48 protein-coding genes and 1 pseudogene (2 of these 49 cut by a window edge) are annotated in these 57,671 nt (G+C 49.4%); 37 read left to right on the top strand and 12 right to left on the bottom strand.

The features are described 5' to 3' along the window. The 8 genes and pseudogenes from ACFVTB_RS20980 to ACFVTB_RS20945 all read left to right on the top strand — a co-directional run. Positions 1-882, top strand: partial view of a glycoside hydrolase family 9 protein gene (locus ACFVTB_RS20980; RefSeq protein WP_387753521.1) — the 3' portion only. Its footprint begins 1,518 nt before the window's first position; only the last 882 of its 2,400 coding nucleotides appear in the window; the start codon falls outside the window, past its left edge; the stop codon is at positions 880-882. 84 nt (positions 883-966) lie between these two features. Then, positions 967-2,052 carry an SIS domain-containing protein gene (locus ACFVTB_RS20975; protein WP_387753518.1) on the top strand — a complete coding sequence of 362 codons (1,086 nt, stop codon included), beginning with the start codon at positions 967-969 and terminating at the stop codon, positions 2,050-2,052. A gap of 556 nt (positions 2,053-2,608) precedes the next feature. Further along, positions 2,609-3,343 (top strand): annotated as a pseudogene (locus ACFVTB_RS20970) (ABC transporter ATP-binding protein); the annotation flags it as partial. A gap of 38 nt (positions 3,344-3,381) precedes the next feature. Beyond that, complete coding sequence (locus tag ACFVTB_RS20965; protein WP_387753516.1) at positions 3,382-4,035, top strand: ABC transporter permease; 654 nt, start codon at positions 3,382-3,384, stop codon at positions 4,033-4,035. A gap of 21 nt (positions 4,036-4,056) precedes the next feature. Beyond that, complete coding sequence (locus tag ACFVTB_RS20960; RefSeq protein WP_387753513.1) at positions 4,057-4,992, top strand: glycine betaine ABC transporter substrate-binding protein; 936 nt, start codon at positions 4,057-4,059, stop codon at positions 4,990-4,992. A 63-nt stretch (positions 4,993-5,055) separates the two neighbouring features. After that, positions 5,056-6,384 carry an LLM class flavin-dependent oxidoreductase gene (locus ACFVTB_RS20955; RefSeq protein WP_387753510.1) on the top strand — a complete coding sequence of 443 codons (1,329 nt, stop codon included), beginning with the start codon at positions 5,056-5,058 and terminating at the stop codon, positions 6,382-6,384. A 58-nt stretch (positions 6,385-6,442) separates the two neighbouring features. Beyond that, complete coding sequence (locus ACFVTB_RS20950; protein WP_387753507.1) at positions 6,443-7,795, top strand: LLM class flavin-dependent oxidoreductase; 1,353 nt, start codon at positions 6,443-6,445, stop codon at positions 7,793-7,795. A 485-nt stretch (positions 7,796-8,280) separates the two neighbouring features. Next, positions 8,281-13,152, top strand: a complete 4,872-nt coding sequence (locus ACFVTB_RS20945) for an S-layer homology domain-containing protein (RefSeq protein WP_387753505.1) — start codon at positions 8,281-8,283, stop codon at positions 13,150-13,152. Positions 13,153-13,231: 79 nt separating this feature from the next. On the opposite strand, the gene ACFVTB_RS20940 is transcribed toward ACFVTB_RS20945, so the two are convergent. After that, positions 13,232-13,909, bottom strand: coding sequence for a hypothetical protein (locus ACFVTB_RS20940; protein WP_387753502.1), 678 nt, complete (start codon positions 13,907-13,909; stop codon positions 13,232-13,234). Between the two features lie 150 nt (positions 13,910-14,059). On the opposite strand from ACFVTB_RS20940, the gene ACFVTB_RS20935 reads away from it, so the two are divergent. The 3 genes from ACFVTB_RS20935 (at position 14,060) to ACFVTB_RS20925 (ending at position 15,426) form a co-directional block, all read left to right on the top strand. Continuing rightward, on the top strand, positions 14,060-14,377 hold the full coding sequence (locus ACFVTB_RS20935; RefSeq protein WP_387753499.1) for a hypothetical protein: 318 nt from the start codon (positions 14,060-14,062) through the stop codon (positions 14,375-14,377). A 43-nt stretch (positions 14,378-14,420) separates the two neighbouring features. After that, positions 14,421-14,672: a hypothetical protein gene (locus tag ACFVTB_RS20930; protein ID WP_387753497.1), complete on the top strand. Its 252-nt coding sequence runs from the start codon at positions 14,421-14,423 to the stop codon at positions 14,670-14,672. A gap of 181 nt (positions 14,673-14,853) precedes the next feature. Next, complete coding sequence (locus ACFVTB_RS20925; RefSeq protein ID WP_387753494.1) at positions 14,854-15,426, top strand: YdcF family protein; 573 nt, start codon at positions 14,854-14,856, stop codon at positions 15,424-15,426. Between the two features lie 204 nt (positions 15,427-15,630). Here ACFVTB_RS20925 and ACFVTB_RS20920 read toward each other — a convergent pair whose 3' ends face one another. Beyond that, positions 15,631-16,188, bottom strand: a complete 558-nt coding sequence (locus ACFVTB_RS20920) for a TetR/AcrR family transcriptional regulator (RefSeq protein WP_387753491.1) — start codon at positions 16,186-16,188, stop codon at positions 15,631-15,633. Between the two features lie 410 nt (positions 16,189-16,598). Between ACFVTB_RS20920 and ACFVTB_RS20915 the strand changes: the two genes are divergently transcribed. The 10 genes from ACFVTB_RS20915 (at position 16,599) to ACFVTB_RS20870 (ending at position 26,796) form a co-directional block, all read left to right on the top strand. Continuing rightward, on the top strand, positions 16,599-17,321 hold the full coding sequence (locus ACFVTB_RS20915; protein WP_387753488.1) for a RibD family protein: 723 nt from the start codon (positions 16,599-16,601) through the stop codon (positions 17,319-17,321). Positions 17,322-17,563: 242 nt separating this feature from the next. After that, positions 17,564-18,481: a 2-hydroxyacid dehydrogenase gene (locus ACFVTB_RS20910; RefSeq protein WP_387753486.1), complete on the top strand. Its 918-nt coding sequence runs from the start codon at positions 17,564-17,566 to the stop codon at positions 18,479-18,481. Positions 18,482-18,891: 410 nt separating this feature from the next. After that, a complete protein-coding gene (locus ACFVTB_RS20905) occupies positions 18,892-20,208 on the top strand; it encodes an extracellular solute-binding protein (RefSeq protein WP_387753484.1) in 1,317 nt (438 codons plus the stop codon). An 82-nt stretch (positions 20,209-20,290) separates the two neighbouring features. Further along, a complete protein-coding gene (locus tag ACFVTB_RS20900) occupies positions 20,291-21,166 on the top strand; it encodes a carbohydrate ABC transporter permease (protein ID WP_387753482.1) in 876 nt (291 codons plus the stop codon). Beyond that, positions 21,163-22,005 (top strand): carbohydrate ABC transporter permease, encoded by an 843-nt coding sequence (locus ACFVTB_RS20895; protein ID WP_387753480.1) that lies wholly within the window; start codon positions 21,163-21,165, stop codon positions 22,003-22,005. The genes ACFVTB_RS20900 and ACFVTB_RS20895 overlap by 4 nt, the downstream gene beginning before the upstream one ends. Before the next feature lie 27 nt (positions 22,006-22,032). Next, a complete protein-coding gene (locus ACFVTB_RS20890; protein WP_387753477.1) occupies positions 22,033-22,902 on the top strand; it encodes a sugar phosphate isomerase/epimerase family protein in 870 nt (289 codons plus the stop codon). A 1-nt stretch (position 22,903) separates the two neighbouring features. Further along, positions 22,904-24,061 (top strand): Gfo/Idh/MocA family protein, encoded by a 1,158-nt coding sequence (locus ACFVTB_RS20885; protein ID WP_387753474.1) that lies wholly within the window; start codon positions 22,904-22,906, stop codon positions 24,059-24,061. Between the two features lie 41 nt (positions 24,062-24,102). Continuing rightward, positions 24,103-24,996, top strand: coding sequence for an AraC family transcriptional regulator (locus tag ACFVTB_RS20880; protein ID WP_387753471.1), 894 nt, complete (start codon positions 24,103-24,105; stop codon positions 24,994-24,996). 179 nt (positions 24,997-25,175) lie between these two features. After that, positions 25,176-26,303 carry a hypothetical protein gene (locus ACFVTB_RS20875; protein WP_387753468.1) on the top strand — a complete coding sequence of 376 codons (1,128 nt, stop codon included), beginning with the start codon at positions 25,176-25,178 and terminating at the stop codon, positions 26,301-26,303. A 244-nt stretch (positions 26,304-26,547) separates the two neighbouring features. After that, positions 26,548-26,796, top strand: a complete 249-nt coding sequence (locus ACFVTB_RS20870; protein ID WP_387753466.1) for a DUF896 domain-containing protein — start codon at positions 26,548-26,550, stop codon at positions 26,794-26,796. 122 nt (positions 26,797-26,918) lie between these two features. Here the strand turns inward: ACFVTB_RS20870 and ACFVTB_RS20865 are convergent, their stop codons facing one another. The 5 genes from ACFVTB_RS20865 to ACFVTB_RS20845 all read right to left on the bottom strand — a co-directional run bounded on the left by ACFVTB_RS20865 (position 26,919) and on the right by ACFVTB_RS20845 (position 30,908). Beyond that, positions 26,919-27,419, bottom strand: coding sequence for a DUF4188 domain-containing protein (locus tag ACFVTB_RS20865; RefSeq protein ID WP_387753576.1), 501 nt, complete (start codon positions 27,417-27,419; stop codon positions 26,919-26,921). Between the two features lie 3 nt (positions 27,420-27,422). Further along, positions 27,423-27,980, bottom strand: coding sequence for a PadR family transcriptional regulator (locus ACFVTB_RS20860; protein ID WP_387753464.1), 558 nt, complete (start codon positions 27,978-27,980; stop codon positions 27,423-27,425). A gap of 312 nt (positions 27,981-28,292) precedes the next feature. Beyond that, positions 28,293-29,273 carry an ABC transporter ATP-binding protein gene (locus ACFVTB_RS20855; RefSeq protein ID WP_387753461.1) on the bottom strand — a complete coding sequence of 327 codons (981 nt, stop codon included), beginning with the start codon at positions 29,271-29,273 and terminating at the stop codon, positions 28,293-28,295. A gap of 12 nt (positions 29,274-29,285) precedes the next feature. Further along, on the bottom strand, positions 29,286-30,098 hold the full coding sequence (locus ACFVTB_RS20850) for an ABC transporter permease (protein WP_387753459.1): 813 nt from the start codon (positions 30,096-30,098) through the stop codon (positions 29,286-29,288). A gap of 9 nt (positions 30,099-30,107) precedes the next feature. Next, a complete protein-coding gene (locus ACFVTB_RS20845) occupies positions 30,108-30,908 on the bottom strand; it encodes an ABC transporter permease (RefSeq protein WP_387753457.1) in 801 nt (266 codons plus the stop codon). A gap of 652 nt (positions 30,909-31,560) precedes the next feature. Between ACFVTB_RS20845 and ACFVTB_RS20840 the strand changes: the two genes are divergently transcribed. Genes ACFVTB_RS20840 through ACFVTB_RS20830 form a run of 3 tightly spaced genes read left to right on the top strand, consistent with a single transcriptional unit; the run spans position 31,561 to position 34,649 of the window. After that, positions 31,561-32,259: an ABC transporter ATP-binding protein gene (locus ACFVTB_RS20840; RefSeq protein ID WP_387753454.1), complete on the top strand. Its 699-nt coding sequence runs from the start codon at positions 31,561-31,563 to the stop codon at positions 32,257-32,259. Further along, a complete protein-coding gene (locus tag ACFVTB_RS20835) occupies positions 32,256-33,554 on the top strand; it encodes an ABC transporter permease (RefSeq protein WP_387753451.1) in 1,299 nt (432 codons plus the stop codon). The genes ACFVTB_RS20840 and ACFVTB_RS20835 overlap by 4 nt, the downstream gene beginning before the upstream one ends. 15 nt (positions 33,555-33,569) lie before the next feature. Beyond that, a complete protein-coding gene (locus ACFVTB_RS20830) occupies positions 33,570-34,649 on the top strand; it encodes an efflux RND transporter periplasmic adaptor subunit (protein ID WP_387753449.1) in 1,080 nt (359 codons plus the stop codon). A gap of 129 nt (positions 34,650-34,778) precedes the next feature. Here the strand turns inward: ACFVTB_RS20830 and ACFVTB_RS20825 are convergent, their stop codons facing one another. Continuing rightward, the gene (locus ACFVTB_RS20825) at positions 34,779-35,012 is read right to left on the bottom strand and encodes a hypothetical protein (protein WP_387753446.1); all 234 of its coding nucleotides are present in this window, start codon (positions 35,010-35,012) and stop codon (positions 34,779-34,781) included. A gap of 404 nt (positions 35,013-35,416) precedes the next feature. Between ACFVTB_RS20825 and ACFVTB_RS20820 the strand changes: the two genes are divergently transcribed. Next, positions 35,417-36,394, top strand: a complete 978-nt coding sequence (locus ACFVTB_RS20820; RefSeq protein ID WP_387753443.1) for a cation diffusion facilitator family transporter — start codon at positions 35,417-35,419, stop codon at positions 36,392-36,394. Between the two features lie 717 nt (positions 36,395-37,111). Here the strand turns inward: ACFVTB_RS20820 and ACFVTB_RS20815 are convergent. From ACFVTB_RS20815 to ACFVTB_RS20800, 4 genes are all read right to left on the bottom strand, one after another. Beyond that, positions 37,112-37,402: a hypothetical protein gene (locus tag ACFVTB_RS20815; protein ID WP_387753440.1), complete on the bottom strand. Its 291-nt coding sequence runs from the start codon at positions 37,400-37,402 to the stop codon at positions 37,112-37,114. Between the two features lie 85 nt (positions 37,403-37,487). Then, positions 37,488-38,729 (bottom strand): Bcr/CflA family efflux MFS transporter, encoded by a 1,242-nt coding sequence (locus ACFVTB_RS20810; RefSeq protein ID WP_387753573.1) that lies wholly within the window; start codon positions 38,727-38,729, stop codon positions 37,488-37,490. Between the two features lie 423 nt (positions 38,730-39,152). Continuing rightward, positions 39,153-41,789, bottom strand: coding sequence for a glycoside hydrolase family 3 protein (locus ACFVTB_RS20805; RefSeq protein WP_387753438.1), 2,637 nt, complete (start codon positions 41,787-41,789; stop codon positions 39,153-39,155). A 76-nt stretch (positions 41,790-41,865) separates the two neighbouring features. Further along, on the bottom strand, positions 41,866-42,999 hold the full coding sequence (locus tag ACFVTB_RS20800) for a GntR family transcriptional regulator (protein WP_387753436.1): 1,134 nt from the start codon (positions 42,997-42,999) through the stop codon (positions 41,866-41,868). Positions 43,000-43,361: 362 nt separating this feature from the next. On the opposite strand from ACFVTB_RS20800, the gene ACFVTB_RS20795 reads away from it, so the two are divergent. From ACFVTB_RS20795 to ACFVTB_RS20740, 12 genes are all read left to right on the top strand, one after another. Next, complete coding sequence (locus ACFVTB_RS20795; protein WP_387753433.1) at positions 43,362-44,768, top strand: ABC transporter substrate-binding protein; 1,407 nt, start codon at positions 43,362-43,364, stop codon at positions 44,766-44,768. Positions 44,769-44,831: 63 nt separating this feature from the next. Beyond that, the gene (locus ACFVTB_RS20790) at positions 44,832-45,728 is read left to right on the top strand and encodes a carbohydrate ABC transporter permease (protein ID WP_387753430.1); all 897 of its coding nucleotides are present in this window, start codon (positions 44,832-44,834) and stop codon (positions 45,726-45,728) included. 13 nt (positions 45,729-45,741) lie between these two features. Further along, a complete protein-coding gene (locus ACFVTB_RS20785) occupies positions 45,742-46,560 on the top strand; it encodes a carbohydrate ABC transporter permease (protein ID WP_387753428.1) in 819 nt (272 codons plus the stop codon). Positions 46,561-46,617: 57 nt separating this feature from the next. Beyond that, positions 46,618-49,344 (top strand): alpha-mannosidase, encoded by a 2,727-nt coding sequence (locus ACFVTB_RS20780; RefSeq protein ID WP_387753425.1) that lies wholly within the window; start codon positions 46,618-46,620, stop codon positions 49,342-49,344. Positions 49,345-49,372: 28 nt separating this feature from the next. Then, the gene (locus tag ACFVTB_RS20775) at positions 49,373-50,584 is read left to right on the top strand and encodes an enolase C-terminal domain-like protein (protein ID WP_387753423.1); all 1,212 of its coding nucleotides are present in this window, start codon (positions 49,373-49,375) and stop codon (positions 50,582-50,584) included. A 23-nt stretch (positions 50,585-50,607) separates the two neighbouring features. Continuing rightward, positions 50,608-51,477, top strand: coding sequence for an NAD-dependent epimerase/dehydratase family protein (locus tag ACFVTB_RS20770; RefSeq protein WP_387753420.1), 870 nt, complete (start codon positions 50,608-50,610; stop codon positions 51,475-51,477). Positions 51,478-51,765: 288 nt separating this feature from the next. Next, a complete protein-coding gene (locus tag ACFVTB_RS20765; protein WP_387753417.1) occupies positions 51,766-53,229 on the top strand; it encodes an LLM class flavin-dependent oxidoreductase in 1,464 nt (487 codons plus the stop codon). A gap of 68 nt (positions 53,230-53,297) precedes the next feature. After that, positions 53,298-54,896 carry an FAD-dependent oxidoreductase gene (locus ACFVTB_RS20760; RefSeq protein WP_387753414.1) on the top strand — a complete coding sequence of 533 codons (1,599 nt, stop codon included), beginning with the start codon at positions 53,298-53,300 and terminating at the stop codon, positions 54,894-54,896. Then, positions 54,893-55,237: a 4Fe-4S binding protein gene (locus tag ACFVTB_RS20755; protein ID WP_387753412.1), complete on the top strand. Its 345-nt coding sequence runs from the start codon at positions 54,893-54,895 to the stop codon at positions 55,235-55,237. The genes ACFVTB_RS20760 and ACFVTB_RS20755 overlap by 4 nt, the downstream gene beginning before the upstream one ends. A gap of 25 nt (positions 55,238-55,262) precedes the next feature. Beyond that, the gene (locus tag ACFVTB_RS20750) at positions 55,263-56,669 is read left to right on the top strand and encodes a 4-hydroxyphenylacetate 3-hydroxylase C-terminal domain-containing protein (RefSeq protein ID WP_387753410.1); all 1,407 of its coding nucleotides are present in this window, start codon (positions 55,263-55,265) and stop codon (positions 56,667-56,669) included. Further along, positions 56,666-57,637 carry an ABC transporter ATP-binding protein gene (locus ACFVTB_RS20745; protein ID WP_387753407.1) on the top strand — a complete coding sequence of 324 codons (972 nt, stop codon included), beginning with the start codon at positions 56,666-56,668 and terminating at the stop codon, positions 57,635-57,637. The genes ACFVTB_RS20750 and ACFVTB_RS20745 overlap by 4 nt, the downstream gene beginning before the upstream one ends. 27 nt (positions 57,638-57,664) lie before the next feature. Then, positions 57,665-57,671, top strand: partial view of a 4-hydroxyphenylacetate 3-hydroxylase family protein gene (locus ACFVTB_RS20740; protein ID WP_387753404.1) — the 5' portion only. 1,418 nt of this gene lie beyond the right edge of the window; 7 of the gene's 1,425 nt are visible here — the first part of the coding sequence; it begins with the start codon at positions 57,665-57,667; its stop codon lies beyond the right edge, outside the window.

The raw sequence follows: 57,671 nt of genomic DNA, 5'->3' as shown, positions 1-57,671 counted from the left end.
ATGGCAACGGCTTCCTGGTCGGCATCGCTCCAATACAGGCTGACGGGCGAAGCTTTCTATGCCGGCAAGGCTGTCGAATATTTGGACTATGTGATTGATTCTCAAGAGCTTGCCGGCATTCGAACCGACGACGGCAAGACCGTAGAGGGCTTCTTCTACCGGACGCCGGAGAAGAAGGTCGTTCAGCATTTCAATCACCAGGCTAGAGAGCATCTGTATTTGCAGGCTTTCGACGAAATTCTGAAGACGCAGCCCGAGCATGCCAAGCACGACGACTGGATGAAATCCGTCCGAAGCTACGGGGAATATGTTAAGTTTCTGACTGCCTTTACCGCGCCGTATCCTATGATTTCAAGCGGCATTTACCGTGCGGACGAGAACGAGGATCGCGAAAGCTTCGCGCTCCAGCATTTGTTGGTCGGAGAAGAAGCGAAAGCATGGTATACGGAGCAATTGAAGCAGGGCGTCCGTCTGAACGACGACTATTTCTTGAAGCGGTTTCCGGTCTGGTTCTCGTTCAAGGGCAACACGGCGATCGTTCTGTCTACGGGCAAGGCCGCGTCTTTGGCGGGCAGGCTGCTTGAGGATCCGGAGCTGATCTCGATTGCTGAAAGCCAGCTGCAGTGGGTAGTAGGCAAGAATCCGTTCGGTCAATCGCTGATGTACGGCGAGGGCTATAACTTCGCCCAGCAGTACAGCGTACTTAGCGGAGAAATAGTAGGCGAAATTCCGGTAGGCGTACAAACCTTCGAGAACGAGGATATTCCGTACTGGCCGCAAATGAACAATGCCACCTACAAGGAAGTATGGGTCGGTCTTGCGGGCAAATGGCTGTCGCTGCTCTCTGACTTGTATGCGTACGACAAGCGGAACGAGGCTTGAGCAACATCATAACGCGACAAGACTGACCGGCAGCGCGATCTGCCGGTTAGTCTTGTCGGTAGCTATGTATAGGAGGAACTATCGATGAAACCGACAATGATGACCTATATTCAAGAAGAGCAATCGGTAACCGAAGGTATTCTCGACAGCTATCCGCGCAATGTGGAGGCCTTCTCGGAGCTGGCGGCGGACAATAAGACGGAATGGCTTATTTTGGCGACCGGTTCAAGCATCAATGCCGCGCTAAGCGCCAAGTATTATATCGAGAAAGTAGCGGATGTGCGCATTGACGTCAAAGAACCGTTCAATTTTACGCATTATGATAAAATCAGCCCGCACTGCGATCTGGTCATCGGCATTTCGCAAAGCGGCCAGAGCACTTCAACGATCGGTGCCCTGCATCGGATTCGCAAGCAAACCGGCCTCAAAACGGTCGCCTTCACTAGCGATGTGACAACGGCCATTTCCGAAGCGGCCGATTTGACGCTGGATATCGGCTGCGGCAAGGAAAGAGTCGGCTACGTGACCAAAGGGTTTATCGCTACCGTATTGACGCTGATGCTCGCCGGCCTCAAGACGGCAGTAGCGAAAAAAACGCTGACGGAGCGGGAGGAGCAGGCCCATCTCGATCAATTCCGCGCCGCAGTGTCCGCCATACCGCAAGCGATCGCCAAAACGGAGGCGTTCTTCGAGCGGCACAAGGATGATTTGGCGAGCGCGCCCAGATTTTCCGCCGTCGGTTACGGACCTACTGTCGGAACGGTTAAGGAATTCGAAACCAAATTTTCGGAAACGGTTCGCATGCCGTCGCAGGGAATCGACCTGGAGGCCTTCATGCACGGACCGTATCTTGAGGTCAATCCAGAGCATCGTATTTTCTTCGTTGAAACGGAAAGTCCGGTCAAGGAGAAGATGGAGCTGCTGATCGCGTACGAGAGCCGAATTACGAACTACACCTACATCGTTACGTTAGGTAAAGCAGAGAACGACCGTACGATCGGTCTGGAAGTGAGCCTGGATGAGTTCATGGCTCCGTTCCTTATGATTATCCCGTTCCAGATTTTAGCTCATCATATTGCAGGGGCGAGAGGAATCGATCTGACCCAGCGAATCTATACCGACTTCGGGGTAGCTATGAAGAGCAAGACGCAACCGGGGGACTACGCCTAAGACCGGGATCAATTACAGGGTCGCTGCCGGATGTGCTCAGGTGCGGGAACAAACGCACCGCCGCCTTCTGCTAGAAAAAGTCATTGATTTCAAAAGGGAGAGCCGTTGCAAGTTTGGCGGCTTTTGTTTCATCCTTTTGGAATTCAATGGCTTTTGTTTTTGTCGCGATGTTTGTATAGTGAGTAACAATAATAACTGATGACAGATCTTGCTGCTTGACTTGGAGTGCACTCCAAGTTGTACATTTAATCTATTACCTTCATTCAATAAACCCTAAATTGAAAACAGGTAAGATCATATGCTTGCAAAATGAGATCTGCCTTATGCCGATCGCATGGGAAACGGGCATCAGGTGAAAAGATTAATTAAAATTATTTAAACCGATAAGAATAGTTGACAATCTATTCGAAATGAATATAATACTATATTATGATTATTATTTATCACAATTTAATAATTTAGAGGTCTACCATACCAATTGGAGGTCTCATTTTCCTGTTAACTGACGCGACGGGAAGGTGAGTCCTTTTTTCTTTTGGAGAAAGGATGTAGGAGGATGAACGATACGGCTGTGGAGTTTAAAGGAGTGAGCAAAAGCTACGGCGGCGGGGGCGCTGTCCTGAACCAATTTCATTTGACGATTCCGAAAGGGAGGATTGTGACGCTGATTGGACCTTCCGGATGCGGCAAAACGACGATTCTAAAACTAATCAACCGCCTTATCGAGCCTGAGAGCGGACAAATATTATTGGAAGGAACGGACATCAGCTCACTGAATCCGGTAGAGCTGCGGCGTAATATCGGTTATGTCATCCAGCAGATTGGGTTATTTCCGCATATGACGATCGAGGACAATATTTCGCTCATTCCCCGTCTGAAAGGCGAACCGAAGAATGCGCTGTCTGACAGGATCGATGAGCTGCTGCAATTGATTGGGCTGGAGCCGTCGCAATTTAGAAAAAGATACCCGCATGAATTAAGCGGCGGTCAACAGCAGCGAATCGGTGTGGCGAGAGCGTTGGCAGCAGATCCTTCTATCATATTGATGGATGAGCCGTTCAGTGCGCTGGACCCTATTAGCCGCATTCAGCTGCAGAAAGAGCTGATTCATCTAAACCAACATGTGAAGAAAACGATTGTGTTTGTCACGCATGATATTGATGAGGCTTTGAAGATTGCCGATCAGGTCGTCTTGCTGAAAGACGGTACAATTGTGCAGGCGGCATCGCCCGTGCATCTGTTGCAAAGTCCGGCCAGCGATTTTGTCCGTGAGTTTATCGGACCGGAACGGTTTACTGCAGAATCTGGCCGAGAGCAGGAGGTTATCGCTTGAATCATTTTTGGAACACGATACAGGAGGATTGGCCATTAGTCCTCGAAAAGACGTTGGAGCATGTCCAGCTGTCACTTCTTTCTCTAGCATTGGCTTGTCTGATTTCCATACCTTTCGGAATCTATCTATCCCGTCATAAAAAATTGGCCAATTCTATTATTACAGTCGTTTCCGCCATTCAGACGATTCCCGTTCTGGCTCTATTCGGCTTTATGGTTCCTGTGTTGGGCATCGGTTTTAAACCGGCTCTTATCGTGCTTACCTTTTATGGCATTTTGCCGGTCCTCCAGAACACGTATGTGGGGATTACTTCTGTCAGTCCTGCACTGATTGAAGCAGGCCGAGGGATGGGCATGTCAAATTGGCAGCTGCTATGGATGGTTCAAGTGCCAATTGCACGCAGCTACATTTTAGCAGGAGTAAGGCTTATGGCTGTTCAGATGATTAGTATGGCTACAATAGGAACCTTCATTGCTGCTGGCGGCCTTGGGGACGTTATTACGGCCGGGATTAATGATATGAACACAGCGCGAATTTTGGAAGGGGCAATTCCTGTATCTTTGCTTGTGGTCCTCATCAATATCGGTTTGCTTCAACTTAATCAACTTCTAACGCCAAAAGGGCTGAGAAAGAATAAATCCAATAATTAACTAGGAAGCGGAGAGAGATTTATGTACACATCTAAGAAACTAGGAAATCAAAAATCGCAAGGGCGTGCATTTAAGGCTATAAGTATTCTGTTATTAACTATTCTTGTACTTATTGCTGCTGGCTGCAGTAACGCCAAACCTTCTAAAATCGTTATCGCGACTAAAGGCAATACGGAGTCCAATATTATGCAGCAGCTGCTTAAGCAGATTGTGGAGGAAAACACTTCAATTAATGTAGAAACCGTGAAGCTCGATAATAGTATTCTTTGGGAAGCAGTTAAGAAGGGCGATGTCGATGTTTATGTGGAATATACCGGCACAGCTCTCATGAATATATTAAAGCAGGAGCCTGAACGTGATCCTGACGCGGTGTATAACAAGGTGAAAAAAATGCTGGAGGAGCAGGAAAATTTGACCATGCTGGATCCGCTTGGGTTTGACAGTACGTACGCATTTGCTTTGCGCAAGGAAGTTGCCGATCAATACGGGATTGCCAACCTTACTCAGTTAGCGGAGCATTCCAGTCAATTAAAATTTGCGGCAGACCCGATGATCGAAAAGTCCAGCCGTCCGGACGGATATAGACTAGTTAATGAAGCATATGGCTTTAAGTTCAAGGAGCTTGTCGGTATTTCCAACCCGACGCTGCAATTGGAGGCTCTTAAAAATAAAGAAGCGGATGTGATGATAACAATTGCTACGAAAGGCATTTTTGAGGTAAATAATCTCGTCCCACTAGAGGATGATAAGCATATTTTTCTTCCTTACTATGCCGCACCGCTTGTACGCAATGAGACACTGGAAGCTCATCCTGAACTAAAAGAAGTGCTCAATAAGCTGAGCAACAAGGTTTCAATCGAAGCCATTCGCGAGATGAACAGACAGGTGGACGCTGAGGAGAAAAAGCCGGAGGATGTAGTTAGAGCGTGGTTGAAACAGGAAGGATTTTTGAAATAATTCATATTCAATAATCAGAAGGCATTTTGCAATAAAGACCGTATTGTTGGGAGGAGCACGTACATGGGGAATCATAACCGACAAATGTCTCTTGGAGCCATGATGTTCTATCCATCCGGAGAAAATATATCCAGCTGGCGGCACCCGGAGGTGGACGCCTCGCAAGTACTGGATTTCGATTACTATAAAAATATTGTTCAAGCGGCGGAACGCGCCAAATTCGATTTGTTCTTTTATGCGGATAATCTGTACGTCTGGGATCGCTATGATTCCAGTATTCGCGGGGCCAATAGCATCCGTCCGGAGCCGATCACGTTAATGGCCGCTTTGGCGGCCGTTACGACGCATATCGGACTTGCGCCTACGATTTCTACATCGTACAACGAGCCGTATCATATTGCTCGGAAGATGGCAACGCTGGACCATTTTAGCAAAGGCCGGTCTGCATGGAATGTGATTACCTCCTCGGCAGATGAAGAGGCACGAAACTTCAATAAAGAAAAGCACTTGGAGCATAGCACGCGCTATAGAAGAGCAGCCGAATTCGTTGATGTTACGTTGGGTCTGTTTGACAGCTGGGAAGAGGACAGCATCGTATTGGATAAGAAATCGGGGGAGTTCGCTGATCCCGAGAAAGTACATTATCTGAATCATTCCGGTGAGTTTTTCAAAGTGCGCGGACCGCTTAACGTATCCCGACCGCCGCAGGGCCATCCGGTTCTAGTTCAGGCAGGTGCTTCTGAATCCGGAAAGGAACTGGCAGCGAGAACTGCCGAGATTGTATTTTCGCCATTCGTTCCACTGGAGGATGCAAAGGACTTTTACCGGGATGTGAAGGGACGCTTGTCCAAATATGGGCGAGAGCCGCATGAAGTGAAAATCATGCCGTCATTTATTCCGATTGTAGGAAGGACAGAGGCTGAGGCCAAAGAAAAGCTTGAGATTGTTGGGGACCTGATTCCCGATCCGTTATGCCGGGATTTGCTGTCGCATTATCTAGGCCAGGACATCTCTCATCTGTCGTTGGACGAGCCGCTGCCTTTCATTCCTAGCCAGGAAAATAACAATCAGAGCAAGAGTCGAATTGAACGTGTTATTCAACTGCTGGAAAAAGAGCGCCTCACGCCGCGTCAGTTGTTCAAAGCTATCTATAATAACAGCTTTGCGGGCACGCCGGAGCAGGTAGCGGATGTGATGGAAACCTATTTCAAAGAAGAGGCAGCCGACGGATTCATTATGCCGTTCGCACATCTCCCTGGAGGCCTTGACGATTTTATAGAGCTAGTGCTGCCGGAGCTGCGGCAAAGGGGACTATTCCGTACGGAATATCCTGGCGGTACACTGCGGGACACGCTCGGTCTGACACGGCCAGCCAGTCGACATTCACGTTAGGATAAGTATAGCGGAATGAAGATTTAATCTATCAGCACGTGAATGGGAGGCTAATAAAGTGAGCAAGCAGCAACGTCAAATGGCGCTTGGGGCGATGATGTTTTTTCCGGCAGGGGGACAAATCTCGAGTTGGAGGCACCCGGATTCGAATCCCCAGGGAGTGCTTGATTTCAACTATTATAAGAACATCGTTCAGACAGCCGAACGCGGTAAATTCGATATGTTCTTCTATGCTGATGAGCTGTATGTGTGGGATCGCTTCGGATCTGGTATCAGTCATGCCAACAGCATTCGTCCTGAGCCGATCACCCTGCTTTCGGCGCTTGCAGTTGCTACAGAGCATATCGGGCTGGCAGCGACAATATCGACGACCTATAATGAGCCTTACCATATCGCCCGGAAGCTAGCTACACTGGATTACCTCAGTAATGGGCGGGCCGCCTGGAATATCGTGACCTCGCAAACGGATGAAGAAGCGCGCAATTTTGGTCGTGAGAAGCATCTGGAACATGCGAAGCGATACGAACGGGCCGAGGAATTCGTCGATGTGACGCAAGGGCTTTGGGACAGCTGGGAAGATGATGCTCTTCTGCTGGACAAGGAAAGCGGGTATTTCGCGGATAAGAATAAGCTTCACACGATTCAACATAAAGGAAATAACTTCCAGATTCATGGTCCGCTCAATGTGGCAAGACCCCCTCAAGGCTATCCCGTACTGGTTCAAGCAGGAGCTTCAGAGGCAGGCATGGATATGGCCGCAGCTCGAGCGGAGGTTGTCTTCGCCCTTGTAAGTTCATACTCAGCCGAGGGATTGCAGGTGAGTCAGCAGTTCTACGAGGGGCTTAAGGGGAGAATGGCGAAGTACGGCAGGAGCCGCGACGATCTGAAAATATTGCCCGGCATTATGCCGATTATCGGCCGCACAGAGGAAGAGGCGAAGGAGCGGGTAGCGCTCATTGAGAGCTTAACACCACCTCAGTTAGGTCTGGATATCCTATCGCATCATCTCGGACAGGATGTCTCGGGCTATCCGTTGGATGAGCCGCTGCCGTTCCGGCCGGATCTCGATCAATATAATCAGAGCAAAACCGTCCTCAAGGGGATCATCGATCTGATGGATAAGGGACTGACGCTCCGCCAGCTGTATGAGCGGGTGACGAACAAGCGCTCACTTGCTGGAACGCCGGAGCAAATCGCCGATATTATGGAGGAGTGGTTCCTGAAGGGGGCGGCTGATGGTTTTAACGTCTCGTTCTCTCATCTGCCGGGCGGCTTGGATGACTTCGTAAATCTGGTTGTTCCTGAGCTGCAGCGCAGAGGGGTATTCCGTACAGCGTATACCGGACGAACGCTGCGCGACCATCTGGGGCTGCAGCGTCCCGTCAATCGTTACGCTTCTTCCCGCGCGTAGCTGTTCCAAATGAGCATTTAACTCGAATAAAAATGGAAATAGCGGCGATAGAGAGTTTATCTCTATCGCCGCTATTTTTTGCTTTATTTCGATACGTTTGAGAAAAGGTTAAATCGAAAGCCAGTATTCTGCTACTCATATTTTTGTATCATCTGTAGTAGTATATAATTAATTATTTAAATATAATTGACACAGTAGAAACTTTATCTTATTATCTGGATATAAAATATAATACAGAATATCGATTACTGTATCATATAAATAATACAGTTTTTTTATTCATTCTTTTTGTAAGCGCTGACATTTCAAGCAAATTGGAAGTGCTTCAATATATATTTTTTAAGGGGGCATTATTAGTGGAAAATGATGCACGGGCGTTCTGGTATAGAAAGAGGATTGTCAAATAGTAAGGTAGCTTTAATGCTCAATTTTGTAAGCGCTTCATTGCATGAGAATATACTTTTTAATAGGAGGTTTATTATTCTATGATTCAAAATAAGCTCGTATCTTCTAAAAAGCTATTGTCTGTTCTAGTTATATTATCAATGGCGTTTACGTATTTACCGGGTTTGGATAACAAGGCCAATGCCTCTGAACCAACCGACCAAGAGTGGGATGAGGTACAGCAGTTATTATCAGGAATTAAAGGAGTCTGGACAGATCAGTCTTATGCCGGAGCCGTAACTAACGGAATGCCAGATACAGCTTTGCTTGGCAACGGAGACATTGGCGTCACCTCCGCTGGCGGCAAAGGGTTTAAAACCTTCTACCTCTCGAAAGGTGATTTTTGGACGGCGAGACCGGGTGTTAGTTTTACTGGCTTGGGAAATGTAACGATCAGGCCGGCTCAGGATGATCAGATAGAGGATCTTGGAGAAAATTTCGCTGTGAATGCTATTGCTACAGGGAGCAGTCAACATGAGGATTTTAGTCCAAGTAGAGCTGTTACTGGGTTATGGGCAAGCGGTTATGAGGGCTGGGTATCAGATTTAGGTATGACGCAATGGATTGCCTTGGATTTAGGAGAGCCCAAGCCGATATCCCGATATATCGTCAAGCATGACGGAGCAGCAAGACCTAACGAGAAGTCTAACAATACCAAAGCTTTCACTTTGCAAACAAGTGACGATGGATTGAATTGGGTTGATATTGATACCGTAACGAATAATAATGCAGACGTGACGGATAGAAATATTGAAGCTGTTATGACAAGGTATATCAGACTTCATATTACGGATCCTATTCAGGGCAGTGATGGTGCAAGAGCCCGGATAGGTCAATTTGAACTCTATGAGCGTCCATCTAATAGTAATTTAGCTCTGGGTGCAATAACTACAGCTAACAACCACTATGAGAACTTTACTCCCGATAGAGCGGTTAACGGAGAGTGGAAAAGCGGATATGAAGGATGGGTTACATCCGTAGGCCAACCAAACTGGATTGCATTTGATTTAGGTAAAGAGAAAACGATCTCCAGGTATATTGTTAAGCATGATGGGGCTGCAAGGCCTAGCGAGTATGCTAATAATACGAGAGATTTTATTTTACAAATAAGCGATGACGGAAGTAATTGGACAGATGTCGATAGCGTCACGAATAATGCAGCAAACCTAACAGATAGAACAATTGCCCCGATTAAAACAAGATATATTAGACTTTATATAACCGAACCCATTCAAGGCAGCGATAGTCCAAGAGCGCGAATTGGTCAAATTGAACTTTATGAGTTTCCAACCCTTACAGAAGAGCCAGAGGAGGAAGCAGGCTTCTTCCAAGAGGAGCAGAACATTCTCAATGCCGAGATTGATACGTGGATGAATCTGGGCGGAGTTGACGTCATGATGAAAACATGGACTGCGGCGAACGATAATCTTATGGTTACAGAGCTAACCTCGTTAGGAAGCGATCCGGCGGAATTGGAAGTTATAACAGCTATGGGCGCCAATCCGTCGTATCCTGCCAATGCCGGCGTGGATGGCGACGCCATCTGGGTTACCCGTGAGACGCCTTCTGGAGGCCAGTGGGTTTCGAGAGCTGCTCTGACTACTCGTATTCTAGGAGCGGACAACACAAATTCCGAGGTCATTTCAAAAGAAAGAGGCGCTAAGACAACATTCGTCCTGCAGCCGGGACAGAAGGTGCAGGTCGTTACAGCGGTTGGCGGCGGCGGACAGAACCCGGTCAATCATTTGGAAGAAGCTATGGGGATCGCAGGCGGCCAAAATGATGTATCGTTAAACATCCTTTTTGCGGAGCATCGCGAGTGGTGGAAAAATTATTGGTTGAAATCTTATATTAAGCTTAATGATAATTTGCTAGAAAAATTTTATTATGGCTCTTTGTATTTTATGGGTTCATCAAGCAGAGAGGGTAAGGTTGCCCCAGGGGTATTCGGCATTTGGGCTACGACTGACAAACCAAAGTGGAATGGAGATATGCACTTAAACTATAACTTTACAGCTCCTTTCTATGGCGTATATTCTAGCAACCGCGCTGAATTAGCGTTGCCGATGTATGATTTATTACTGGATTACGTTCCCGAAGCAAAAAGGCGGGCGCAGCAAGATTTACGAAGAGTAAAACCGGATTATATCGACTCGCGTAATTTAAGCGGCGGAATTCCTGGTTTGCTGTTCCCTGTCGGGATTGGTCCTTTTGGTTCTACAACGGATGATAATTACTGGCATCAGGTCGTTAATTCTTTATTTTCCGCGTCGCAATTTGTTGCCTATTATGATTATACGCAGGATAAAGATTTTTTACGGGACACGGCGTATGACTTCTTGAAGGACACTGCGGAATTTTTCGAGCATTACTTGGAATATGAACAATCGACGGGGAAATATGTAATTTATTCGGGGCATCATGAGGATACGTGGGCTAAAAATTCAAGCTCGGATTTAGGTTTGCTGCGATACTTGTTATCTCATTTAATAACAGCAAGTGAAGATTTAGAAGTGGATGCAGATAAAAGAGTGACGTGGCAACATATTCTGGATCATCTTGCTGATCAGCCAACCTCTCAATACAACGGAAAAACGGTCTATTCTCTTGCTGACCCAGGTACATCCAACGATAACCGCGATATTCATCCGGGAGACAATACCGTTAATCTTGAATTCATACACCCTGGTGAAGTGCTCGGCATTTATTCCGATCCTAGCAAGCTGAAAATTGCAATGGATACATTGGATATTATGGATTCATGGGGACAAGAAAACAGCTTTCCAAAAGTGTTTAATCAGGCGGCGAGGGTCGGTTACCCCGCACAGAATCTTATTAATAGATTAAAACAGCAGCTTGCTCCCAAGCTTGCTCCAAATCTTCGAGTAATCGATGATAATCATGGCATTGAGAAGGCTGGGGCCATTGAAGCTATCAATAATATGATGGTACAGAGCGATGGCGGGATTATTAAGGTTTTTCCAGTGTGGCCTGAAGGCAAGGATGCCAGCTTTAAAAGGCTGCGTGAAAAAGGCGCTTTCTTAGTCTCAAGCGAGTTAATCAATGATACGGTCACTTATATTGAGATTACTAGCGAAGCTGGAAAACCAGTCAAGCTGGAAAACCCATGGCCGGCAAATGACCTCAGCATCGTTGATCGCGAGGGTAATACGGTAGAGTATGAGCTTGACGGGAAGTTCGTAAGCTTTCATACCGAAGCAGGGAAACAATATCGTGTTTTGCCTGCGACTCCTGTAGATATAACTGCATCTGATATCGCAGAAGGAATCACTGTCATACAAGCGCCTGCTAAAGGCGCTTCGGCATTGACGCTGCCTGCCGTTCCTTTTGGTTTTACAGTAGCGATTGAAAGCTCCGACCATCCTAATATTATTGGCATAGACGGTAAGATCGTTCCTCCGGTTGAAGAGACGACTGTTCATCTTGTATTGACTGTGACTAGACTATCCGACGGATCAACGGCCAATACGGGCAGCATCGCGGTAGTTGTTCCTTCGAGAACAGTTACAGGCGGTAATGAGAATGAGGGTGGCAACACAGGGGAAAACCCTGGAGGTAACACGGGCGGTAATGAGGGAGGCAACACAGGGGGAAATCCTGGGGGCAACACAGGCGGAAATGAGGGAGGCAACACGGGGGAAAATCCCGGGGGTAACACGGGCGGTAATGAGGGAGGCAACACAGAGGGAAATCCTGGGGGTAACACGGGCGGCAACAGCGGGAACAACTCCGGGAACAACTCTGGGAGCAACGCTAACTCCGGTAATACGAGTAGCACAGGAGAGATTCCGGAATTTGCGCAAGTTGTGAAGAGCGAAGACTTTGCGAAGCTGGCGAAGGATGGCAGAGTTATCGTTTCCGTTCCTACAGATACGACATTGATCATTTTTCCATCCAACACGGTGGAATTGCTGGGCCAGAATAAATTGACGGTGAAAAGCGGCAATGTATCGTTAGATATTCCTGCTGCTGCAATTGATCAATTAATGGGATCATTGCCGTCCGCAGAACGCCAAGACAGTACTCTGCAATTGACCTTAACTTTCTTATCTGACGGGGAAGCTCAAGCAATGATTGCCAATAGAGAGAAGCAAACTCTGGGGCAGCTTAAATTATCAGGCAGAGCGATCGATGTTCATCTCTCTTCTGTTACAAAGGGTGGCCAAACAAGCAGCATTGGCAGGTTAAATTCACCTTTGAGAATTTCATTAAAGGTAGATGCAGACTTAAATCCAAATCTGGTAGGCATTTATTATTACGCAGACAATGGGACTTTGGAATACATTGGCGGAGAGCTTATTAATGGAGAGCTCGTGGCCGATATTCGTCAGTTCGGCAAATATGCGGTTTTAGCATACAAGAAACAATACGATGATGTATTAGCTTCGCATTGGGCATTCGATGCCGTACAGCTCCTTTCGGCTAAACAGATTATTAACGGCACAAGTACAACAAGGTTTGAACCGAATCGTTCCATTAGTCGCGCTGAGTTTACGGCAATGCTCGTCAGAATGCTGAAGCTGACGTCAGTTAATGAAACGAGCTTTTCAGACGTTGCGCCAAGCGATTGGTATGCACCTGCGATTGCTGCAGCGAATCAAGCAGGTATTGTACAGGGCAATAGCGATAGCGAGTTTCAACCCAATGCTCTGATTACTAGGGAAGAGATGGTCACGATGTTGATGCGTGCTTACGCAATCAAGAATGCGGTCCAGGCGAGTCCTTCAGCGTCTTCATTTAACGACGAATCGGCTGTGTCACCATGGGCGATTGAATCGGTTCGATTAGCAGAACAGTTGCAACTGTTGAAGGGAAGATATGATGGTCAATTGGAGCCAAAGGGAATTGCCACTCGGGCAGAGGCAGCTATCATCCTGAGCAGAATTTTGTAATTTATAATTTATAGAAACAAGCCGACATCGATCTCTCAAAGATGTCGGCTTGTTTTTTTAACAAAAAGAATTGCTTTGATTACAGGGTGTCGAGGTCCCTTAACCATTCTTCAATTATCGCAGCTTGATCATGGTTTTCTAAAGCATAGGAAGCACCAAATTTCTTTCGAACCTTTAAATTATCTCCCTGCTGAGGTAATGACCACGCTTGGACATCATTAACAATTTCATAAGCGTATAGCAAAGCTTTAATATCATCTTTAGAAGGAATTCCATCCTCTAAGCCTTTATTTGCAAAAGCTACAAGATCAGCAACATTTAAAAAATCCTTCTTTAACAACTCACTTGATGTTACATGAGAAAACTGTTTATAAACGTCGGGACTCAAGAATGTATAACCTAAGAGTTCTTTCCATTCTTCCGCAGAGGTCTTCTTATAATTATCATAAGTTCCTACCAAACCATTGAATCGTCCGTACATTCGATACAATTGCTCTCGAATCGATTCGTCGTTCACAATATGATCTAAAATAAATGTAGACTCAGAAGTTGGCTGTTCAATTGGCTCTGGCTCTACCTCAACAACAGGCGTGACTGATGGTGTGGGAGAGGGAGCAGATGCTACGGGAGGCGTGACCTCTGTTGTAATTTGATTATCCTTGTGAGACTCCTTAGTGTTGTAATAATAACTACCACCCGCTATTACTCCTCCAACGATCACTATAGCTGCAATACTTCCTATTAAATATGTTTTCATGAAATGCTCCTCTCTGTCATCATTAGGCCTAGTCCAGTTAATAATCGAGTGGATTATAGTGACAAATTATTGATGTCGTGGGAAAATGTTTGCAGTTGGCTGTCTGTGGAATTATCAATTGATCATTATTGATCGAGGAGCGCTAAACTTTTGAAGCTTTTTACAAAAGAAGTTAAGAAGATTGTAGTGAACAATTACCAGTTTCTTTGCGTAATTGACCAAAGACCTGAAAACGAGTTTATTAGTTTTAAAATATCCCCATCTGAAACAAAAACATCATATTTCTTAATACGCTTTACTTGGAAAAGCAACTGGGTAACGAATCTTTGTCAACCGATAGTCTGTGCAAAGTTAATTAAACATGCCATCAACATTGGCTGGAACTATACTACCAAACATTCCGTAGTTAATCTTCAAGATGGAGACAGTCTTATTGCTCAATTAGGTTTAGATAAGTTAAACCATTGACTTCAATGGGTTTAGATAGCGCATATTGGAAGGTGATGAATAGGTGAACATAGATATAAAGTTTCTGACCCAAATAATTAATGATTGGGATCCTGTTGGTCTATTAGCAGGAGGTGCTCCAGAAGATGAATATAACATTGAGGTAAGAGAAATAGCTGAGGAATCCTCATCGTGTAAGTCTGAAACAGAACTAGCTGTTCTTATTTACCGAGTGTTCAACGATAAAATGGGAATAAAATTAGACCCCCTTACTTGCTTAAAGCAGGCATTTAAAATAACAGGAGCTTTGAGCTGACGGTAAAAGAAAGTCCAACCACAACATGAAGGCAGCCGGCAACAAAATCGGCTGCCTTTCTTGAATTAAAGTAACAGGCAGGATAGATCAATGAACTAAAAGGTAAGATATGAAGCATGTCATGTTACCTCAACCTAAATATGATAATATAGCATAAAACTGAACGAATGTAGGTGAGAGATTGAAATCTGTTTTTATTAAACGATTTTTAATCGCAGCAGCAGGCCTTTTCATCTGGTTTATCGTGCACACTGCTTTCGTGATAATAGATGGGTTGAAGGACGAATTGAAGCCTGTTGACGCAGCTGTAGTTCTAGGAAACAAAGTAGAATTGAATGGGCAGCCTTCTGAACGATTAAAAGCAAGATTGGATAAGTCCGTAGAGCTTTATGACGGGGGCTATTATACTTTTATTATTGTAAGCGGCGGTATCGGCAAGGAAGGTTTCGATGAGGCAGCGGTTATGAAATCTTACTTAATCAATAAAGGGATACCGGAAGATAAAATTATTGAGGATAATAATGGATACAACTCTTACTTAACCGCTCAAAATACAAGCAAGATAATGGAGGAATTAGAATTAGACTCCGTTATGATTATTACCCAATATTATCATGTATCCAGGACAAAACTAGCGTTTAGAAAAATGGATATTAAAGAAGTGTATTCCGCTCATGCCAACATCTTTGAACTTAGAGATATTTACTCCCTTGTACGAGAATTCCCAGCTTACTATAAATATTTTATTAAATAATGGGATCAAACTTATAATCAGCGCTTGACAGAAAAGTTTAGTAAAGCGAATGGGCAGAGGGATTCTGGAGAAACGGCAGTGTTCGCCATTAAAGCCAGATTCCTTACCATAAACATAAAGGAATCCGGCTTTAATGGCGATCAAAAGAATCCTCTGCCCGCAGCGTTTCCCTCTCATGAAGACAAGTGCTGATTTCAGTTTTCCCTATTGCTTTGAAATCAAAGATAAATTCTCCTCTAGTAACTTCCCCAGTTGTTTGGCTGTATGTTCACAGTCCGAATCGAGTTCATCCATAACAAAAGATTCCACAATACCTAGCACGGCTGTGCTCAGAAAACGAATTGTAAGCTCCCTGTCTTGAGTGATACCTACATCAGGAATTACTCCGCCAATTTGTTCCATGAGACAATTGAGAAGTTGTTTTCTAAAAGATACAGTGCTTTCACTTTTAAATAAGGCACAGAAAAAGTCTTTCTTTTGTTCAAAATAATGAAACCAAACGATTGCACTTTCTATCAAATCATTTGCTTCGCTTTCGTTGCAAGTAGATTTAAGCCCTTCTATTTGTTCTTGAACGATCGTATTTAGTAAGTCATATTTATCCGTAAAATGCAGGTAGAACGTTTTTCTGCTGATATCAGCTTCTTCGGTAAGAGTTTTCACAGTAATACTATCAAATCCATCATGAAGCAAGAGGGTCAAAAATGCGGATTGAATGGCTTTTCTAGACTTTTTGATTCTTCGATCTATTTTTTCTTCCATAATAAACTCCGTTTCCTACACAGATTCGAATAAATGAGTATTACTACATCAATTAATAAATGTGGTAATTGTTTTATCCATCATCCTATTATAAATTAAATATACAGGACAGTATTAATACACACAAGAGTAAAAACTTTTATGAAAATTACTTGGGTTCAAACTTAAAACAGTGCTTGACGGAAAAGGAGAGAATAGCGAAGGGTCAGAGGGATTCTGGAGAAACGATAGTGGTCGCTTTTAAAGCAGGATTCCTACCGCAAACCTCTATCCAATAAAGGAATCAGGCTTTAATGGCGATCGAAAGAACCCTCTGCCCCGCAGCGCTTGCCTCTCACTGAATTCAACCGCTGTTTTGAGCCGTTACTTATTCTGTTTTAAAAACTTGTATTGATAAAGGAGAGAAAACGATGCAAAGACCTCATATTATCTGCCACATGCAGACATCTTTAGATGGAAAAATAATCGGCGATTACATGAATACTGAAGAAGCAAAATCTTTGTATTTGAAATATGTAGAAATTCAGGAAAGCTATAACCCTAAGGCTTGGATGTGCGGCAGGGTGACGATGGAGGAGTCATTCGCTTTTGGAGAAAAGGTGGAATTTAACGGGGGTATCACCTTAGCAGTACCAAGAACAGATTTTATTGCTGATTCTCATGCTGAAAGATACGTAATTGCAGTAGATCCTAAAGGGAAATTGAGATGGAAACAAAACACAATACCAACATCGTTTCAGTTAAAAGTAGAATCACATATTGTAGTGGTTCTCACGGAGGCTGTAGCAGATGAATACTTAACCTACTTGCAGGAATTAGGGATTTCTTATATTTTTGGCGGTAAAGAGCAACTCGATTTACACGACGTATTAAGAAAGATTAATACCTTGCTGGGTGTTGAGGAAATGATGCTGGACGGCGGCGCTTATTTAAATGGTACTTTTCTAAATGAAGGACTCGTTGATGAATTAAGCCTAGTCATTACTCCGGCAGCAGATGGGGATACAAGTACACCAGCATTATTTGCTAAGCCAGAATCGCTAGTGAAACAACCAGCGGCACGATTTATATTAAGAGAAGTTCGACAATTAGAGTTTAACGGCATCTATTTGAATTATACAATTAATAGATAAAATTCGGATCAAACTTCAAATCAGTGCTTGACGGAAGAACCCTCTGACCCGCAGCGCTTCCCCTCACTTCAAGTCATGCACTGATTTCGGTTTTGAGCCGAGCCAACGCGCATCGATACGCAATCGATGCGCGTTGTTTTCGTTTACTTGAAAGCAGCAGCTCTGTACTGAAGAGGACAATATCGGAAAGCGTCGAATAGTCCTTTTAGATAACAATCGCATTGAAGGGAAGCGGGTTCATTATGACAACAAGATTGAAACGGATTTGTTTGCTCGATTCTGCTATCGTGCTATCGGAAGTGGAGAAGGCTCGCCTATATAAAGGATATGAAGTCGAAGCGTTTTCTCCGCAAAATCCAAGCCAGTCCCAATTAAGTCGTTGCGATGCGATGCTGGTGCATAGTCGAATATCACGGGATTCATTGTCTAAATTAGCTAAATGCAAATACATTGGAGTTCGTGCTCACAATACGGATTATGTGGATCGGCAGATCACGGAGGAAATGGGAATCGTCGTCCAAGGCATTCCTCAATTAAGTCAGACATCGGTTGTCGAGCATACATTTGCGTTGATTTTTGCAGTATCGAAACAGCTGAAGCTATCGCAAAACAACATTAGCACCGGCCTCTGGAGGGGCGAGATGAGCCCTAATTACGAGCTCTCGGGAAAAAAGCTGGGGATTATCGGAAATGGCCGAATCGGTAAACAAGTGGCGATGGTGGGACAGGCACTCGGCATGGAAGTGCTAATTGCCTCCAAACCAGGAGTCGAGAAACCGGGAGAAGCGCCGCTCATGCAAGTGATACAGGAATCGGATATCGTAACGTTGCATTTGTCGAGCAAAGAGAATAAGGTTTTTTTCGATAGGGAAAAGATCGAGGGAATGAAGCCTGGCGCGATTCTCATTAACACATCCAGGGGCAGCTTGCTGGACTATGAGGCGTTGCGAGAAAAATTGCTTACAAAGCATTTATTCGGAGCAGGGCTGGACGTGTTTCCGGAAGAACCGTTAAATGATCCCTCGCTATGCGATCTCCCAAATGTCATTTGCACCCCGCATGTTGCTTATTACACACAAGAAACCATATCGAAGATGAACTCGTACTTGATCGATAATCTCGAATTATTTTATAAGTCGGAGGAAGAGCGCAACAAATAGTACGCAAGTCTCGACTACCTATCCAAAAGAATAACGGTTCCTCGTAAAGGCAAAGCCATATCTCAAAAAATGCGACATCCGCTCTTGAAAATTTGGGGCTGGTGCCGCATTTTTTTGCTGATTTCCCTATTACCAACGGCCTCTATCGTAACGATCAAGCTAGGCATAAGCGACAATTCTATACTCTCTGTCAGAATGACAGGGATGACAGCTTCCGATTTGAAATCGTCGTTTTAGATAAAAAATCGTCTGTGCGGTCAAAGACAGATAAAATGAAAAGGCTTACATTATAGGTGTACTCATTGACGAGAGGGGTGAGAGAAAGCTACAGCGTGCCGAACGTTGTTGATGGGATCGCGTGCAGGTTTTGATAAAGCGGTGCAACTTACTTAAAGTATGGAGGGGTTCCATTGAAAAAGAAAAGCAGTAAGGTTTACCCAATTGCTATTGCTTTGCTTATCGTCTCCATTGTCTTAGCCGGTTGCGGTGGAAAAGCGAAAACCGAATCGGAGCAAAACAACTCAGGCAAAATCAGGCTGACGATCGGCCACTTTGACGTCGATCAGAACGGCAAGCTGTTCCGAGACGCGCTTGAGGAATTTCGCAAGGAGAACCCGAATGTCGATCTCGTAGAGGAAGCCATTCCGCATGATCCTTACCGGGTTAAAATGACAACGCTTGGCGCTTCCGGGGAACTGCCCGATCTATTCGTCGCCAACGGCTCTATGCTCATTGATTACATTCCGAAAGGCTATGCGGGTACCTTTAACGAGGCGCTTGACGCAGACCCAGCTTGGCGAGACAGCTTTTTGCCGAATGCCTTTGACGAATTTATAAATGAGGGAAAAATATACGGCATTCCGAATGCCATGTTCACCGTTCATATGATTTATTACAACAAAGATCTTTTCTCCCAAGCCGGCATTCAAAGCTTTCCGACGACCTGGGACGGCTTTAACGAAGCCATTATAAAGCTTAAAGACAAAGGAATTATTCCGATTGCGATGGGCAATAAATCCAATGTCCCTGTCGGGTCCGTTATTTTCGGAACACTTGCCGACCGTTATACGGGTACGGAATGGTTCCGCGCCATGAAGAAGGGCGAAGCAAAATTTACGGATGAATCGTTCATCAACGCTTTGAAAGCGCTTCAACAGATGGCCCAAGAGGGCGCTTTTAATCCGGATATTAACAGTATTGACGGCGATCAAGCGCGCTCTCTTTATTACAATAAGCAAGCCGCAATGCTCATCGATGGCGCTTGGGCTGTAAACAATCTTTCCACTGACGCGCCGGAAGAGGTGCGCAACGCAACTGGTCTTGCCATTTTGCCGGCGGTGCCTGGCGGAAAAGGAGATCCGCTCACCGTTGCCGGGGGTTCCGGCTGGTCGCTCGCTTATAACTCGAAGCTGACAGGTGAAAAGAAAGAGACCGCCATCAAATTGATTAAGACATTAACCGGTCAGGAATACAACAAGAAGAAAATAGAAAACAATGGACAGCCGCCGATCAAAGTAACCGATTATGACCAATCGAAACTGTCTCCGCTCGCCATTGCCTACTTTGATTTTATGGAGGATAAAAACTTCTCGCCGATTTATGACATTCAGTTAAGTCCGGCTTTGGTTGAGGTCATTTACAAGGGGCTTCAAGATTTGCTGATCGGCGGAACGACGCCTGAGGAGCTGGCCCAGAAAATACAGAAGGTCCGCGACACTCAGAAATAACCTCACTTTCCAGTCCTTTAGCTGAAGTCGGGGAGCTAACCCTCCCCGGCCATGCCTACACTTCATGAAAAGAGGGAATCGCGTGATTAACAGTCGTTTGTTCCGACTTCAAATCGGTCCGGCTTTACGTTATTTGGTTCCAATCCTATTCATCTATTCATTTACAGTTCTTTTGCCCTTGGTGCTTTCTTTTTACTACAGTATGCGAAACGAAAGCGGCACCGAGTTCGTCGGTTTCCAAAACTATGCCGCATTGATTAAGGATCAGGATTTTTGGTTTGCCCTTAAAAACAATGTAATCATCACGGTTCTATGCGTGCTCGGGCAGGTTGGCATTGCTTTCTTAATCGCTTCTCTATTTATGACCAAGCTGCTGAAGCTGCCAAGCTTGCATCGCATCTCGATCTTTTTGCCGGTCGTACTGGCGGCTGTCGTAACAGGCTACCTGTGGTCGATGATCTACAATTACCGGTACGGCGTATTGAACTGGTTTATCGCCTTGTTCGGGAAGGAGCCCGTACTGTGGCTGGACAATCCGCAATTTGTGCTGTACTCCGTCTCGGTACCGCTTATCTGGCAGTACATTGGCCTCTACTTCATCATCTTCCTAGCAGGAATGCAGAACATTTCTAAGGAAGTATTGGAAGCAAGCGATATTGACGGCGCGTCTTGGTTCAAGAAAACGTTCTACGTCATTTTTCCATTGCTGAAAAACGTCATGAGCGTTGCCCTAATCCTTTGCATTACCGGGACGTTGAAGGTGTTCGACCACATCTACGTCATGACCGGCGGGGGACCGGGACGGAGCTCGATGGTGATGGCGCAGTACGCTTACAACAACGCGTTCACGATGAGCAGATTAGGCTACGGAAGCACGATTTCAATCGGCATGCTGATTCTATGCGCCGTGATCGTATTAGCTATGTCACGTTGGATTGGCGGTGACAACGAGAAATGAAACAACGCACTTCTCCGTTGGTCAAAGTGGCGCTGGGCGGAACCAATCTGTTCGTATTTCTATTTACGCTTTCCGCTTTGTTTCCGATCGTTTGGATGTTTTACACTTCTTTAAAATCGAATCAGGAGTTTAGCCTCAGCATAATGTCTTTGCCGTCTCAACCGACGTTCGTCAATTACTTGAACGCCTTCGAGATTGGCAATATTGGCTCAGCCATCTTCAGCAGCGTCTTGAATACGGTCATACCGGTGCCTTTGATCGTTCTATTTTCATTCATTATGGGCTACTTTTTCTCAAGGATCGATTTCAAAGGTAAAAGAATACTGATGCTTTTGTTTCTCGCGGGCATGATGATTCCGATTCATGCGCTCCTCGTGCCGCTGTTCGTTCAATTCAAATGGTTCGGTATGCTGGATAATCGGTTTACGCTGATTTTGCCCTATATCGCGTTTCATTTGCCGGTAGCGATCTTTCTTTTTGACAGCTTTATTAAAGGGATATCGAGGGAGATTGAAGAGGCTGCCTATATTGACGGCAGCTCCTTTGACCGCACGATGTTCACGGTCATTCTGCCGATCTGTTTGCCCATTATGTCTACAGTCGCCATTTTAAGCGTCTTGGGCACATGGAACGAGTTTTCTTTTGCGTTAGTTTTGAACAAGTCTACTGAACTGTTTACACTGCCGATTTGGCTCACTTTCTTCAGCGGCCAGCACACGACGGACTACACCGGTAAAATTGCAGGCCTTGTCATCACATCCTTGCCGATTATTGTGATTTACCTCTTTTTTAGCAATAAAATTATGTCGGGTATGACAGCCGGTGCAGTTAAAGGCTGATCGATAACGAGATGGAGGGACAATACAATGACGAATTTCAAAGGGAAAATTGGCGTACACGCCATTACGTGGGGCGATGAGCATGTCACAGCGCTGCGGGAAGCGTCGGCGCTCGGCTATAAAGCGATCGAGCCTTGGGCTTCTTTTGTCTTGCAATATGAGGATCGTCCGGAGCAATTCAAGGAAGTGCTCGCTTCATACGGGCTAGAAATGACCGCATTATACGGCGGGGCGTCGGGCGGACCGAATCGGCGATTCTCCGATAGCTCCTGCCGGCAGGACATCATCGATTACAACGTTCAGCTTGCTCGCGTTATGGCGCAGCTTGGGACGGAATGCCTCGTGTTTGGACCGGGCGGCCCTCGGAAAGGACCGATGACATTAGAGGAATTGAAGATTGCGGCGGCGACGATAAACGAAGCTGCGAAGAGGACATTCGAACTTGGCGTGAAGGCTTGTCTGCACCCTCACCTATGGACGGAGGTTCAGGACGAGAACGAATTGGATGCGTTAATGACGCTTTGCGACCCCGAAGTTGTTTTTTTCGCTCCGGACACGGCGCATTTAACGGGAGCGGGCATGGACCCGGCCGCGGTCATCCGCAAGTATCGGGATCGTGTCGCCTATGTTCACTTGAAAGACTTGACCTCGAAGGAAGCGACAAAAGAGGACTTTCCGATGCTGATGGGCAACGAGGCGCTTCCCGTGTTCTGCGAACTGGGATTAGGCACCATTGATTTTGAACCCGTCATTGAGGCGTTAGCGGAAATCGAATATACAGGCTGGGTAACGGTCGAGATTGATAAATCAACCAGCACCCCTATTCAGAGCTTGGAAATTTGTCGCGACTTCGTAGAGAAGCGTCTAGGCATTCCGGTCAGAGGGGGGAATAGATAAAATGGAGATCAAAAGAAAAGTTCGAGTCGGAATGATCGGGTACAAGTTCATGGGTAAGGCGCATAGCCATGCGTACAGAGATTTGCCCTTCTTCTTTGACGGGGCTGTTGAGCCCGTACTCCAGACAATTGTAGGCAGGGACGAGCACTCGGTTCGACTGGCAGCGGATAAACTGGGCTGGTTATCCTACGAGACGGACTGGCGCCGGTTATTGGAAAGGGATGATATCGACGTCGTTGATATTGGGACCCCGAACGAATCGCATGCCGAGATCGCGATTGCGGCCGCGAAAGCGGGCAAACACGTCCTCTGTGAGAAGCCGCTGGCCATGAGCGCCGAAGAGGCGAAGCGTATGTGGACGGCTGCCGACAAAGCAGGAATTGTTCATATGATCTGTCACAATTATCGTTTCGTTCCGGCGATACAGTATGCCAAACGTTTAATTACGGAAGGCTTGCTTGGCGATATTCATCATTTCCGCGCCCAATACTTGCAGGATTGGGTTTCCGATCCGGCCTATCCGCATGTGTGGCGCCTGCGCAAAGAGCATTCGGGTTCGGGCGCTCTGGGCGATCTAATGTCGCATTCTATTGACTTGGGCAGATATTTGGTTGGCGAAATCTCAGAAGTTTCGGGAAGGCTGGATACGTTTGTTCGTTATAGGCCTTCAGGGAGCGAGCAAGACGGATCAGGGACAAGCGGTAACGAAATGCTGGAAGTGAATGTCGATGATGCGGCCTCCGCTTTAATCCGATTCGAAAATGGGGCGGCAGGGGTATTGGAAGCTACCCGATTTGCAAAAGGAAATCGCAACGGAAATCGCATTGAGATCAACGGGTCAAAAGGTTCCCTTCGCTGGGAAATGGACCGGATGAATACGCTTGAGCTATACTTGGAGAACGACCCCCTTGGCATGCAAGGGTTCCGTTCAATCGATTGCACGGAAGACTGTCATCCGTACACGGCAGCTTATTGGCCGGCGGGACATCCGATCGGCTACGAGCATTCATTTATTCACCTGATCCATGAATTTATGAAGGGGGTATCGACTAAAGTTAGCCCTTCGCCTAACTTTGAGGACGGCTACCGTAATCAGGTCGTGCTGGACGGCATTGCGCAATCGGCGGAGACGGGAGCGACCGTCAAATTAACGTACTAATCGATAGCCAATCATAAGCGAGAAGTTTGGAGGGAGAGGCCATGTTCAAGGATTGGATGAACCATATTTCGCCGTTTGTCAGATCGGCGCGAATAATGAAGAGCCAGTCGTTGACAGGAGAATGGCTGGATCATGATCATGTCTTCACCTACATCGAGCAGGGAGAAGCGGATTTCTTTCTGGGCGGTGTGAAGTACGCCGTACGGGAAGGCGATATGCTGCTCATGCATCCGTATATGCCGCACATTATCAACTCAACCTCTTCCGTTCCATTAATTCAATATATTTTCCACTTTGACCTGCATTACGACGAGACCCGGAGCCGGATCAACACGACCCATGCGGTCGTTGGAAATCGCCAGAATCATGCATCCGAGAAGGAAATGCAGCTGGCCTCGATCGTTCCAATCGCCCACCTGCAGCTGGCGGATCGAATCGATTTCAAAAAACGATTTTTGCTGCTTCATAAAGAATTTCTGGATAGCAACCCGACCAGCCCTATTTTGCTGAAAGCGATATGTATGGAGATGTTGTATGTATTTCTGAAATCGCAGGATAATCCGAAAAGCAGCCAAGGCAAAATGACGAAAGGCTGGCCGTTCATTGAAAGAGCCATTGATTTCATCCATGAATGCTATTCGGACGCGCGGCTTGATAATACACAAATAAGCAATCACGTCGGACTTTCGACCAGCCATCTGTCGCATCTCTTTAAGAAGCAATTAGGAGTAACTGTCCACAGTTACCTGAACCATATCCGGATCGAGGAAGCGAAGCGAAGAATTGTGGAAGGTAAGAAAACGATGACGGAAATCGCTGAGGATGTTGGCTTTTCCGGCATCCATTTATTCAGCCGTTCGTTTAAAGCGTCCGTGGGGCTTACACCGAGCAAGTACGCGGCGAGCCAATCTTCAATTATTAATCTGAAGGTATAGCGCATTATCGAAGCGAGGCGATCGCCTCTTTTGCAATAACAAACGCTGCTTTCTGTTTTAAGCCGGTTATTCCAATGAATCTGACCCGGCTTGTGCAACTTTTCCAGCGCGGCGTGCGTCTAGGTGGCTGTTAGGATGTCAACATCCATATTGCACAGTGCGGAAGGAGCATCATTGTTATGTACAAAAAGAAACTTATCGTATTGTTGACGACTGCGGGACTGCTTGGAACGACGGCCGTGGTTGGAGCTTCGGGTCTGGTTGAAAAAGTAAGCGGTTTCTTGCACAAAGATGTTAAAGTGGTTATTAACGGGGAGAATACGTCCCTAACGCCAGTCTACATCGACGGCAAAGCCTATATTCAAGTTCGCGACGCTGCCGCCAACATGGGGTACAGCTTGCATTACGATGCGAAAAACAAAGAAATCGAGCTCAACTCGAAGTCGGAGGAGCAAGTGGACTATATGCGCGGCACCGGCATTATTGTGGGCGTCAGCGAAGCGGGAACCGACCAATACCGCATCGAGTTTCTCGGTATGGGGAACAACGCTTGGGTTATTCTGAACGTCGATAAATCGACCGTTATTAAGAACGCGGAAGGCAAAGCCGTATTGGCAAAGGATTTGAAAGCAGGCATACAAATTATAGCCGAATACGGTCCTTTTATGACGATGAGCTATCCGGGCCAATCGGCTGCCGCTTCGATCACGGTACAGGCTGAACGTTCGATTAAAGAAGATGTTATTCAATCGGTTAAGAAAACGGATGACGGCTGGCAGGTCGCTTTCGGTGAAACAAAGGACGGAGAAACAGTAACGACTCTTGTTCTGAACGCAGGCAAAGAGACGAGCGTTCTTACCTCGCAAGGGGAATCGGTGAAGTGGGAGGACCTGAAGGCAGGTGCGAAAGTCCGCGCCTATTACGGCCCGATCATGACAAGAAGCCTTCCGCCGCAAAGTCCGCTGTTCCAACTTGTCGTGTTGTCTGAGCTGCAGACGCCGGCCGGCAAAATGACGCCTGAGGCTGCGCAGCAATATCGTGACCTGGCTTGGGCGCAAGCCGGCGAGCAGACTTCCCGGATTACGACGAAAAAAGACGAGGCAGCTGTTGACATCGTGTCCGCTAAGGATGTTGCTGTCTTGGGAGGTTCCGACGAGCAGAAGAAACGTTTTGCCGATATTCAAGCGGCAGGTGGCAATGTCGTCACAGTAACGTACAATACCGATCAAGATACGCTTATCGGACCGCTGGTCATTGTGTTTGATTTTGAAACGAAGCAGTTTGTCGGCTATTTTCCAAGAAAGTAACCGAAGGTCCGAATAAGATGAATTGCGGGAGAGATGCCCGCTGACCGACAGTCCCTGGCGAATAAGCCGGGGACTGTTTTTTTTTGATTACTGGCCTATTTAGCCGGATAAGACTTCAGCTTGTAACCGTTATCGTTGACAATACGGGCAGAGCTGTCTATATTTATACCTACATGGGTATGTTGAGCGCATGATTTGCCGCAGGCATGCAAATAAATAGTAAAAAGAACGGAGGATCTATCCGATGATCGCATCTTTGCAACGGATTAACGAACTGGCGAGAAAAGAACGTGAAACCGGCTTGACGAACGCCGAGTGGGTAGAGCAGCAGGTGCTGCGGGAAGACTATTTAAGAGAAATTCGCGGGCAGGTGCTGAGTACCTTCTCCGGCTTGAAAATTGTCGATCCGGAAGGCGCCGACGTGACGCCTGAGAAGGTTCGCCAGGCGAAAAAGGACAGCTCGGGTAATGGCGACGCCGGTCTCATTCATTGAACATGAGTTACAAACGCGAGATAAATGAAATCACCTTCAAAAGCAGACTACTGCATCGTAAGTTGCAGCGGACAGCTTTGAAGGTGATTTTTTTCGCGAGTTGCAGCTTGATAAGACAGCATTTATAGAGGCTTTTTATGCGATGATGAGACGGTTGTCAGGCGCTCGCTTGCTGATTGGCGCTGCTTGGTCACAGGGATAGGAGATAAAGCTTTGCCAAGTCCATACTTGGGCATGTTCACATAGATGGTTTCATATTCGCCCTTCTTCACCTGATAAGTTTCGTGATAGATCCCTACAGCACGATTATTGCCGACCTTTTGATTAAATGCTTTCCAGGCTGCCATATGTTTGTCATGTCTAGCGTATGCAAGAAGCTCTTCGGCAGAGTTCCAATATTGAATCATCACGGTTGTTTTTAACCCAAAGAACAGTTCCTGAGATTTAAAACCTAGTTTTTCCTTGTTCGTATATAATTCCGTGATCATGCCCGGCATAGCTAGAAAAACAGGCAGCCACTTGTGTAGAGCCCACCATTTATTGATTCTCATGCCAATAAGAAAGACAACAATATCCTCGTTATTATCCACTGTATAGCGGCCCTGCAATAGGGATATTGCCATCATTTATTGCTCCTCTCCATTCATTTTTTGCATGGAAGCCTCGCACCATTCTATAGCGGCTTGTGTAGTGCGTTTGCCATAGTCTAGCGTAAGCAGCCAGTATGTTGCCCCAGATCCTTCGCCCTCTTTATCGACTTGTATAAACTGTTCAATGCTTTCAAATACCTCATAACGAGACTCAAGTATTTCTTTGTAGCTTTGCAAAAGCTTGACTGTTTGTGACTGTGATTGATGATTGCCGAAGAAAAGCTTTAACAGCACCTCATTGCGCTCAACAGGAATTTGTACAATAGGCTGCTCCAGCCACGCTTTCAATACATCTCTTCCTTTATCGGTGAGAATATAGTCGTGACGGTCCGGCTTGCCTGGCTGCTGGTGCGTTTCCAATTCAGCTAGCCCTTCCTCCGTAATAAGCTTCAGGGTAGGGTAGATTTGACCGTAGCTGATTTTCCAAAAATGATTAAGACTCTGATCAATAAATTGCTTGATGGCATAACCTGAACGACAGGAGGTTGTTAGAATGCCAAGAATGGCATAGGTTGTGTCATTGTATTTGCTCATACATTTCCACCTATCTTATAGATATATATCTTTTTGATATATAATACCGTACCTTGAGAAATAAAGCTAGTATCTGGCTCAAAACGGGAGTCAGCACCCCTCTGTCCCTTCAAGCAAAACATAAGGACGATAACCTCGTCGGTTATCGTCCTTATGCTTTGCTTTTATGAATCAAGCTTAAAATCAGTTCATGACTGAAAGGGAGAAAAAGCGGAAGAACCCTCTGCCCCGCAGCGCTTACCCTCAAGTTAAACACTGATTTCTAAGCCTCGTTTATTATAAACTTGCTCGGTGAACGAAGCAGCTTGCCCCTTAACTTGTAGTCCGATACACCTCACGAATGGCATCCTCAATGTCCGGCTCCTGGACACTAAGATCGCGAATGGGCAGCTTGCCTGATAAGTCTGCGATCAGTTCGGCTGCTGTTATGGCAGCTTTGTCGAACTGATACCATATTTTTAATCCCTCTTGCCGTATGATTTTCGCTAGCGGATGCTCAGGTACATTTGCCATTTCAGACAGCTCAATGACGAGCAGACGATGCGGAGCGAGTTTGCCGATGATTGTATCGAGAGGACCGTCTTCAACGAGGCGGCCGTGGTTAACAACGAGCAGGCGTGAGCACAACTCCTCGACATCATCAAGATCATGGGTGGTCAGCACGACTGTCATCTGGCGTTCACGGTTCAATGTCCGAATGAATTTGCGAATGGCATGCTTGGCATCGGCGTCTAATCCGATCGTCGGCTCGTCGAGGAACAGTACGGAAGGCTCGTGGATCATGGATGCGGCCAGATCTCCCCGCATTCGCTGGCCGAGCGACAATTGCCGCACTGGGGTATCAATGAAATCTTGAATACGCAGCACGTCATTCAGCATATCCATCGTTGCTTTGAACCGCTTATCCTCAATTCGATAAACTCGCTTCAGCAGCTCGAATGTTTCTCCAAGGCGCAAATCCCAGTATAGCTGCGTTCGTTGTCCGAATACGACACCGAGCTGGCGAACGACAGCCTTGCGTTCTTTTTGCGGTGACAAGCCGCAAACGCTAATGCTGCCAGCGGTTGGATGGAGAATACCTGTCAGCATTTTAATCGTCGTACTTTTCCCCGCGCCGTTCGGTCCAATATACCCGACAATATCGCCTTGCTCGATATTGAACGACAAGCCGTCCACTCCTCGAACAATCTTTTTATCGGGAAAAACGAGGCTGCGCAGTGCGCCTCCGAGCCCTGTTTTTTTGCGTACAACGACAAATTCTTTTACTAAATCGTTTACTTCGATAATTGACATGATCTATGCCCCCTATGAACCAGCGCTCTCGTATTTGCGTAATCCCAGACGGAAAACCATATAAGCGACAGTCATGCTAACAATACCTGCAATTAACGTCCAAATGGCTACGCCAAACGGCAGCGCCAGTGATTCTGTTTTGCCGAGGAAGCTTTCTGCCGGATAGAAGCTGATAAAGCCGATTGGAAACAGAAAAGTGAGCACGGCTTGAACCGCGTAAGGATACAATGTCAGCGGATACATGGTTGTGCGCTCCAATGTCACGATGGACATGTTGATCAGATTGCGGCTGCGTTTTGTCCAAAAAGCGACCGCTCCGACAATTGTATATAGACTGCCTCGTATGAATAGGCCGCCGATTACGACAAGCGCAAGACTGATGATATTGCCGGCATCCCAACTGAATCCGATTGCGTGCGCGGCATACAAGAAGATGACAACGCCCGGAATGAGGTCAATGAGACCGATAAAGTTGAAATACCCCGTGACGAATTGAAAAAAAACGTTCATTGGCCGAAGCAGCAGCCGGTCGAATTCCCCGCGAATAACAGCATGTTCAGTACCCCACGTCGGGATGAAAAAGATAACAACGAGTCCGTGGCTCAGCAGGCCAAGACCATACAGAAAGGCAAGATCATCGAAGGTCCAGCCCTCCAAGGGCTGAAAACGATCCACGATAATACGGAGCATCCAGATGCCGGCAAAATATTGCGTCGGGATCATAAGCAGCCAGCTGACAAGAAATAGCGGATACTCGAGCTGCCGCTGAATGGCCAGCTTGGCATAATAGCCGAAGACAGTGAAATAGTGTTTAACTCCGCTCATGTTCAAGAATCATCCTCCCTGCACCATTACTTTGCCTCTTGCTCTCGACCAAATCCAGGCAAGTAATAGGCTAAGCAAAACAATCCAAATGAGTTGTATGCCCATTCCCCTTATCGCCTCTGCCGGTTTCGTCATACCGATGTAGACACTGAGCGGAAGCTGATAGGTGTACTGAAAGGGAAGCCATTCGGATACACGCTGCAGTCCTTCCGGGAAAAACCAAAGCGGCACCATACTTCCCGACAGAACGCGGACGAATGCATCCTTTACCATGCCGAGATTGCCGAGCTCTGCTACCCAGAACGCGACAAGTCCTACCATTGCACTCATGAGCCATAGGATCATGAAGCTGAGCATGCAGCTTAAAATGAACAACAGGGCCGCAAGCGGACTGTCCGGCATAGGGAATCCAAATAGCAATGCCGCCATCAGTACGAGCGGAATGGCTTTATTCATAAGAGAACTCACCATGCTGCCAAGGTCCTCGGACAAATAAATGCCGAGAAGGTTGAGCGGACGCATGAAGTCGAGTGCGATGTTGCCTTCGCGAACCTGGCTGTAAATCGTGTTCTGTACATCCGTACTAAATACGGAGGCCAGCAAGACGGAGACGACCGTGTACGTAATCATGCCGTCGAGCCCGACAACGGATGCGCCGGACCCCAATATCTCGCCGTTGTAGGCCGCCTTCCAGATTAAGACCGACGCCGCAAGCATGAGGGTGTCGCCAATCATGCCGACCCAGACCTCGAAACGGTAGGCGAGCGCGGTAAGCATCCTCATTTTAATCAAGTAACCGTAAGCCTTCATTTTTGACCTCTCTATCAACTAGTAATATAAGGAATAAATAGAATTTTAGATTAGCAGAAAAGGAATAAGTTGTCACGGTAATTTTTACATTTCTGGGGCTAATAAAAGGTTTGTGATATGCTGTATTTGAAATGCTTCGTTTTCAAATATATTCCAGAATATAAGATAATGGGGTATGTGTAATGATTAATAACAATTTAGACGAGCTTGAAAAGGAAATCAGTCCTTTAATAAAAAAAATTATAATGGACCTTAGGCCTTTAAAGATTATGGATAAGGATACGTTCGAGGAGCTGTATCGGAAATTAAACGAATATAAACAAGCTTTAAATGGGCAATCGATGGTTTCTCGAGATTTTGCAGGCCAGTTATTTTATTTGTTTAGTACGATGATTGTCGAGGCCAAGTACGTTCAGTATCCGGATAGGATCATGAATGAACTATTTCGCTTGAGAATAGTGCTAGTGGAAATATTTATAGATACCGATTAAGTTGAAAGTGCTATCTTTTTATTGCCGCATGCGAGTGTAATCACTCCATGTGGTTTTTTTTAGAAGACTTGTTGCTTGATTAAAAAAGTCGAAAGATGACAAATTTGTAAGAGACCTATCCTGTCGAATAAGATAGAATAGATAGGAACGGGAGGGGAATTATGCTAGAAATACGAGATTTGTCGCATCGCTTTCGGAACGGCACGGAAGAAACGGTCGTACTGGAAGAGATTAATCTGTCGGTACATAAACAAGAGGTCGTTGCGCTGCTCGGCAGCTCCGGCTCCGGCAAGTCAACGCTGCTTAATTTGATGGCGGGTCTCATGAAGCCGACGGCGGGGTCCATTCTGATCGCCGGCCAGCCGATCGAGAAAATGTCAGAAAACCAGCTGGCGGAGTTTCGCCGCAAAAATATCGGATTTATTTTTCAATCCTACGAGCTTATTCCCCATTTGACGGTACTCGGAAATGTGGAGCTGCCGCTCGTCTTTCAAGGGATGAAGGTGAAAGCGCGCAAGGAAATGGCGGAGGCGATCTTAACGCAGGTCGGTCTTGCGGAGAAAATGCATCTGTATCCGTCGCAATTGTCGGGCGGTCAGCAGCAGCGGGTCAGTATCGCCAGGTCGCTTGTCACTTCGCCTTCCATCGTATTTGCCGATGAGCCTACCGGCAATCTGGATACGAAAACAGAAGGCGAAATTCTCGACCTGCTGCTCGGTCTGAATACGCGGCTGGGCATTACCTTTCTGATTGTTACGCATGAAATGGAAGTGGCGCAGCGCACGCAGCGAACGATCTATTTGCGAGATGGAAGGCTGGAAGATTTGGGGTCCGCGCACGGGAGAGGTGACAACGGATGAGATTCAGAGACTATATCGTCCTTGGCTGGGATCAGCTGCGGCGCCGGATGGTGGTCACGCTGTTGTGCGCCATGGGCATTGCGATAGGCTCGTCAGCTATTATTGTAGCTGTTTCGTTCGGGGAGTCGATCTCGCATTATGCTCAGCAGCAAATGAATTCATTTCTGAAAATGGATGAGATCAAAGTGTACAGTAATGGCTCCGAGACGGCAGGAGACAGCAAAGAAGGGCTAACTGAACAGAAGGTTGAATTGATCCGTCAGCTGTCTCATGTAAAAAGCGCGTTCATCTCACAGCCGCTTGATTATGTCAACTTTAAAGTGGACGGAGAGAGGATTGGACACTTGCAGTTGATCGGCACGGATATCGACAAGCTGGCCGACTTCGGCTATGAAATCGGGCAAGGCTCTTTCGCCAATCAGGACAACGCTATTATTCTAACTTATTCGTCGATGTACGACCTGTACGATATGAGGCTGGAACAGATGCGAGCACAGCAGGGAGGAAGCTCCGTCAGACGCGGCGATGAGAATCGGATCGCTTATCCGCTCTATCAGAAACAGCTGACACTTAATCTATACGTGGGACGAAACGAAGGCAATAGCAAAATGATCGAGTTTCCAGTCCGCGTCGTCGGAATCTTGAAGAAGCCAAACGGTGCGAAAGGTTACGAAGGCGACAGAATCGGCTATATTTCCAATCGGCTTGCCGAGCGGATCATGCAAGCGCAAAAGGACGCCGGTGATTCATCAAACCGGCAGCCGCCCGTGCTCACGATCAAGGCGGACAGCCCATCCAACGTCGAGCAAATCGAAAAGCTGGTGCAAAAGCTGAATGTCCATACGCAGTCGAATATCCGCTACCAGCAGGAAACGAATACGCAATTTAAAATCATTCGGCTCATCTTCGGTGGAGCGGGGCTGTTTATTTTGTTCGTCGCCTCTATTTCCATTATTGTGGCGATGACGATGTCGACCTACCAGCGAAGAAGACAGATCGGCATTATGAAAGTGCTCGGCGCCAACTTAAGCCAAATTCGCAATATGTTTGTCGTGGAATCAGCGCTTTTGGGTTTTATAGGCGGGTTGGCAGGCATCCTCATTTCCAATTGGGTCGTTTGGGGCATCAATATCGTGCTGCAAAAGTTCGCGGAAAGCGACGAAATACTGTTTATCGATACGTGGGTGCTTGGAGTCGGACTGTTTTTCGCGCTGTTTACCGGCATCGTGTCGGGAATTTACCCGGCGATCAAGGCTTCCCGTACGGATGCATTGACCGCGATAAAAAGAGAGTAGACGGGAGACTATCGAATGAAGAAAAAATCGACATGGATTCTTGTTTTTTTAGGCATACTGATTATTCTCATTTCCTATTTATTGTTCAGCTTAAGCAAATCGCCAGGCGCGAATACGCAGGGTGAGGGGGCTAATCCGAACGTCATCCGGCTTCAGGCCACCGTTGAGGATATTAGCAATAAAGTAGAAGTGAAAGGGAAATCCACTTACGCAGAGGAAGAAAATATTTACGCCCCATATGCAGCGGAGGTTAAGTCTTGGCTCGTCAAGGACGGCAGCCAGGTGAAGAAGGGGCAGGAGCTGTTCCAATTGGAGGATGCGACGCTGCGCAGCGGCATCGATATGGCAAAAGCGAATATTCGCAAGCAGCAGCTGGAGACGAAGCTCAAAAATATAAAGGACAAGCTTAGCGAAGAGCAAAGTGGACAGAGTGCGGAGTTGGGCGATAAGCTCAGTGCATTCGAGCGTTACGCGAGCGCCGAGCAGGGGAAAATCGAATCGCAACTTGCTGAAGTACAGTCCGAAATTGCCGGCAAAGAGCTTAAGGCCAATGAAGACAAGCTGACAAAATCGATGTATAAAGCGCCAGTCGGAGGCATCTTTTTGTTCGCGGAAGTGAAGGAGCCGAAGATGGTCGACGATCGCACGCTCATTGGCAAAATCGTCAATACGTCGAAGCTGCAATTAATCAGTTACGTCAGTGAATACGAAGTGTTCAAAATCAAACCGGGCATGGATGTAGACATTAAAGTGGATGCCCTCAAGTATACAAAGCTGAAGGGGAAAGTAGAACGCGTATCCAAGTTCGCCAAGACCGGATCGGATTCGGCGCAATTCGAGGTTGCCGTCTCCATCGAAGGCAGCACGGATTTGATTGCAGGACTTAGTCTGGTTGGCTCGATCGTAACGGATAAAAAAGAGAAAGTTGTCGTTGTGCCGACTTTGGCGGTTATGCATGAAAACGACGAATACTTTGTCTATGTAGAGCGCAACGGATCGATCGAGAAGAAGGTCATCAAGATTGGGCTGGAGACGCCGGACAAGACGGAAATTACAGAGGGCGTTGCTGAAGGAGATACGGTCGTACTTCAATAGTGTAGTAACAGTGGTGGTTGGTCGTTTGGAGCCACTGTATCTAGATGAGCGTATGCTGAGGATCTGAACAACAATGATTGGCAGTGCCGAGAGAAGAGGAGACCGCCTTTGGAGGGGTCTCCTCTTTGTTTATTTGAATTTGAGGTTGGTAAACACCTCAATCGCCGAAGGGGGACGCTTCGGCGATTGTTTCTTCGCGGAGGCCTTTTTCTTTCTGGCCGTCGCGGCGACGCCGGGCGGTTCCTCGTCGCCTTCCCCGCCTGTATCTTCTGCTACTTCTTCTGTAGTCAATTGCGCCACATTGCCAAAATGAATCGTGCCATTATTTTTGATGATAATGACTTTCCCGATGAAGCAGCACATCGATCGGCTTACCTCCCTTCGCCAGGCTGCGTTATTACTACCAGCCTATGGCCGTCCAAGGCGGACAGAAGCGGTGTTTTGACAGAGGAAAAACGCCCTTTTTCAACAAGCTTGGAGCATCGCCCTCAGGCTGAGTCTTTCGTAAACCGCAGCAATAAATGATGCCTACACGATTCTTAAATAAGCAGCGGTGACAGAGATGTTGGTTTGGACGGTTGTACCTTTGGGAACGATAGCGCTGGCGACCCTGCTTCCTTGGAATCCTGCGTCATTGTCGTGGCCATTTCCTTTATCAATTGGCTCGATATAATAACGTTGACAGGATTGTTATACAATAATAGACATTAAGTCGAACAAGCCGCTACAATGAACTATTATTATGACATTAATGGGGGCTGCGACATTTGAGCGGGTTTTGGCAATTAGTGAAAAAGGGCAATACATCTTCGGGTATTGCCGCGCTTGGCAATGCGGGCATTGCTGTTCTAAAAGGAGTCGCAGCAGCGTTTAGCGGAAGCGGTACAATGTTCGCATCGGCGATGCATTCGGTGGCGGACGCTGTCAATCAGGCATTCGTGTTTACCGGCAGCGTGCTTGCCGAGAAAAGTCCGACGAAGCGGTTTCCGGTCGGCTTCGGGCGGGTAGTCAACATTTTTTGCATGGTAGCCGTAATTGTCGTCACCGTTATGGCCTACGAAACGATTAAAGAAGGCTTTCATCTATTGGCGCATCCGGCTCATGCAACGAATTTCTGGCTCAATTTTATTGTGCTCATTATTGCCATCGGGGTAGACGGAGGAATACTTATCAAGGCGATGAAGGAAATCGTCAAGGAAACGAGAACGGAAGCGAAAGGCTTCGGTGTTATCGGCGCGGCGATCCGTAATGTCGGCAGGGCGGCCCCTCCGACCCGTCTCGTTTTTTACGAAGATGTAGTGGCAACTAGCGGCGCTGTTTTCGCACTGATTGCCGTACTTGTTGCCGAGTTCACTTCATTCTTGGCGTTCGATGGCATCGCAACGATACTGATCGGCTTTCTAATGATCGGCGTCGCTTTTAAGGTCGGGTACGACAACATGGTTGGCTTGATCGGCGTATCGGCACCGAAGGAGATCGAAGATGCGGTCGCGGATATTATCTTAAACGACCCGGATGTTCGGGACATCAATCGTATCCGCATCGTTCAAGAAGGACGCACCTACCACGTGGAAGGGTATATCGAGCTCCGCAAAGGTTTGACGCTGGCCGATGCCGACGACATTAAGTTCCGCGTACGGGACAAACTGCTGGCCAACCCGGATATATCCGATGTGACGATAGGCATTATCGAAGATGATGAAGTGCGTAGCTATAAGAAGGAAGAGACTGCTCCGACGACATAGGAGGGGCGATACGAGTCTCAACCACACGTCTGCTCGACAATAGAGGCTTTTTCTATGGAAGGAGAAGCGGAGCTAGTGCAAGAAACCCGTTCTTTTTTATAAGAGCGGGTTTCTTTTGCTTTTTAACAGAGACTATTTCCATGAAAGCATAATATTGTTCAAAATGCCGAGCATCGATTTTGCTGCTTTGAACCTCAAACCTCAAACCTCAAACCTCAAACCTCAAACCTCAAACCTTCATGCTTACGGGCAGTTCACATTTTTCATGATCATCGTATACCTAGGTATGAGAGTCGTGCTCTGTCTGGGCACAGACGGAGTGCAGCGCGAGAAATAACTGCCAAAATGCAGTTATTATCCTCTAGCCAGCCTCAATTTAGAGGAATAACTGCCAAAACGCAGTTATTGGTTGGAGAGCTGGTACTAAAAGCTGCATGGGGCAAGAAATAACTGCAAAAAAGCAGTTATTGTCCTCTAGCTGACTATTTTCGGAGAGAATAACTGCCAAAACGCAGTTATTGGTCGGAGCGCGGAGTGAGTAAGCTGTGGGATAAAGAATAACTACCCCAAATGCAAGTTATTGGATGAGCTGCTAGGTAGAAAACTTCATAAACAGGGCCGCCGCCGAACAGATACTCTACTCCTCCGCTCTAACTTCAATCGAGAAAGTGAAGTTGCTTAATAGAACGCGCGCACATCAGCGAGGAGGTATGAGAGCTATCTCGCAAACGATGCCGAGAATGCAAGACATGCGGTTTGGTCGCGTGAGAAGACTAACGAGAGGTTCAGTAACAGCAGCAACAGCAACAGCAGCAACAGCAGCAACAGCAACAGCAACAGCAGCAACAGCAGCAACAGCAGCAACAGCAGCAACAGCAGCAACAGCAGCAACAGCAGCAACAGCAGCAACAGCAGCAACAGCAGCAACAGCAACAGCAGCAACAGCAGCAACAGCAGCAGCAGCAGCAACAGCAACAGCAACAGCAACAGCAACAACAGCAACAACAATAGCAAAAAGCGCAGCTCCTCTCAAGAAGAGAAGGCTGCGCTTTTGCTGCTTTCATTCACTTACAATTCTGTCACTCCGATACCGTTACCCATTCGCATTCGCACTCTTGCCGGAGCGCAAAGACTCAGCCGTCCGACGGCGGCCGGTCAGCCCGAAAAAGGCGAGCGTGCCGATCAACGAAGTGGAGAACAGAATAACGCCCATCGGTATCGCCGTCGTCTCATCGATGCTGACGAGCGGGGAGACGAGGGAGCCAATGAGGAGCGGCAGCAGGCCGATCAAAGCGCTGGCGCTGCCTGCGCGATGGCCCTGTTTCTCCATCGCAAGCGTAAACGAGCTGGTCAGTACGATGCCCATTGACGTCATGTAGATGAAGATCGGGATGACTAGACTGGCAAGCGGCCCTTTTACAATCGTCATGGCTAATAGTACGGTCGTGGCGCTAACGGCGATGATCGTTCCGGCGCGCAGCAGGCTTCTTTCCGTGAACTTACGGCTGAATCTCCCGACGATAAAGCTGCCTGCAATAATCGCCAGTCCGTTAATGCCGAACAAGATGCTGAACATTTGCGGTGAAACGCCATAAAGATCTTGATAGACGAAAGGAGTGCCGGAAACATAAGCAAAGCTGCCTCCGTGAATGAAGCCGACGGTCAACGTGTAACCGATATAAGAGCGATCCTTGATCAAGTCTCCCATCGTTTTCAACGAATGGCGGATAGAGCTTGGTACGCGTTTTTCAGGTGGCAGCGTCTCTTTCAATTTGAGAGAGATGGTGAAAACGATCAGCAGCCCGAGCAGTGCCAAAAAGTAGAAGATCGTGTGCCAATCGGCAAACGGCAGCAGCAAGATGGCGCCTCCGGTCATCGGTGCGATCATAGGCGCAGTAGAGTTGATCACCATCAATAACGCAAAAAATGCCGTTAGCTCCCGTCCGCTGAATACGTCGCGCACGACGGCGCGAGAAAGAACGATGCCGGCCGAAGCGGTGAAGCCTTGAAGAAAGCGGGCGGCAATCAGAACCGTGATGTTCGGCGCCAAGGCGCAGAGCAACGAGGATAAAGCAAACAGCGTGATTGAAATCAATAAAGGCTTCCGTCTGCCTTTGGCATCGCTGATCGGCCCGATAAAGGCTTGTCCGATCGCCAATCCGATGAGACAGGCGGTTAGACTTAGTTGAACGAGCGAGGCACGCGCATTCAAATCGTTCGCAATGTCGGGAAAGCTAGGCAAGTACATGTCGATGTTAAGCGGTCCTAAAATGCCCAGCAGGCTGAGCAGAAAGGCAAGCGCAATTCTCTCCTTGCCCTTAGGATTAGTAGTCATCATGAGGTCGTAAGCATCCTTCCTGTTGTTATCCGACGGCGTATTGCCGCCGGTCGTCTCAATCATTATAAGGAAAAGTTGGGGCCGCGAATAGAACTTTATCCTGGGATTGACTGTTCGGCTAGCTTCTGAGCAAGCGTGAATAACCCTCGGAAACCGGGGAGAAGCTGCACCGATCACTAGTATGAACAGTCCGGCATCTTGTGAATATTGCACCAATTGCTATTATAATCAGTTCGGCCAACCGGGGAAAAGCTGCACCGATCGCTAATATGAACAGTCCGGAAATCGTGTGAATGCCGGACTGTTCATACTAGCGCGAACAGCCCCTATGCTCGGCAGCTTACACCGAACACAGGGGCTTTATTGCAAAAGCGTATTATCTTTTTTCCGTCCGCGGATGAATCCGACCGGGAACCCTAATTATTCGACGACCAGCTCTGCCGTCAGCGCAGCTTGATCCGAGCTCGGACCGGCGATGATACGGAACGTGCCTGGCTCGACAACCCACTCCAGACGACGGTTGAGCAGGCGCAGATCCTTATCGGTCAACGTGAACGACACTTGCTTCGTCTCGCCCGCTTTCAGCGGCAACCGAAGGAAATGACGCAGTTGCTTGTCGGGCAGGGCGACGGAACTGACCAAGTCGCTAACGTACAGCTGCACGACTTCGTCGCCGTTGCGGCTGCCTGTATTTGTGACGCTGAACGAAACCTCGACCGTCTCACCGGCAGCGATAGACGAACGGCTCAAGTGCATATCGCTATACTCGAACTTCGTATAGCTGAGGCCGTGACCAAAAGCGTAGAGCGGCTTGTTATCGCCTTCCATGTACTGCTTCTGGCCGCCGCGTCTCCGGTTGTAATGCACCGGGATTTGACCGAGCGAAGCGGGGAAGGACACCGGCAATCGGCCCGCCGGATTGTAATCGCCGAACAGAATTTCCGCAATGGCATCGCCGCCGTTCTCGCCAGCGTACCAAGCTTCAACGATTGCCGGGATATTAGCCGATTCCCAGCCAAGCGTAACCGGCCGTCCGTTTTGCAGCACGAGCACGATCGGCGTGCCTGTCGCATGAACGGCTTTCAGCAATTCAACCTGATTGCTGAGCAGGTCGAGTCCGGAACGATCGACGCCTTCGCCGCAAGTACGTTCCGAATCGCCGAGCGCGAGAATCGCTACATCGGCTTGCGCCGCGATTTCCACCGCTTTTTGAATATCCTCTTTCTCCGAGCTCCAGCCGAGCATGACGTCTACGCCGTTCGTATCTTTCCAATACTCGACGACGATGGCATAGGATTGACCGGCCTTCAACGATACCGTTTTACGCTGCGTTGCCGAACGCTCCTTGCCCCAGCCGTCGACGACCAGCTCGCCGTCCAGATAGAGACGCATGCTGTCTTGGCTGACTGTGCCGATGAAGCCGTTGAAATCTTGGGCCGGCACCAGCTTGCCCGTCCAGCGGACAGTGAAGTTAATCGATTGAATTTGCTCGTCCGGTTTTGTAATGACCCAGTTGAATTTGACATTCGTGTCCAGTCTGCTCAGTACTGGCTCGCCCTCGAAGCTAGCGTTGTTGAAATATTCGCCTTGCAGACCGTGATTGCCGTTGTTGTCGAACAGCACATCCGTAGGAATCGCTGTCAGTTCGTCTGGCATAACGCCTGTGCCTTTTGCATAAAGCACTTTTGTATCCGGCGAAACAATTTTGCTGACACCGTCCAGCACCGTCACTGGCGTGAAGCCTTCAATATAAGGCGTGTAATCGCCTAGACGGGCTACATTGGCGCTCGGTCCGATAACTGCAACCGTCGAGAGCGATTTGCTCAGTGGGAGCAAATTGTCGTTCTTCAGCAGCACAATACTTTCGCGCGCAGCTTGCAGAGCGAGCTCGCCGTGCTCCTTACGGCGTACGACGCGTTTCGAAAGGCTCGGATCGACATATGGTTTTTCGAATAGGCCTAGCATAAACTTGACCTTCAGCACGCGGGCAACCGCCGTATCGACTGTCTCGAGGTCGATTTCGCCGCTGTCTACCATTTCGCAAATGAGAGTTTGATAGAGTTCATTAGGATAATCGTAATATTGCATATCAACGCCTGCAACAAGCGCCTGTTTGATCGCTTCGCGATCGGAAGAGGCGGTGTTATGCGCGTAATCGAGCCTTGCGATAGCGCCTAGATCCGAACGGACAAAGCCCGGCATGCCGTACTTGCCGCGCAGCACGTCGGTTAGCAATTCCCGGTCGGAAGCGACCGGTACGCCGTCGATCGAGTTGTATGCGCACATAGCGTTAATCGCTCCGCCTTCAATGAACGCATCCTCGAATACAGGGAGGTGGTAAGCGTAGACGTCGTTCATGCCAACCGTCGCATGAGATTGATTCAGACCCGATTCCGGAATGCCGTGAACGGCAAAATGCTTCGGTTCTGCGATGATGCTGCTGTCGGAAGTCAGATCGTCGCCTTGCATGCCCTTGATAATGGCGACACCCATCCGTCCAGTCAAATAGGTATCCTCGCCGAATGTTTCTTCAACGCGTCCCCATCTCGGATCGCGGGCAATGTCGAGCACCGGACCAAACGATTCGTGGATGTTGTGGCTTCTTGTTTCGGCCGCGATGCCTGCGCCGATTTGCCGTACGATTTCCGGGTTGAAGGTAGAAGCCATCGAGATCGCATGCGGGAAAACGGTGAAGCCTGGGCGAAGCAAGCCGTGAAGCGCTTCCTCGCTGAACAAAATTGGAATGCCGAGTCTCGTTTTTTCGACCGCGTAGCGCTGGATTTCGTTGTTAACCTCTGCTGTGCCGTACAAATCATGAATGCAGCCGATGCCTTCCTCTCCGATCAGCTCATCGATTTTCGGCCAAGCAATTTCAGCGTCGTCGGCCATTACCGTTACCATGTGCGGGTGCGTCTTGCTCATGAACGAGGTGCCGAAATATTGGTCCAGCTGACGGACCTTTTCTTTAATCGTCATCTGCGAAAGCAGATCTTGAACGCGTTCCTCCAGCGGCGCTTGCGGATTTTGGTACAAAGAGTTGACGTTGCGTTTCGACATTGGCGGGTTGCCTCCTTGAATGTAATGCTTGCTGGATAAATTGGACATGTTAATAAACGGAACGGATAGAGGCCGTTTAAGCCTCTACCGGTTTCTTGCTTGGATTCAGCGTAGAGGTGGAGCTGCGAACAACGAGACTGGTAGGCAGCTTGATTTGCTTATACTCGCCGCCGCCGCGTTTAATTTGCTCGACAATCAGCTTGCCGGCTTCCTGCCCCAGCTCTCTTTCTTGCTGGACAACGACGGTAGGAGGGACGATCGAAAATTCGGGATGAACGACATCGTCGAAGAAGACGACGGATAGATCCTCCGGCACCCGAATGCCGAGACGATGGGCGATCTGGATAACCTGCGGGCTGTGATTGGAAGAAAGAAGCGCCGTCATTTGACGGTTGGCAAGCAAAAACTGCTCGATCAGCCCATTCACTTGCTCGTCGCTGTCATTGACCAGAAGACGAGTCATTTCGAGACTGCGATCGATTAAAATATGATGATCTTCCAGTGCTCGTTCGTAGCCCGCCAGCCGTTCCTCGATACTAGACGTGCCTTCCACTTTCGTAGAAATAAAGCCGATATGCTGATGTCCAAGCTCGTGAAGATGGTTGACCGCCGAAACCGCAGCTTCAAAGTTATTGGAGCTGACCGAGTTGGTATCGATGCCCCGAAGCAGACGGTCGAGCAGCACGAGCGGAAAACGATTCAGCGTCAGCGATAAAATTTCGTTGTTGTAATTTTCTCCTTCGACCGGGTAAATAATAAGACCCTCGACGCCGTACTGCTGCATCTCGCGGATTTTCGTAATTTCCTCTTCCTGAGAGTCGTTCGTCTTAGAGAAAATGAGGTGATAGCCCTGCTCGGACAGGCTGTCCTCGATGCCGCTCAGCAAATTAGCGGTGAAACGGTTATCAAGCCGGGGCAGTAAAAAGCCGATTGTCCGTTTCGGCGTTGCATACGTTTCCTCCGGGATTGTAAGCAATTCATCCTGGTTGCGGTCGGAGACGAACGTCCCTTTGCCTTGCAGGCGATAAACGATTCCGCGGTCGACCAGCTCGGTCAGCGCATTCTTGACGGTAATGCGACTGACGCCAAACTGCTCGGCCAATTCATTCTCGGAGGGAATGCGGCTAAGCGGCTGCCAGGCTTGACTCTTAATTTGCTCAACGATGTAATTTTCGATTTTCTTATACATAGGTTTAAACTTCTTGGCCATAGGTACGATCTCCAATTCATCTATTCGTTAAAAATAATATATTACAATCATACAACATATACAAGTATATTTATTTACCGTTTGTAAAGATTCGATGAGAAAATGATTCCGCTTTCTTTGCTTATATAGAGCCATTCTTTATTTTACTATGTTGTACTATAAATATATTACATCCTGATTAAGTTGTATCAAAAAATAAACATTTACATCAAAAAATATGTTGTTTATATTGGGTTTACGAACGGCATACACAACAACTGATCTTCCCAAGAAAACGCTTGCGGTGAAGATTGGCAGCAATTCAGTTCCTGCCGGGTCGAGCTATACGTTCAACAATGACAAACTAGAAAAGGTGGTTGAGTATGAAAAGAAAAGCTGGATGGATGCTTGTTTCTGTAATCATGGTGTTGAGCCTGCTTGTAAGCGCTTGCTCTAGCGGCGGCGGAAACAATGGCGGAAATAGCGGCGGCAATGGCGGTTCTGGAAAGTCCGATAAAACATTGACCATGTGGACTTGGAAGGTTGCCTATAACCCGGGTTTCGAAGCGGCTGCTAAGGTCTACGAAGAGAAAACCGGCGTAAAAGTAAAATTTGAAACATTCACACCGGACGATACGTACCGTCAAAAATTCAAAGCGGCTGCAAACTCGAAAACGCTGCCAGACGTCATCAACTGGTGGGCAACCGCAGGCGATTCGATCGAAGGCTCCGTTGAAGAATTGAGCCCGATCTTCGGCGACGACGTTCTTAACCAATATTTCAGCACGGCGATGGACCCGATCCGCATTAGCGATCAGCAAGTGGAATCGTGGAAAACGGACAAAAACGCGACGGAAGTGCAAAAGTCGCTTAAAGCAGGCCAATACTACGGCTTGCCGCTTGATATCGGCGGATTCTTTACCTTCTACGGCAACAAAAAGCTGATTGAAGAAGCTGGACTTACAGCCGAAGCTCCAAAAACGTGGGAAGAATTCATTTCCATGATGGAAACGATTAAAGAGAAAACAGGTACTCCGGGCCTTGTAGTAGGCGCGAAAGTATCCGATCTGTGGGAAAACTGGGCGGGTTCCGCTCTGACAATCATGCTCAACGGTCCAGAAGGCTACATCGACTTGCTGGAACGGAAAACGAAGCTGAGTGATCCACAAAATATCAAAGTAGTAGAAGCAGTATCCAAGCTGTCTGAAAAAGATTTGCTGATGCCGGGCGTATTGTCGACAGACATCGACGGCGCAGACCAAGCGTTCGCAGCTGGCAAAGCGGCATTCGACCTGGGGGGTTCGTTCACTATGTCGACGCTGCTTGCAATGGGCATGAATCAAGAAGACATCATTACGTTCCCAGTTCCTGCGATCGAAGGATCGAAAATTCCACAATGGACGACCGATCCGTTCACATTGACCATGCTTTCCGTCAACAAAGATTCGAAGAACAAAGAACAAGCACTTGATTTCATTAAATTCATGACGACTGATCCAGACGCAGCTGTCGCATTCGCGAACGGCGCAATCTCCATCCCGGCGCTGAACCTGGGCGACCGTGCGGATGACTTGGAGCCGAACCTGAAAGCTCTGTCGCAATCGTTCGCAACTGAGCCAGGTCCTTACTCCGAGGCAATGCCTGCAATCAATGCTTACCGCACGAAGAATAAAGAATGGGAAGTATACGCGCAATCCGTTCAATCCATGTGGGAGAAGAAAATGGATGCGAAAGCAGTTGCCAAAAAATTCGACGACACGATGGAAAGCTTGAAAGCTAGCGGAAACTAAGATCAATTTACACAACCGGCCGGTGCTTCGGGCATCGGCCGGTTGTGAACTAAGAAGGTGAAAATGATGATAACGTCCAAAAATAAATGGGTTCCGTATCTGTTCCTTTTACCCGGGATTTTGTTGTTTTTGGGAGTAGGCTTATATTCGGTCGGTTTTTCCGTGATGCTCAGCTTCTACAACTGGTCCGGGATCGATTTTTCGACGGCGCGCTTCGAAGGCTTGAACAACTTCCGTCGTTTCTTATTGGGCGATGACCCGATATTGACCCAAAACTTCTACAATGCGGTACTACACAACGTTCTTATTGCCGTCAGCCAGGTAATTATCGTTGTGCCGATTGCGTTAATCGTCGCTTTCGTCTTGCAAAATACGAAGCTCGCTTCTTTTTACCGTACCGTATACTTTCTGCCAATGATCGTATCCGGCGTGGCGATGTTCTATGTATGGAAAGGCTTATTCGAGCCAAGCGGCGTGTACAATGCGATGTTCGCTTGGATGGGGCTTGATTTCCTAACCGTGCCAAGCGGGATGCTGGGCAGCTCTTCGACCTCTTTGATCGGGGTTATTATTACGTTCATTTGGGGCGGATTGCCGGGCACGCTTATTCTCTATTATGCAGGCATGACCTCTATCGACCCGTCGTTGTACGAGGCAGCTAGCGTGGACGGCGCGACCAAGTCGCAGCAAATTTGGCGTATCACTTGGCCGATGCTGAAGCCGATCACCTTGATCGCAGTCATCCAGATGCTCAACGGGGCGTTCCAAGCGTTCGAGAACGTCTTTATTATGACCGGCGGCGGTCCGGCCGGCAGCTCGGAAGTAATCGGTACGCTCGTCTACCGCACAGCCTTCCTGGATAACAACTACGGTCTGGCCAGTGCGATTGGTTGGGTTTCCTTCCTAATCACCGGGGCTATTGCCATCTTCAGCTTCCGCTCGTTCAAGACGGATATTTAAGGAGGAGATTCCTATGGTTAAATACATCAAACATATCATACTCGCGGTATACGGGATCATCTGCTTATATCCGTTCGTTTGGATGGTCGGAACTTCACTCAAGACGACGCAGGACGCGCTTGCCAACCCGCAATCGCCGTTTCCGCAAGGCGCGCCTCAATGGTCGGTGTTTGCCGACGTTTGGACCAAACTTAATTTCTCGAAATATTTCTTCAATAGCGTACTAGTATCGGTTGTCGTTATTGTAGGCGTTGTTCTGATCTATACGATGATGGCGTTCTCGTTCTCGAAGTTCAGATACAAAGGCAAGCATTTTGTTTATTACACGTTCATCGCGCTGCTGCTCGTACCGGGCGTAACGACGATGATTCCGCTTTATATCAATATGACGAATCTGGGACTGGCGAATACGTATACAGGGATCATTCTTCCAATGATCAACGGCGCTGCGCCGTTTGCGATCTTCCTGTTCACCAGCTATTTCCGTACGATTCCTCACGAAATGTACGAAAGCGCCGTACTCGACGGCTGCGGAAATTTTAAAATTTATTATCGGATTTACTTGCCGCTGGCCCTCCCGGCCATTGGTACGATCGCAATCCTGAACTTTATCGGAAGCTGGAACAACGTTCTTTGGCCGATGATTATCGTCAACAGCAACGACATGTTCACCTTGCCGATGGGCTTGATGTATCTCGACTCCGCATCGTTTAAGAAATGGAACGAGTTGATGGCGGGCGCTTTAATTACGCTCATGCCGATTCTGATCGCCTTCCCGTTCTTGCAAAAGACTTATATCAAAGGGATGACCGTAGGCTCGGTAAAAATGTAAATACCACTGTACGCAACCAATATACAAAAATAGACAAATGGATTGGGATGGGAAAAAATGACTACGAAAACAGCGCATATTATTGCGCATTCGCACTGGGACAGAGAATGGTACATTCCGTTTGAAAAGCATCGGCTAAAGCTGATTCAACTAATGGAAGATTTAATAGAAGCTTTTGATAAAGATCCTGAATTTACGAGCTTTCATCTAGACGGTCAATACATTGTTTTGGAAGATTACTTGGAAGTTATGCCTCATCGCCGCGAACGGATTTACGAGCTTGTGAAGCAAGGCAGACTGATTGTCGGTCCTTGGTACATTTTGCAGGACGAATTTTTGATTAGCAGCGAAGCGAACGCGCGCAACTTGCTGATTGGCATTAACGCATCCAATAAAATAGGCGATTACGCCAAAGTCGGCTACTTCCCCGATTCCTTCGGCAACATCGGGCAAGCTCCGCAGATCGTTAAGCAGGCGGGCATTGAAGTCGCGGTTTACGGGCGCGGAGTGAAGCCGGTCGGCTTCAACAACCAAATACACGAGGGCAACGCTCATACGTCGAAGTACTCCGAGATGTACTGGACGTCGCCGGACGGCAGCAAAGTGCTGGCGATTCTGTTTGCCAACTGGTACAACAACGGCATGGAAATTCCGGTCGATCCCGAGCAAGCAAAGCAATATTGGAAAGAAAAGCTTGCGGCTGCGGAACAATTCGCATCGACAAAAGATCTGTTGTTCATGAACGGCTGCGACCACCAGCCGCTTCAGAAGGATTTGTCGCAGGCGCTGGAAACGGCGCGCGAGCTGCTGCCGGACATCGAATTCAAGCACTCCAGCTTCCCTGAATATATCGAAGCGTTGAAAGCGAACGGCCTGGATCAGCTCGATGAAGTGAAGGGCGAGCTGCGCAGCCAATGGACGGACGGCTGGATGACGCTCGTCAATACGGCATCCGCGCGCGTTTACATTAAGCAAGCGAACGTGGCAACGCAGACGCTGCTCGAGAAAGTGGCCGAGCCGCTTGCCGTAATGGCGAAGGTAGCCGGCGCTGCTTATCCGCGCCACGAGCTGCTGTTTGCTTGGAAAACGCTGCTGCAAAACCATCCGCACGACAGCATTTGCGGCTGCAGCGTCGACGAAGTGCATCGCGAGATGATGACTCGCTTTGAGAAGTCGCAGCACACGGCCGAAGGACTGGCCGAGCAAAGCTCGCAGTTTGTCGCTGATGCGGCGGACACTTCCGTATTCAGCGAGGGTGCTAAGCCGTTCCTCGTATTCAATACGAGCGGACATGTAAGAAGCGGCGCTGTGAAAACGGTCGTTGACGTAGAGCGTTTCTACTTCAAGCCGGGCAAAGAGCCTCATCAGTGGTACGAGCAATTCGCAGCGGCTTACAAGCCGGAAGAATACGCTGTTGTGGACAGTCAAGGACGTGTCGTGGAAGCGATCATCACTCCGCTGCCAATCGGCTTCGGCTATGATCTGCCGGACGACAAGTTCCGCCAGCCTTACTGGGCGTATCAAGTGGAGGTCGAGCTGTTCGCGCAAGACGTGCCTAGCATCGGCTACCAAGCGTACGCGATCGTTCGCAAAGACGGCGCGGCAGCGCAAGCTAGCGCTTTGATCGGCTTCGATAACGGCGTTATGGAGAACGAACTGGTTAAAGTCGAAATTGCCGAAGATGGCTCCTTCACGCTGACGGACAAAGGCAACGGCCGCCGTTACGAAGGCATGGGCATCTATGAGGATACGGGCGATATCGGCAACGAATATATGTACAAACAGCCGGACGGCGAAGAGCCGCTGACGACGAAAGGGTTGAAAGCGTCGTCGATCGAGCTAGTCGAAAATACGCCGTTGCGCGCGGTTTTCCGCATCGAGCACAGCTGGCAGCTGCCGCTGGGCGCAGACGCTTTGCTGGAGGAAGAAATGCGTTCGATGACGCCGTTCCGTTATCGCAAAGCGCAGCGCGTGAAAGAAACGGCTGCGGTTCGCATCGTAACAGAGCTGGCGCTGGAGAAAGCGGCCCGTTCGGTCGGTATTACGAGCACGATCGACAACACGGTGGAAGATCATCGCGTGCGCATGCTGTTCCCTACCGGCCTGCAAGCGGACAAAGTGACAGTGGATTCGATCTACGAGCTGGCTCAGCGTTCGATCCAACCGGAGGCGGAGTGGCTGAACCCAAGCAATGCACAGCATCAGAACGCTTTCGTCAGCATCAGCGACGGCAAAGCGGGCGTGACGGTTGCCAACATCGGCTTGAACGAATACGAAGCGCTGCAAACGGGCGGCACGCTAGCTGTTACACTGCTTCGCGGCGTGCGCGAGCTCGGCGATTGGGGCGTATTCCCGACGCCGGAAGCGCAATGCAAAGGCGAGCATACGCTTCGCATGAAGCTGATCGTTCATGACGGCGACGTTACGGAGTCCTGCGCATACGTGGAAGCTTACCAGTTCCCGGTTCCATGGACCGTTCGTCAAACGGGCGTTCATGCGGGCAGCCTGCCTGCTGACTATGAGCTGATCCGTTGGGAAGGCGACAAGCTGGCGTTCAGTGCGCTGAAAGTTGGCGAAGAGAACAACGACGTTTACTTGCGCGTATTCAACGTTTCGCATGGCGACTCGTCGCTTTCGGTAGCTCCGGCCTTCGCGGCTAATGGCGCTTATGAAAGCACGATCATCGAAGTGGAAGGCGAGGCAATCGCCCAAGTCGGCAGCGGCGCTTACGCTTTGCCGGTAGGACCTGCAAAAATCGAAACGGTTGGCATCAAGCTGGGCTAAATTCGATTCACAAGAGGGAGTCCTTATCATGGCCAAAATCAAACAAATCAAGTGCATTCGCACGAGGCATGACGGCAGTTGGATTATCGTCAAGGTCATCACCGACCAGGACGGCTTGTACGGTATCGGTTCCGCAAGCGACATGTACCAACCGAAGGCCATTGTCAGCATTATCGAGGAGCTTCTCGCTCCTCTGCTGATCGGCCGGGACGCAAGCCAGATTGAAGATATTTGGCAAACAATGTACACCAGCGGCTATTGGCGCAACGGTTCGTCCCTGCACACGGCCATGAGCGGCATCGATATGGCGCTGTGGGATATTAAAGGGAAAGTTGCCGGTCTTCCGGTCTATCAGCTGCTTGGCGGAGCGGTCCGTTCGGCCGTGCCCGCTTATGCGCACGCGAACGGCGATACTTACGAGCAGCTTGAGGAAGAAGTGGCGATGTTTCAAGAACAAGGCTACCGTACAATCCGGGTACAGCTCGGCGGCTACGGCGGCGGGGGATTCGTAGCGGGCGGCGGAGCGCCGTCGCTCTTCCCGCCGGCGAAGCTGTTCGACGAAGCGAGCTATATTACCGCCATTCCGGAGATGTTCGAGAAGCTGCGCGTCCGTTTCGGCATGAATTTGCAGTTTACGCATGACGTTCACGAGCATTTGACCCCTTCGGGAGCGGTGACGCTGTCGCGGCTGCTCGATCCGTACCGGCTGTTCTTCCTGGAGGATCTGCTGCAGGTAGAGCATACCGAATGGTATGCGAGAGTGAAGGAGCTCAGCTCAACGCCGCAGGCGGTCGGGGAGCTGTTCGTCCATCCGCAGGAATGGCTGCCGCTGGTGAAAAATCGGCTGATCGACTTCGTGCGCATGCGCGTGTCAAAGGCGGGCGGCATTACGCCGTGCCGAAAAATCGCATCCGTATGCGAGGCATTCGGCGTGCGCACCGCTTGGCAGGAGGGCGGAGAGAATGATCCCGTCAACCAGATAGCGGCCGTGCATCTCGACATGGCGATCATGAGTTTTGGCGTACAAGAAATCAACCATTTCAGAGAGCGGGAGCAGGAGGCGTTCCCCGGACTTGCGGTCGTGAAAGACGGGCATTTGCATCTGAATGACAAACCGGGACTCGGCATCGATATCGATGAAGAGAAAGCGGCTTTGTTGCTAGGCGATGCCGATCTTTCCAGCTATCATCGTCCTTATTCATTAGACCGCAAACCGGACGGCACGCTGGTCCGTCCTTAAAGATAAGGGAGGTACGAACAGCGATGAAAACGGTTGTCGTAACAGGCTCCGAAGGGAAGCTTGGCAGATTCGTTATCGAAGATTTGAATCGGGCCGGATACCGAGTTATCGGTACCGATAACCGGCCGCCTAAGGACGGCCGCTATTATGCGCAATATGTGCAGGCTGATTTGAGCCAACTTGGCGAAGTATACGGCATTTTGGCGGGCGCCGACGCCGTAGTCCATCTGGCTGCCGTGCCGAATCCGATCAATTTCTCGCCGGAGCGCATATTCGCCAACAATATGATGTCAGCGTACAACGTAATGGAAGCGGCGTCGAAGCTAGGGATTAAGCGGGTCGTTACCGGCTCAAGTGAATCGGCTTATGGCTTCTGCTGGGCCAAGTATCCGTTCGCTCCCGATTATTTCCCAGTCGACGAGGAGCACCGACTGCTGCCTCAAGAAAGCTACGGCTTGTCTAAAGGATTGTGCGAGGACATCGGCGATATGTTTGCGAGACGTGTAGGGATGGAAGTGTTCGCGCTTCGTTTCTCGCTTCTATTGGGTCCCGAAGAGTACCAGCGGGAAATCGATTTCTTTGCCGACACAGCGCGGCATCATCGGATCTTGTGGAGCTACGTCGATGCGCGAGACGCTGCCGCTGCCTGCCGGCTGGCGCTGGAGGCTCCTGCTCCGGCGAAGAATCGGGCCTGCCGCCTAGGCATCACGGCCAGCGATCCGCTGAGCGATACGGATGCGTTGACGCTTGCGAAACGACATTACCCGCAAGTGCCGCTTGCGGAGTCCGTCATCAAGTCGGGTTTCACCGCGCTCGTTGCGAACAAACTCGCTTTTGACGCGATCGCTTGGCGTCCGGCGCACTCTTGGCGGGATGCGGTCAAAGCGGAATAAATCTTTGGAGATTCACTGCTCGAACGAATGAGAAGACGCCCTTTGTCTGACCCGGCTCTTGATGGGAGCGGAAGACAGAGGGCGTTTTTTGGCGGAAAATTGTTTTTTTACAGAGAGCGTTGACGCCGCACAGGAACCGTGATAATATCGATCTAAATTAAAAACAAATTAATCCAGTAGGAATTAATGGGATACCGGATAACCGGAGACTCTGCCTCATTTAGCGGCGATGAGTCTCCGGTTTTTTGCGTTTTCCGTTAAAAAACTACTGCCGAAGGAGGCATACATATGTCACAGCAGAGCGACAGCAAGCGCAGGCAAATGAAGCTCGGAGCCTTTCTAATGACGCCGGGGCATCACGTCGCGGCATGGCGATACCCGGATACGGAAGCGACGGAAGTGCTGAAATTCAAATTTTACAAAAAGCTGGCGCAGACGGCGGAGCGGGGAAAGTTCGATCTGCTGTTTCTCGCTGACGGCTATGCGGTATCCGAAGCGTATCCAGAAGCGGTCGCGCAGACGGTAACGGTGCGCCCGGAGCCGATCACGCTGCTGTCCGCCTTGTCGGCGGTCACTGAGCATGTCGGGCTGGTTGCTACCGTCTCGACGACGTACAACGAGCCTTTTCACGTCGCACGCAAGTTTGCCTCGCTCGATCATCTCAGCGATGGGCGGGCGGCATGGAATGTCGTTACCTCAAATCACGCTGCTGAAGCCAACAATTTCAACAAGAGCGAACATTTGCTGCATTCGCTCAGGTACGAGCGGGCGAAGGAATTTTTGGACGTCGTGACCGGTTTGTGGGACAGCTGGGAGGATGACGCCTTCGTCATCGACAAGGACAACGCGATCTTTGCCGATAGGAGCAAGCTGCATACGCTGCATCACAAGGGCGAATGGTTCTCTGTTCGCGGCCCGCTTAACGTTGCTCGTCCCGTTCAAGGCTACCCGGTTATCGTGCAGGCCGGCGCGTCGGAATCGGGTAAGGATCTAGCGGCTCGTTCCGCGGAAGTGATCTTTACCGCTTGGCAGACGCTTGGAGAAGCGCAAACCTTCTACGCCGACGTGAAAAGACGGCTCGGCAACTACGGCCGCTCGCCGGAGGAGCTGCTCATCATGCCGGGCGTATTTCCGATCATTGGGCGGACGGAAGAGGAGGCGGCTGAGAAAAAAGCGCTGCTGGAGCAGCTTATTCCGGTCGAAGCGGGCGTAAGCTTGCTCTCCAATCTGATCAGCTTCGATTTGTCGCCGTATCCAGTCGACGGACCGCTGCCGGAGCTTCCAGAGCTGGAACGGATCAACGGCGGCAAAAGCCGGTTCAAACTGTTGAAGGATTTGGCGGAACGGGAAAATTTGACGATTCGCCAGCTTTATCAGCGTATCGCAGGCGCGAGAGGCCACCGGGAAATATTCGGAACGCCGAAGCAAATCGCCGATCAGTTGGAGGAATGGTTCGAGAATGGCGCCGCCGACGGCTTTAATGTTATGCCGCCGTATTTGCCAGGCGGGCTGGAGGATTTCGTAGAGCTGGTCGTGCCGGAGCTGCAAAAGCGCGGCTTATTCCGGACCGAATACGAGGGAAGCACGCTGCGCGACCGGCTTGGGCTGCGCCGTCCGCCGCATCCAGCAGCCGTACGGAAGGAGCAATCGGCGGTACAGACGGAGGCGGATGCAAAGCCGGATCAAGATGCGAATGCGGAAACAAATAAGGAATTAATATCGGTACCGACCGGAACGCCGGAGGCCTTGTAACACCATAGCGGGTGGAGCGGGCCTCTTTTTTTATAAATTCGAACAGGAAGAAAGGATGACGATGGATCATGACAGTTGCCGCTAAAACGGATGTACTGCACTATTCCGCCGACGTACTCGTAATCGGAGGCGGGCCGGCCGGAACGTGGGCGGCTCTCTCCGCCGCAGCGAACGGCGCGAAGGTGATACTTGCGGATAAAGGCTATTGCGGAACGAGCGGGGCGACGGCGCCGTCGGGCACTGGCGTCTGGTACGTGGAGCCGGAGGAAGAGAAACGTGAAGCGGCGATGGCGAGCCGGGAAGCGCTCGGCGGCTATCTGGCCGACCGGGGCTGGATGAAACGGGTGCTGGACCAAACGTACACCAATATGAACGACTTGGCGCTCGCAGGCTATCCGTTTCCGCTGGACGATGACGGACATTCCTATCGGCGGAGTCTGCAAGGACCCGAGTATATGAAGCTGATGCGTAAACGGATTAGAAAAGCGGGCGTCGTCATTCTCGACCACAGTCCGGCGCAGGAGCTGCTGACAGACGGGTTCGGAGTCGGCGGGGCGAGCGGCGTACAGCTTACGACCGGCCAAAGATGGACGGTCAAAGCCGGCGCCGTCGTTATCGCCTCCGGCGGCTGCGCTTTTCTAAGCCGGGCGCTCGGCAGCAACGTGTTAACCGGTGATGGCTATCTGTTGGCGGCGGAGGCGGGAGCGAGCCTGTCTGGTATGGAATTTTCCAACGCATACGCAATAAGCCCCGTCTTCTCGACGGTAACGAAGACCGCGTTTTATACGTGGGCGAGCTTCTACTACGGAGACGGTACGCTGATCGAAGGGGCTGGCTCACAGAAGGGACGTTCCGTCATTGCAAAGACGTTGCTGACGCAGCCCGTATACGCGAGCCTCGACCGGACAACGGAGGAGATGCGCCGCTGGATGCGGACGGCTCAGCCCAACTTCTTTTTACCGTTCGATCGGCTAGGCATCGATCCGTTTACGCAGAAGTTTCCGGTGACGCTGCGCCTGGAAGGAACCGTGCGGGGGACAGGAGGCATTCACTTGACCGATGAATCCTGCGCAACTGGCGTGCCTGGCTTGTATGCCGCAGGCGATGCGGCAACCCGGCAATTCATCTGCGGAGGCTTCACGGGTGGCGGCAGCCATAATGCCGCTTGGGCCATGTCTTCCGGCTATTGGGCGGGCGAAGCGGCCTCTGCGCATGCCGCGGCTCTCGGCCCGCGCTTGCATACGCGCGAGTTGAAAGGGCTGAACAGCGGCCTCTCGTCCTCGGTTCTTGGGGGCGATGATGTTCGCGAGCTGATTACGGCGGTCAAACGGGAGGTTGAGCCGTACGACATCAATTTATTCCGTACCGAGGCGAAGCTGAAGCCATCGCTAGGGCGATTGAATACGATTTGGAAAGAAGTCCGGTTCGGCGCGGCGGAGGACTCCGCCTTGGCGGTCAAGTTACGCGAAACCCAAGCCATGGCTGCAACCGGCCGCTGGATGTACGCATCGGCGCTCGCAAGGACAGAGACGCGAGGCATGCATAAGCGCGTCGATTATGCCGGAACGGATCCGGCTCAGCATTATCGGCTGCTGACAGGCGGACTTGACGACGTGTGGGTGAAGCCAGACGAAGCTTCCGTTCGAACGGGGGTGTACGTCGGATGATCGAGCTCGTAAGCGAGTCGAAATGCGTCTCCTGCGGGCAGTGCGTCAGTGTCTGTCCAACGCGCGTCTTTGACGAATCTCCAGAAGGGCTGCCGATTATCGCACGGCAGGATGACTGCCAAACTTGCTTCATGTGCGAGCTATATTGCCCGGTGGATGCCTTGTACGTTGCGCCGCAGGAGCATCCGGTTAAAGCGCCGGAAGAACAGGAGCTGGAAATGGCCGGTCTGCTCGGCAGCTATCGGGAGAAGGTAGGCTGGGGCCGCGGCCGTTCGCCGGGAGCGGCGAATGATACATCCTATTTGATGCTTAAGGAAATGCAAAAGCTGCCGGGCCATTAATAACGGCGGCGAAAGGAGCGAAAAGATGGCAATTAACAAAGGTTTGGAGCCGCAGCAGTCAGCTGTCCGGCTTCCAGACGAGGTCGGGACAGTTGACCGGCCGACTGGGGCGACTGCCGGCGGCTCTGATGCCCATGCACCAACTAGTCAAGTCAGTCTTGTTGAGGCTGGCTCAGCCGGTCTAGCGGAACAAGCGGGTCAACGAGATCATATAAAACAATCGAATCAAACCGGTCAATCAGATGATATTGGTGAAGCGGTAGAACAAGCATATTTGCTGCCGCGCTCTCTGGATGAACTGCGGGTGAAGCGATCGGGCTTCTTCAAGCTTGATGAAGGCGACTCTCCTTTCGGGAGCGGATGGGCCGATTACGCGCATTCGCTGCTCACGAGCTGGCAGGCGCATGAGGCTTTGCTTGAACGAGAGACGTTTAGCGGCTCCGAAAAATCGGAAGCGGGGGTCAAGGACAGCCGGCTGTCACGATTGTTTATTGATCTGAAACAGCGGAACGCGATCGTAACAACCTCTTTTCATCCGATTTTTCGGGAGAGGTCAGAACAGCCGGTCCTAGTAGCCGCATCGGATGTTATTCGGCTTCAGGGCAAGCAAACATTTGGAGCAGAAGCGCTGTTGGCTGACGAACTGCTTGTATGGGTGCGAGAGAAGGGCGAAGCGGCGCCTGCTGTTGCAGCTCTCCTTCCGGTAAGTCTGCCTGGCCTTCGTCTCAAGGGAGTCGGAGGCACGGGGGGCGTCCCGGCGCTCGTCGAAATCACTTATGACGATGCAGTCATTCCTTCCGAGAGGCTGCTCATAGATGGAGACGCCGATTATGCGTCCCGGGTGCTCGCCCACCCGCTCGCTCGGTCGCTTGCCGATTATCAGCGAGTGTCCCGTCAGCTTTGGGAAGCAGAGCTGCTCGCCGGAACGGCCTTCGCGCTGGCGGAACAGACCGGATGGAGCACTGATTTGCATATACAGGGCGAGCTTGGCAAGCTCATTCAAGGCATTGAGACGTTAAAAGCGCTGCTGCACGCCTCCGAACTTGGCGCGGCGGCAAGCCCGTCCGGTGCGCTGCTGCCGGCGTTGCTGCCGCTGCAGGCCGCCCGTAAGGCAGGCGGCGACGTTTACGCCGAAGGCGTGCAAGTGCTGCAACGGATTGGCGCGGACGCGTTTCTGAACGATCCGTCGGCCTCCGAGCCGCTTGCGCCCGGCGCCAAGCCGACGCTGCTGCAGCTGGCATGGCGGCTTGCAGGCAGCGCCGAAGCGATACAAGCCGCGCTGCGCGAGCAGCACGCCTTCGGCGGTACGCAAGCGCGCTCGCTGGAGCTTTATCGGCATTATCCAGAACGGCGGCTTCGCAGCCGGTATGAAGCATTCTGGGCAGCGATCCGGCTGCTGGAACAAGATCATTTCGAGGAGGTGCGGCAATGACGGTCAAAATAGCGGCAAGACAAGTAGACAAGCGCTACAAAGTGGTGAACGAAGCCGGGAAAAAGGAAGAAATCAGCGTGCTCGACGGCTTTGAGCTTGAGGTAAAGGAAGGGGAGTTTCTGGCGATACTCGGTCCGAGCGGCTGCGGCAAGTCGACGTTTCTGAACATACTTGCCGGACTGTCCAGCAAGACGTCAGGCGAGATTACGGTGGACGGAGAAGCGGTGAGCGGAATTAACAAAAAGCATGGCGTGGTGTTTCAAGGCTACGCGCTTTTTCCATGGCGAACCGTATTGCAGAACGTCGAGGTCGGTCTGCAAATTCGCGGCGTTCGTTCGAAGGAGCGGAAGCAGACGGCCAAAGAATACATTCGTCTTGTCGGCCTGCAAGGGTTCGAAAGCCGGTATCCGCATGAGTTATCGGGCGGCATGAGGCAGCGCGTAGCAATCGCCAGATCGCTTGCTTATCAGCCCGACGTTTTGCTGATGGATGAGCCGTTTGCCGCGCTGGACGCGCAAACAAGAGAAATTATGCAGTCGGAACTGCTGCGAATATGGGATTCGCAGAAGAAAACGATTGTTTTTATAACGCATAGCTTAGACGAAGCGATATTTTTGGCAGACCGGGTCGCTGTCATGACGGCGAGACCAGGCAAAATCAAGGAGCTGATTGACATTTCGCTCGAGCGGCCTCGTCCGGCGGGCATTCGCAATTCGGAAGCGTTCGTGAAGCTGCGTGAAAGGGCCTGGGAAATTTTAAAGGACGAGGTCGACAAGTCGCAGCAGATCGGGCAGCCGGAAAGAGCGGACGATTTCGAACGCAAAGAAGAATCTCCTGCTTCCCCGGCAGCCGTCTATGCGGCCGATCATCATGGCGTATCTGCTTCGGTGAGAGGGCATGCCCCAACGCATGCGCAAACGGGCATCGCCGCCGAGCTGCTGCCCGAGAAAGTAGCCAGCCGCGGCTGAACGAGAAGAGAGGGGCGGACAACTCGCATGACAG

It is taken from the genome of Paenibacillus sp. NPDC058071 (assembly GCF_042885235.1).
Classification (GTDB): Bacteria; Bacillota; Bacilli; order Paenibacillales; family Paenibacillaceae; genus Pristimantibacillus.
Note: the sequence above shows the minus strand (reverse complement) of the source record. Positions and strands in the feature narration are given on the sequence as shown.

What these genes read in the sequence shown, in the direction of transcription:
- ACFVTB_RS20975 (WP_387753518.1), top strand. Translation starts at nt 967, where the DNA reads ATGAAACCGACAATGATGACCTATATTCAAGAAGAGCAATCGGTAACC.
- ACFVTB_RS20860 (WP_387753464.1), bottom strand. Translation starts at nt 27,980, where the DNA reads ATGAGCAAATACAATGACACAACCTATGCCATTCTTGGCATTCTAACA.
- ACFVTB_RS20855 (WP_387753461.1), bottom strand. Translation starts at nt 29,273, where the DNA reads ATGTCAATTATCGAAGTAAACGATTTAGTAAAAGAATTTGTCGTTGTA.
- ACFVTB_RS20745 (WP_387753407.1), top strand. Translation starts at nt 56,666, where the DNA reads ATGACGGTCAAAATAGCGGCAAGACAAGTAGACAAGCGCTACAAAGTG.
- ACFVTB_RS20765 (WP_387753417.1), top strand. Translation starts at nt 51,766, where the DNA reads ATGTCACAGCAGAGCGACAGCAAGCGCAGGCAAATGAAGCTCGGAGCC.
- ACFVTB_RS20755 (WP_387753412.1), top strand. Translation starts at nt 54,893, where the DNA reads ATGATCGAGCTCGTAAGCGAGTCGAAATGCGTCTCCTGCGGGCAGTGC.
- ACFVTB_RS20775 (WP_387753423.1), top strand. Translation starts at nt 49,373, where the DNA reads ATGGCCAAAATCAAACAAATCAAGTGCATTCGCACGAGGCATGACGGC.
- ACFVTB_RS20825 (WP_387753446.1), bottom strand. Translation starts at nt 35,012, where the DNA reads ATGTGCTGCTTCATCGGGAAAGTCATTATCATCAAAAATAATGGCACG.
- ACFVTB_RS20835 (WP_387753451.1), top strand. Translation starts at nt 32,256, where the DNA reads ATGAGATTCAGAGACTATATCGTCCTTGGCTGGGATCAGCTGCGGCGC.
- ACFVTB_RS20760 (WP_387753414.1), top strand. Translation starts at nt 53,298, where the DNA reads ATGACAGTTGCCGCTAAAACGGATGTACTGCACTATTCCGCCGACGTA.
- ACFVTB_RS20920 (WP_387753491.1), bottom strand. Translation starts at nt 16,188, where the DNA reads ATGGAAGAAAAAATAGATCGAAGAATCAAAAAGTCTAGAAAAGCCATT.
- ACFVTB_RS20945 (WP_387753505.1), top strand. Translation starts at nt 8,281, where the DNA reads ATGATTCAAAATAAGCTCGTATCTTCTAAAAAGCTATTGTCTGTTCTA.
- ACFVTB_RS20850 (WP_387753459.1), bottom strand. Translation starts at nt 30,098, where the DNA reads ATGAGCGGAGTTAAACACTATTTCACTGTCTTCGGCTATTATGCCAAG.
- ACFVTB_RS20890 (WP_387753477.1), top strand. Translation starts at nt 22,033, where the DNA reads ATGACGAATTTCAAAGGGAAAATTGGCGTACACGCCATTACGTGGGGC.
- ACFVTB_RS20910 (WP_387753486.1), top strand. Translation starts at nt 17,564, where the DNA reads ATGACAACAAGATTGAAACGGATTTGTTTGCTCGATTCTGCTATCGTG.
- ACFVTB_RS20800 (WP_387753436.1), bottom strand. Translation starts at nt 42,999, where the DNA reads ATGGCCAAGAAGTTTAAACCTATGTATAAGAAAATCGAAAATTACATC.
- ACFVTB_RS20895 (WP_387753480.1), top strand. Translation starts at nt 21,163, where the DNA reads ATGAAACAACGCACTTCTCCGTTGGTCAAAGTGGCGCTGGGCGGAACC.
- ACFVTB_RS20865 (WP_387753576.1), bottom strand. Translation starts at nt 27,419, where the DNA reads ATGGCAATATCCCTATTGCAGGGCCGCTATACAGTGGATAATAACGAG.
- ACFVTB_RS20810 (WP_387753573.1), bottom strand. Translation starts at nt 38,729, where the DNA reads ATGACTACTAATCCTAAGGGCAAGGAGAGAATTGCGCTTGCCTTTCTG.
- ACFVTB_RS20795 (WP_387753433.1), top strand. Translation starts at nt 43,362, where the DNA reads ATGAAAAGAAAAGCTGGATGGATGCTTGTTTCTGTAATCATGGTGTTG.
- ACFVTB_RS20940 (WP_387753502.1), bottom strand. Translation starts at nt 13,909, where the DNA reads ATGAAAACATATTTAATAGGAAGTATTGCAGCTATAGTGATCGTTGGA.
- ACFVTB_RS20750 (WP_387753410.1), top strand. Translation starts at nt 55,263, where the DNA reads ATGGCAATTAACAAAGGTTTGGAGCCGCAGCAGTCAGCTGTCCGGCTT.
- ACFVTB_RS20885 (WP_387753474.1), top strand. Translation starts at nt 22,904, where the DNA reads ATGGAGATCAAAAGAAAAGTTCGAGTCGGAATGATCGGGTACAAGTTC.
- ACFVTB_RS20785 (WP_387753428.1), top strand. Translation starts at nt 45,742, where the DNA reads ATGGTTAAATACATCAAACATATCATACTCGCGGTATACGGGATCATC.
- ACFVTB_RS20880 (WP_387753471.1), top strand. Translation starts at nt 24,103, where the DNA reads ATGTTCAAGGATTGGATGAACCATATTTCGCCGTTTGTCAGATCGGCG.
- ACFVTB_RS20780 (WP_387753425.1), top strand. Translation starts at nt 46,618, where the DNA reads ATGACTACGAAAACAGCGCATATTATTGCGCATTCGCACTGGGACAGA.
- ACFVTB_RS20790 (WP_387753430.1), top strand. Translation starts at nt 44,832, where the DNA reads ATGATGATAACGTCCAAAAATAAATGGGTTCCGTATCTGTTCCTTTTA.
- ACFVTB_RS20870 (WP_387753466.1), top strand. Translation starts at nt 26,548, where the DNA reads ATGATCGCATCTTTGCAACGGATTAACGAACTGGCGAGAAAAGAACGT.
- ACFVTB_RS20915 (WP_387753488.1), top strand. Translation starts at nt 16,599, where the DNA reads ATGCAAAGACCTCATATTATCTGCCACATGCAGACATCTTTAGATGGA.
- ACFVTB_RS20805 (WP_387753438.1), bottom strand. Translation starts at nt 41,789, where the DNA reads ATGTCGAAACGCAACGTCAACTCTTTGTACCAAAATCCGCAAGCGCCG.
- ACFVTB_RS20875 (WP_387753468.1), top strand. Translation starts at nt 25,176, where the DNA reads ATGTACAAAAAGAAACTTATCGTATTGTTGACGACTGCGGGACTGCTT.
- ACFVTB_RS20770 (WP_387753420.1), top strand. Translation starts at nt 50,608, where the DNA reads ATGAAAACGGTTGTCGTAACAGGCTCCGAAGGGAAGCTTGGCAGATTC.
- ACFVTB_RS20840 (WP_387753454.1), top strand. Translation starts at nt 31,561, where the DNA reads ATGCTAGAAATACGAGATTTGTCGCATCGCTTTCGGAACGGCACGGAA.
- ACFVTB_RS20845 (WP_387753457.1), bottom strand. Translation starts at nt 30,908, where the DNA reads ATGAAGGCTTACGGTTACTTGATTAAAATGAGGATGCTTACCGCGCTC.
- ACFVTB_RS20955 (WP_387753510.1), top strand. Translation starts at nt 5,056, where the DNA reads ATGGGGAATCATAACCGACAAATGTCTCTTGGAGCCATGATGTTCTAT.
- ACFVTB_RS20830 (WP_387753449.1), top strand. Translation starts at nt 33,570, where the DNA reads ATGAAGAAAAAATCGACATGGATTCTTGTTTTTTTAGGCATACTGATT.
- ACFVTB_RS20960 (WP_387753513.1), top strand. Translation starts at nt 4,057, where the DNA reads ATGTACACATCTAAGAAACTAGGAAATCAAAAATCGCAAGGGCGTGCA.